General features: G+C 61.5%; 49 protein-coding genes and 2 tRNA genes (1 of these 51 cut by a window edge). 12 read left to right on the top strand and 39 right to left on the bottom strand.

Annotated elements, in window-relative coordinates:
* Nucleotides 1-139 precede the first annotated feature (139 nt).
* On the top strand, nucleotides 140-1261 hold the full coding sequence (locus LQ249_RS03690) for an AGE family epimerase/isomerase (protein WP_026140378.1): 1122 nt from the start codon (nucleotides 140-142) through the stop codon (nucleotides 1259-1261).
* A gap of 125 nt (nucleotides 1262-1386) precedes the next feature.
* Here the strand turns inward: LQ249_RS03690 and LQ249_RS03685 are convergent, their stop codons facing one another.
* The 8 genes from LQ249_RS03685 to amaB all read right to left on the bottom strand — a co-directional run bounded on the left by LQ249_RS03685 (nucleotide 1387) and on the right by amaB (nucleotide 11376).
* A complete protein-coding gene (locus LQ249_RS03685; protein ID WP_017849722.1) occupies nucleotides 1387-2151 on the bottom strand; it encodes an SDR family oxidoreductase in 765 nt (254 codons plus the stop codon).
* 774 nt (nucleotides 2152-2925) lie between these two features.
* Nucleotides 2926-3642 (bottom strand): ABC transporter ATP-binding protein, encoded by a 717-nt coding sequence (locus LQ249_RS03680; RefSeq protein WP_017849723.1) that lies wholly within the window; start codon nucleotides 3640-3642, stop codon nucleotides 2926-2928.
* Nucleotides 3639-4514 carry an ABC transporter ATP-binding protein gene (locus LQ249_RS03675; protein WP_057003687.1) on the bottom strand — a complete coding sequence of 292 codons (876 nt, stop codon included), beginning with the start codon at nucleotides 4512-4514 and terminating at the stop codon, nucleotides 3639-3641. Before LQ249_RS03675 ends, LQ249_RS03680 begins: the two co-directional genes overlap by 4 nt.
* Nucleotides 4511-5788 (bottom strand): high-affinity branched-chain amino acid ABC transporter permease LivM, encoded by a 1278-nt coding sequence (gene livM / locus LQ249_RS03670; protein WP_017849725.1) that lies wholly within the window; start codon nucleotides 5786-5788, stop codon nucleotides 4511-4513. The genes LQ249_RS03675 and livM overlap by 4 nt, the downstream gene beginning before the upstream one ends.
* Before the next feature lie 2 nt (nucleotides 5789-5790).
* Nucleotides 5791-6705 (bottom strand): ABC transporter permease subunit, encoded by a 915-nt coding sequence (locus tag LQ249_RS03665; RefSeq protein WP_003236186.1) that lies wholly within the window; start codon nucleotides 6703-6705, stop codon nucleotides 5791-5793.
* A gap of 201 nt (nucleotides 6706-6906) precedes the next feature.
* Nucleotides 6907-8043, bottom strand: coding sequence for a branched-chain amino acid ABC transporter substrate-binding protein (locus tag LQ249_RS03660; protein WP_046384885.1), 1137 nt, complete (start codon nucleotides 8041-8043; stop codon nucleotides 6907-6909).
* 386 nt (nucleotides 8044-8429) lie between these two features.
* On the bottom strand, nucleotides 8430-9713 hold the full coding sequence (gene amaA / locus LQ249_RS03655; protein ID WP_232566196.1) for an L-pipecolate oxidase: 1284 nt from the start codon (nucleotides 9711-9713) through the stop codon (nucleotides 8430-8432).
* A 172-nt stretch (nucleotides 9714-9885) separates the two neighbouring features.
* Nucleotides 9886-11376, bottom strand: coding sequence for an L-piperidine-6-carboxylate dehydrogenase (amaB, locus tag LQ249_RS03650; RefSeq protein ID WP_017849728.1), 1491 nt, complete (start codon nucleotides 11374-11376; stop codon nucleotides 9886-9888).
* A gap of 153 nt (nucleotides 11377-11529) precedes the next feature.
* Between amaB and LQ249_RS03645 the strand changes: the two genes are divergently transcribed.
* The 3 genes from LQ249_RS03645 (at nucleotide 11530) to nadE (ending at nucleotide 14673) form a co-directional block, all read left to right on the top strand.
* The gene (locus LQ249_RS03645; RefSeq protein ID WP_057003683.1) at nucleotides 11530-12420 is read left to right on the top strand and encodes a LysR family transcriptional regulator; all 891 of its coding nucleotides are present in this window, start codon (nucleotides 11530-11532) and stop codon (nucleotides 12418-12420) included.
* Between the two features lie 207 nt (nucleotides 12421-12627).
* Nucleotides 12628-13842 (top strand): nicotinate phosphoribosyltransferase, encoded by a 1215-nt coding sequence (gene pncB, locus LQ249_RS03640; RefSeq protein ID WP_017849730.1) that lies wholly within the window; start codon nucleotides 12628-12630, stop codon nucleotides 13840-13842.
* Nucleotides 13843-13845: 3 nt separating this feature from the next.
* Nucleotides 13846-14673 carry an ammonia-dependent NAD(+) synthetase gene (gene nadE, locus LQ249_RS03635; protein WP_057003682.1) on the top strand — a complete coding sequence of 276 codons (828 nt, stop codon included), beginning with the start codon at nucleotides 13846-13848 and terminating at the stop codon, nucleotides 14671-14673.
* A 136-nt stretch (nucleotides 14674-14809) separates the two neighbouring features.
* On the opposite strand, the gene azu is transcribed toward nadE, so the two are convergent.
* The gene (gene azu, locus LQ249_RS03630; protein ID WP_057003681.1) at nucleotides 14810-15256 is read right to left on the bottom strand and encodes an azurin; all 447 of its coding nucleotides are present in this window, start codon (nucleotides 15254-15256) and stop codon (nucleotides 14810-14812) included.
* 333 nt (nucleotides 15257-15589) lie between these two features.
* Between azu and LQ249_RS03625 the strand changes: the two genes are divergently transcribed.
* Nucleotides 15590-15772 (top strand): hypothetical protein, encoded by a 183-nt coding sequence (locus LQ249_RS03625; RefSeq protein ID WP_017849733.1) that lies wholly within the window; start codon nucleotides 15590-15592, stop codon nucleotides 15770-15772.
* Between the two features lie 102 nt (nucleotides 15773-15874).
* Here LQ249_RS03625 and LQ249_RS03620 read toward each other — a convergent pair whose 3' ends face one another.
* The 6 genes from LQ249_RS03620 to LQ249_RS03595 form a co-directional block, all read right to left on the bottom strand.
* Complete coding sequence (locus tag LQ249_RS03620; protein ID WP_126585384.1) at nucleotides 15875-16765, bottom strand: transglutaminase family protein; 891 nt, start codon at nucleotides 16763-16765, stop codon at nucleotides 15875-15877.
* On the bottom strand, nucleotides 16765-19251 hold the full coding sequence (locus LQ249_RS03615) for a circularly permuted type 2 ATP-grasp protein (RefSeq protein WP_046384889.1): 2487 nt from the start codon (nucleotides 19249-19251) through the stop codon (nucleotides 16765-16767). The genes LQ249_RS03620 and LQ249_RS03615 overlap by 1 nt, the downstream gene beginning before the upstream one ends.
* A gap of 161 nt (nucleotides 19252-19412) precedes the next feature.
* Nucleotides 19413-22703, bottom strand: a complete 3291-nt coding sequence (locus tag LQ249_RS03610; RefSeq protein ID WP_177029690.1) for a transglutaminase family protein — start codon at nucleotides 22701-22703, stop codon at nucleotides 19413-19415.
* Nucleotides 22704-22902: 199 nt separating this feature from the next.
* Nucleotides 22903-23397 carry a hypothetical protein gene (locus LQ249_RS03605; RefSeq protein WP_104904047.1) on the bottom strand — a complete coding sequence of 165 codons (495 nt, stop codon included), beginning with the start codon at nucleotides 23395-23397 and terminating at the stop codon, nucleotides 22903-22905.
* A 99-nt stretch (nucleotides 23398-23496) separates the two neighbouring features.
* Nucleotides 23497-23955, bottom strand: a complete 459-nt coding sequence (locus tag LQ249_RS03600) for a hypothetical protein (protein ID WP_232566195.1) — start codon at nucleotides 23953-23955, stop codon at nucleotides 23497-23499.
* Nucleotides 23952-24866 carry an NAD synthetase gene (locus tag LQ249_RS03595; RefSeq protein ID WP_232566194.1) on the bottom strand — a complete coding sequence of 305 codons (915 nt, stop codon included), beginning with the start codon at nucleotides 24864-24866 and terminating at the stop codon, nucleotides 23952-23954. Before LQ249_RS03595 ends, LQ249_RS03600 begins: the two co-directional genes overlap by 4 nt.
* Before the next feature lie 187 nt (nucleotides 24867-25053).
* On the opposite strand from LQ249_RS03595, the gene LQ249_RS03590 reads away from it, so the two are divergent.
* Nucleotides 25054-25542 (top strand): Hcp family type VI secretion system effector, encoded by a 489-nt coding sequence (locus LQ249_RS03590; RefSeq protein WP_046384893.1) that lies wholly within the window; start codon nucleotides 25054-25056, stop codon nucleotides 25540-25542.
* A gap of 15 nt (nucleotides 25543-25557) precedes the next feature.
* Here LQ249_RS03590 and LQ249_RS03585 read toward each other — a convergent pair whose 3' ends face one another.
* The 10 genes from LQ249_RS03585 to rnr all read right to left on the bottom strand — a co-directional run bounded on the left by LQ249_RS03585 (nucleotide 25558) and on the right by rnr (nucleotide 36833).
* Nucleotides 25558-25998, bottom strand: coding sequence for a hypothetical protein (locus tag LQ249_RS03585; protein ID WP_046384894.1), 441 nt, complete (start codon nucleotides 25996-25998; stop codon nucleotides 25558-25560).
* Entirely contained in the window at nucleotides 25998-26924 is a 927-nt protein-coding gene (locus LQ249_RS03580) for a hypothetical protein (protein ID WP_046384895.1), read from the bottom strand. Before LQ249_RS03580 ends, LQ249_RS03585 begins: the two co-directional genes overlap by 1 nt.
* Nucleotides 26925-27150: 226 nt before the next feature.
* Nucleotides 27151-29454 carry a YgiQ family radical SAM protein gene (locus LQ249_RS03575; RefSeq protein ID WP_026140380.1) on the bottom strand — a complete coding sequence of 768 codons (2304 nt, stop codon included), beginning with the start codon at nucleotides 29452-29454 and terminating at the stop codon, nucleotides 27151-27153.
* 96 nt (nucleotides 29455-29550) lie between these two features.
* A complete protein-coding gene (gene dnaB, locus LQ249_RS03570) occupies nucleotides 29551-30948 on the bottom strand; it encodes a replicative DNA helicase (RefSeq protein WP_017849744.1) in 1398 nt (465 codons plus the stop codon).
* A 110-nt stretch (nucleotides 30949-31058) separates the two neighbouring features.
* Nucleotides 31059-31505 (bottom strand): 50S ribosomal protein L9, encoded by a 447-nt coding sequence (gene rplI / locus LQ249_RS03565; protein ID WP_010563337.1) that lies wholly within the window; start codon nucleotides 31503-31505, stop codon nucleotides 31059-31061.
* Between the two features lie 18 nt (nucleotides 31506-31523).
* Nucleotides 31524-32417, bottom strand: coding sequence for a hypothetical protein (locus tag LQ249_RS03560; protein ID WP_026140381.1), 894 nt, complete (start codon nucleotides 32415-32417; stop codon nucleotides 31524-31526).
* 36 nt (nucleotides 32418-32453) lie between these two features.
* Nucleotides 32454-32684: a 30S ribosomal protein S18 gene (gene rpsR / locus LQ249_RS03555; RefSeq protein ID WP_002551829.1), complete on the bottom strand. Its 231-nt coding sequence runs from the start codon at nucleotides 32682-32684 to the stop codon at nucleotides 32454-32456.
* Nucleotides 32685-32712: 28 nt separating this feature from the next.
* Nucleotides 32713-33135, bottom strand: coding sequence for a 30S ribosomal protein S6 (rpsF, locus tag LQ249_RS03550; protein ID WP_003217491.1), 423 nt, complete (start codon nucleotides 33133-33135; stop codon nucleotides 32713-32715).
* A gap of 309 nt (nucleotides 33136-33444) precedes the next feature.
* Nucleotides 33445-34200, bottom strand: a complete 756-nt coding sequence (rlmB, locus tag LQ249_RS03545; protein ID WP_046384896.1) for a 23S rRNA (guanosine(2251)-2'-O)-methyltransferase RlmB — start codon at nucleotides 34198-34200, stop codon at nucleotides 33445-33447.
* The gene (gene rnr / locus LQ249_RS03540) at nucleotides 34197-36833 is read right to left on the bottom strand and encodes a ribonuclease R (RefSeq protein WP_232566193.1); all 2637 of its coding nucleotides are present in this window, start codon (nucleotides 36831-36833) and stop codon (nucleotides 34197-34199) included. The genes rlmB and rnr overlap by 4 nt, the downstream gene beginning before the upstream one ends.
* A gap of 224 nt (nucleotides 36834-37057) precedes the next feature.
* On the opposite strand from rnr, the gene LQ249_RS03535 reads away from it, so the two are divergent.
* The 4 genes from LQ249_RS03535 (at nucleotide 37058) to LQ249_RS03520 (ending at nucleotide 40142) form a co-directional block, all read left to right on the top strand.
* Nucleotides 37058-37144, top strand: a tRNA-Leu gene (locus LQ249_RS03535).
* Between the two features lie 176 nt (nucleotides 37145-37320).
* A tRNA-Leu gene (locus LQ249_RS03530) sits at nucleotides 37321-37407 on the top strand.
* A 144-nt stretch (nucleotides 37408-37551) separates the two neighbouring features.
* Nucleotides 37552-38577 carry an extracellular solute-binding protein gene (locus LQ249_RS03525; RefSeq protein ID WP_169881370.1) on the top strand — a complete coding sequence of 342 codons (1026 nt, stop codon included), beginning with the start codon at nucleotides 37552-37554 and terminating at the stop codon, nucleotides 38575-38577.
* Entirely contained in the window at nucleotides 38577-40142 is a 1566-nt protein-coding gene (locus LQ249_RS03520) for an ABC transporter permease (protein WP_126588422.1), read from the top strand. Before LQ249_RS03525 ends, LQ249_RS03520 begins: the two co-directional genes overlap by 1 nt.
* Nucleotides 40143-40250: 108 nt before the next feature.
* Here LQ249_RS03520 and LQ249_RS03515 read toward each other — a convergent pair whose 3' ends face one another.
* The 12 genes from LQ249_RS03515 to LQ249_RS03460 all read right to left on the bottom strand — a co-directional run bounded on the left by LQ249_RS03515 (nucleotide 40251) and on the right by LQ249_RS03460 (nucleotide 54583).
* Nucleotides 40251-42185, bottom strand: a complete 1935-nt coding sequence (locus tag LQ249_RS03515) for a methyl-accepting chemotaxis protein (RefSeq protein ID WP_057003675.1) — start codon at nucleotides 42183-42185, stop codon at nucleotides 40251-40253.
* Between the two features lie 139 nt (nucleotides 42186-42324).
* Entirely contained in the window at nucleotides 42325-43614 is a 1290-nt protein-coding gene (locus tag LQ249_RS03510; protein ID WP_017849751.1) for an adenylosuccinate synthase, read from the bottom strand.
* Nucleotides 43615-43668: 54 nt separating this feature from the next.
* Nucleotides 43669-44856 (bottom strand): ATP phosphoribosyltransferase regulatory subunit, encoded by a 1188-nt coding sequence (locus LQ249_RS03505; RefSeq protein WP_017849752.1) that lies wholly within the window; start codon nucleotides 44854-44856, stop codon nucleotides 43669-43671.
* Between the two features lie 280 nt (nucleotides 44857-45136).
* On the bottom strand, nucleotides 45137-46003 hold the full coding sequence (gene hflC, locus LQ249_RS03500) for a protease modulator HflC (protein WP_046384902.1): 867 nt from the start codon (nucleotides 46001-46003) through the stop codon (nucleotides 45137-45139).
* Nucleotides 46003-47178, bottom strand: coding sequence for an FtsH protease activity modulator HflK (hflK, locus tag LQ249_RS03495; protein WP_017849754.1), 1176 nt, complete (start codon nucleotides 47176-47178; stop codon nucleotides 46003-46005). The genes hflC and hflK overlap by 1 nt, the downstream gene beginning before the upstream one ends.
* A 96-nt stretch (nucleotides 47179-47274) precedes the next feature.
* Nucleotides 47275-48576 (bottom strand): ribosome rescue GTPase HflX, encoded by a 1302-nt coding sequence (gene hflX / locus LQ249_RS03490; protein WP_046384903.1) that lies wholly within the window; start codon nucleotides 48574-48576, stop codon nucleotides 47275-47277.
* Between the two features lie 12 nt (nucleotides 48577-48588).
* Nucleotides 48589-48849 (bottom strand): RNA chaperone Hfq, encoded by a 261-nt coding sequence (hfq, locus tag LQ249_RS03485; protein WP_017849756.1) that lies wholly within the window; start codon nucleotides 48847-48849, stop codon nucleotides 48589-48591.
* 94 nt (nucleotides 48850-48943) lie between these two features.
* Nucleotides 48944-49915 (bottom strand): tRNA (adenosine(37)-N6)-dimethylallyltransferase MiaA, encoded by a 972-nt coding sequence (gene miaA, locus LQ249_RS03480; RefSeq protein ID WP_017849757.1) that lies wholly within the window; start codon nucleotides 49913-49915, stop codon nucleotides 48944-48946.
* Complete coding sequence (gene mutL, locus LQ249_RS03475) at nucleotides 49915-51828, bottom strand: DNA mismatch repair endonuclease MutL (RefSeq protein ID WP_017849758.1); 1914 nt, start codon at nucleotides 51826-51828, stop codon at nucleotides 49915-49917. Before mutL ends, miaA begins: the two co-directional genes overlap by 1 nt.
* Nucleotides 51828-53249, bottom strand: a complete 1422-nt coding sequence (locus tag LQ249_RS03470; RefSeq protein WP_046384906.1) for an N-acetylmuramoyl-L-alanine amidase — start codon at nucleotides 53247-53249, stop codon at nucleotides 51828-51830. The genes mutL and LQ249_RS03470 overlap by 1 nt, the downstream gene beginning before the upstream one ends.
* A gap of 15 nt (nucleotides 53250-53264) precedes the next feature.
* Entirely contained in the window at nucleotides 53265-53735 is a 471-nt protein-coding gene (tsaE, locus tag LQ249_RS03465) for a tRNA (adenosine(37)-N6)-threonylcarbamoyltransferase complex ATPase subunit type 1 TsaE (protein WP_046384907.1), read from the bottom strand.
* Entirely contained in the window at nucleotides 53723-54583 is an 861-nt protein-coding gene (locus LQ249_RS03460) for an NAD(P)H-hydrate dehydratase (RefSeq protein WP_169864666.1), read from the bottom strand. Before LQ249_RS03460 ends, tsaE begins: the two co-directional genes overlap by 13 nt.
* 63 nt (nucleotides 54584-54646) lie before the next feature.
* Between LQ249_RS03460 and queG the strand changes: the two genes are divergently transcribed.
* Nucleotides 54647-55714, top strand: coding sequence for a tRNA epoxyqueuosine(34) reductase QueG (gene queG, locus LQ249_RS03455; RefSeq protein ID WP_046490718.1), 1068 nt, complete (start codon nucleotides 54647-54649; stop codon nucleotides 55712-55714).
* Here the strand turns inward: queG and LQ249_RS03450 are convergent.
* Both LQ249_RS03450 and orn read right to left on the bottom strand, forming a co-directional pair.
* Nucleotides 55708-56325 (bottom strand): trimeric intracellular cation channel family protein, encoded by a 618-nt coding sequence (locus LQ249_RS03450; RefSeq protein WP_169850564.1) that lies wholly within the window; start codon nucleotides 56323-56325, stop codon nucleotides 55708-55710. The genes queG and LQ249_RS03450 overlap by 7 nt on opposite strands.
* Nucleotides 56326-56414: 89 nt before the next feature.
* On the bottom strand, nucleotides 56415-56957 hold the full coding sequence (gene orn, locus LQ249_RS03445; RefSeq protein ID WP_017849764.1) for an oligoribonuclease: 543 nt from the start codon (nucleotides 56955-56957) through the stop codon (nucleotides 56415-56417).
* Nucleotides 56958-57065: 108 nt separating this feature from the next.
* Here orn and rsgA point away from each other — a divergent pair, with 108 nt between their 5' ends.
* A protein-coding gene (gene rsgA / locus LQ249_RS03440; RefSeq protein WP_017849765.1) for a small ribosomal subunit biogenesis GTPase RsgA crosses the window boundary here: on the top strand, nucleotides 57066-57671 show its 5' portion. Its footprint extends 426 nt past the window's final position; 606 of the gene's 1032 nt are visible here — the first part of the coding sequence; the start codon lies at nucleotides 57066-57068; the stop codon falls past the right edge of the window.

Genomic DNA, 57671 nt, shown 5'->3' with positions numbered 1-57671 from the left:
CCACATTCGCTTGCATTCCAAAGTTGGAACTCGGTCGAATGTGGGAGGGGGCTTGCCCCCGATAGCGGTGGCGCAGACACCACCGTTCCCAAGCCTGCTACCATGCGCGCCTACACCCCTGCCGTGACGACGCCAGCCGATGCCCATCGCTCCAAGCTCCGCCCTTCAGCCTTCCTTGAATGCCGTGCTCACGCACTTCCATGACCTGATCGTGCCGCTCTGGCAGGGCCCGGGCTGGAACGCCGAGCTGGCGCTGCCCTACGAGGCGCTGGACGCCGACCACCGGCCGCTGCCGCCGCAACGCTACCGCGCCATGGCCTGTGCCCGGCAGTTGTACCTGTTCGCCAGCCTGATCGGCGAACCCGGCGCAGCCTTTGCCGAAGAACGCGCCGCCGTGTTGTTCCGCTCGCTGCAACGGCATTTCCACGACGCCGAGCACGGCGGCTGGTTCTACAGCATCGACCCCGCCGGCCAGCCGCTGGACAAGCGCAAGGACCTCTACACCCACGCGTTCATCATCTTCGCCTGCGCCCATTACTGGGCCAAGGTACGCGAACCGCTGGTGGAGTCGGTGTTGAATGCGGCGCTGGAAGTGGTCGCCCAACGTTTCGCCAGCGGCGATGGCCTGTACGAGGCGGTGCTGGAGCGTAATTGGTCGTCCCTCAAGTCCGGCCCATTGCAAAACCCGCTGATGCACCTGGCGGAAGGCTTCCTCGCCACCCTGGCGGTGCGTGAAGACGCCGCGGTGCAAACCGCATTGCTGGCCTTGGCGACGGCCATGCAGCAGCGTTTCATCGAGCGCCAGCACGGCGTGATGATGGAAAAACCGCTGGGCGCTGTGGATAACTGGTTTGAGCCGGGGCACCAGTTCGAGTGGTTCTTCTTGCTTGAGTCTTCCGACGTGCTGCGCGGCACGCCGCTGCATGCTTCGCTGACGCGGGCCTTTGCCTATGCCGAGCAAACGGGTGTGGATAACCGGACCGGCGCGGTCAGCGGCATGCTTGCCCTGGACGGCAGCGTGCGCGACGGCACCCAACGCATCTGGGCCCAGGCGGAATACCTGCGCGCACTGACCTTGCGGCCGGGCAGCGAAGCCGTGCTGCAGCGCCAGTTGCTCGCGTTGCAGCAGCACTTCCTGCATGCCAAGGGCTGGAATGAATGCCTGGATGCCCAGGGCAGCGTGAGCCGACGGGATATGCCGTCGACCACGCCGTATCACCTGGCGACCTGTTATCAGGGGTTGGTCAAGGTTCTCGGCTGACCTTCAGGGACTCATCGGGGGCAAGCCCCCTCCCACATTTGAATGGGTTCACACATCAAAATCTGTGAACCCAATTCAGTGTGGGAGGGGGCTTGCCCCCGATGCAGGCGACTCGGTCTAACGCCTTACTTGGCCCCACGCTCAATCGCAAACCCGGCCCAGCTCTGGCTCACCGGCATCAGCTCAAGACGGTTGATGTTGACGTGCGCCGGGGTGTTCAGCACCCAGAAGATGGTGTCGGCGATGTCCTGCGGCTGGATCGGCTCGGCGCCGGCATAGGTGGCGTCGTAACGCGCCTGGTCGCCGCCGAAGCGCACCAGGGAGAACTCGCTTTCACACAGCCCTGGCTCGATGTTGGTCACACGCACGCCGGTGCCTTGCAGGTCGCAGCGCAGGTTCAGCGAGAATTGCTTCACGAACGCTTTGGAGCCGCCATACACGTGGCTGCCCGGGTACGGGTAGCTGCCGGCGATGGAGCCCAGGTTGATGATCCCGGCACCGCGGCCATAGGCGATCAGGCGCGGCAACAGCAGGTGGGTGGTGGTCAGCAGGCCCTTGATGTTGGTGTCGACCATGGTTTCCCAGTCGTCGAGGTTGCACTTGGGCGCGGGATCGGTGCCCACGGCCAGGCCGGCGTTGTTGATCAGCCCGCGCAGCTTGGCGAACGCGGGCGGCAGGCCGGCAATCGCCGCTTCCATGCCTTGGCGGTCACGCACGTCCACCACTAGGCCGTGTACTTCGGTCTGCTTGGAAAGCTCTTCGACCAGCGCGTTCAGACGCTCGGCACGACGACCGGTGAGCACCAGTTTCCAGCCAGCTTCGGCAAACCGACGGGCGCAGGCTTCGCCGAAACCTGAAGTTGCGCCAGTAATAAACAGCGTGTTGGACATGGTGTTCTCCTTGCGGGCATCGGAAAAAATAAGCCAGCAGAATGCCCTTACACCGTCGTCGCGGCAACCGCTATGCACATCACGCCATGCACGCCTGATCAGTTTTTAACCAAACCACGCAAAGCCTTACACACCGTGGCCTGCAGCCATATGCGCGCAGGTTATCCACAATTGCGCCCACAGTCTTTGGGGGCAAGTGCAAAAAGCCCAGAGCCGCTGTGTACAAGGCTTTCAGGCGGTTTTGCAAAGTTTTTTGCTTGACCTGGACGAGGCGGTATGTAGGCCCATGCACGAGAGGAAAAACCGAACGATGGCTCCAGGCCAGTCATTCCGGCCTCTGCGGGCGTCTTTCCAGAGTTTAACCACAGACTTATCCACAGGCTGGACAGACATAATCCGGTCATATACCTGTGTCTTTAAACAGGTTGACAAACCCCTCGGCAGGTCGCCAAAAAGCCACTGATCAAAAAACAACCATCACGCTGCAGGCCACGTAATCAAAGGCTTTCAGCCAGCTACTCCCACGTTACCCACAGCCGGTTCCACAGCGGATGGGGACAAGTCAAAACTGTGACAAAACAGCGATTTGCGGCGGCTATCTGTCGCGCTTTGGAAGGTGGCCGGATTTGTTTTCCACAATTTGGGATCGCACTTGTGAACACCACAAAAACAAATGTGGGAGGGGGCTTGCCCCCGATGGCGGTGGGTCAGTATCAGGTGTTCTGACTGATACACCGCCATCGGGGGCAAGCCCCCTCCCACAAGGTTTATGCGTCAGTGGCCACCGAGGTAGGCGTTGCGCACTTCCTCGTTCACCAGCAGCTCCTTGCCGGTGCCTGTCAGGCGAATCTCGCCGTTGACCATCACATACGCCCGGTCTGACAGACGCAGCGCATGGTTGGCGTTCTGCTCCACCAGGAAGATGGTCATCCCGGTGGCCGCCAGTTCGCGCAGGGTGGAAAAGATCTGCTTCACCACAATCGGCGCCAGGCCCAGGCTCGGTTCGTCGAGCAACAACAACTTGGGCCGGCTCATCAGTGCGCGGGCGATGGCGAGCATTTGCTGCTCGCCACCGGACATGGTCATCGCCCGTTGGTTACGCCGCTCTTTGAGCCGTGGGAACAGCTCGAACATGCGCTGCATATCTTCCTGGGCGAACTTGTCACCGATGGGGATGGTGCCCATCAGCAGGTTTTCCTCGACGGTCATGTCGGGGAACACCCGCCGCCCTTCCGGCGACTGCGCAATGCCGTTGGACGCGATGTAGTGGGACGACTTGTGGGTGATGTCGACGCCGTTGTAGAGGATCTGCCCCGACTCCGCCCGTGGCTGGCCGAAGATCGACATCAGCAGCGTGGATTTCCCCGCGCCGTTGGAGCCGATCAGGCTGACCGTTTCGCCTTCGTTGATGTGCAGCGAGACTTTCTTCAGCGCCTGGATCGGCCCGTAGAACACGTCCAGGTCCTTCATTTCGAGGATAGGCCCGTTCATACAAGCTCCTCTTCATCCGCGCCCAGGTAGGCCGCGATCACTTTCGGGTCGTTGCGGATCGCATCCGGCCCGCCCTCGGCAATCACGTTGCCGTGGTCGAGCACCACGATGTGGTCGGAAATACTCATCACCATGCCCATGTCGTGTTCGATCAGCACCACTGTGAGGTCGTGTTCGTCGCGCAGCAGGCGAATCATCGCGCTGAGGGCTTCGGTTTCCTGGGGGTTGAGGCCCGCAGCCGGTTCGTCGAGACAGATGATCTGCGGCCGGGTACACATGGCGCGGGCGATTTCCAGGCGGCGCTGCTGGCCGTAGGAAAGCTCACCGGCCAGGCGGTTGGCGCAGTCCACCAGGTCGACCACTTCCAGCCAGTAGAAGGCGTGGTCGAGGGCGTCGCTTTCAGCCTTGCGGTAGCCCTTGGTGTTGAGGATGCCCGCGAGCATGTTGCGGTTGACCCACATGTGCTGGGCGACCAGCAGGTTTTCCAGCACCGACATTTCCTTGAACAGGCGAATGTTCTGGAAGGTCCGCGCCAGGCCGGCGCGGTTCACCAGGTGGGTGCCGCCGAACATCTTGTAGTACACGCGGCTGAAGAAGCTTTTCGGCGACACGAAGTCGATGGCCTCGAAGCGCTCGCCGAGCAGTTGGATCACGTTGGTCTGCTTGCCGCGCACGTTGAGTTCGATCTTGCCGCCACTGGCTTTGTAGAAGCCGGTGAGGCAGTTGAACACCGTGGTCTTGCCGGCGCCGTTGGGGCCGATCAGGGCGAAGATCGAGTTGCGTTCGACCTTGAGGCTCACGTCGCTCAAGGCCTTGATGCCACCGAAGTGCATCATCAGATGTTCCACGGACAGGACGACTTCCTTGCTCATGGCGCCACTCCTTTACGTGGGGTCACACCGGTACGGCTGATCCGGATCAGGCCGCGTGGCCGCCAGATCATCATCACCACCATCAACACGCCAAACAGCAGCACGCGGTACTCAGAGAAGCTGCGCAGCAGTTCCGGCGCGACGGTCAACACGAACGCCGCGATCACCACGCCTACCGTCGAGCCCATGCCGCCCAACACCACGATGGCCAGGATCAGCGCCGATTCGAAGAAGGTGAACGACGACGGGTTGACGAAGCCTTGGTAACTGGCGAAGAACACCCCGGCCAAACCAGCTGTGGAGGCGCCGATGGTGAACGCCGAGAGCTTGACCAGCACGTGGTTCAGGCCCATGGAGCGACAGGCGATTTCATCTTCGCGCAAGGCTTCCCAGGCGCGGCCGACCGGCATGCGGGTCAGGCGATGCTTGATGTACAGCACGGCCAGCACCACCAGGAACAGCACGATGTAGATGAACATGAACTTGATGTTGGGGTTGTAATCGAGGCCGAAGAACTCATGGAACGGAATCCCGCCGTCCTTCGCTTTGCGCCCGAATTCCAGACCGAGGAAGGTCGGCGAAGGCACCGGCATGCCGTTTGGCCCGCCGGTGAACGACAGCCAGTTGTTCAGCACCAGGCGGATGATTTCACCAAACCCCAGGGTCACGATCGCCAGGTAGTCGCCGTGCATGCGCAGCACCGGGAAGCCGAGTATGCACCCCGCCAGTGCCGCCGCGATGGCCGCCAGCGGCAGCACCGTCCAGAAACCCAGGCCGAGGTATTGATACCCCAGCGCGAGGCCGTAGGCACCGATGGCGTAGAACGCCACGTAACCCAGGTCGAGCAAGCCGGCCAGGCCGACCACGATGTTCAGGCCCAGGCCGAGCAGTACGTAGATCAGCCCGAGGATCACCACGGTGAGCAGGTACTTGTTGGCGAAGATCGGGAACACGATGGCGATCACGATCAGCGCCGGGATGATCCAGCGCAGCCGCGACTTGTAGTCCGGCGCCAGCACATGGACGCCCGAACCGCTGCTCTCGAAGCCCTGCAGAATCTTCACGCCCTTGGGCGTTTGCAGGAACAGGCTGAGGGCAAAGCGGCCGGCCATCACGATGGCGACCAGGATCGCCACGCGCGCAGGTTGCAGGTTGAAGCTGTAGCCGTCGAGCACCACGCCGACGATCGGACCGAACACGATCAACGCAATCAGCCCGGCGAGGATCGTATCGACCACACTTTTTTTGATATCAATCGATTTGGCAGCAGACATGTTTATACCTTAGCCACGAGTGGGCGACCAAGCAGGCCCTGGGGACGGAAAATCAGAATCACCACCAACAGGGAGAAACTGAACACGTCTTTGTAGTCAGAGTTGATCAACCCCGAGAACAGCGACTCCGAAATACCGAGGATGATCCCGCCCAGCATCGCCCCAGGCAGGGAACCGATGCCGCCGAGTACCGCCGCGGTGAAGGCCTTGATGCCGATGATGAAGCCGGCGTAGAAGTCGAACGTGCCGTAGTTGAGGGTGATCAACACGCCGGCCAGGGCCGCCATGGCGGCACCGATGACAAACACGTAGGAAATCACGCGGTCGGTGTTGATGCCGAGGATCGAGGCCATCTTGCGGTCTTGCTGGGTAGCGCGGCACATGCGGCCGAGCTTGGTGTACTTGATGATGTAGGTCAGCAAGGCCATGCCGGCGAAGGCAGCGACCAGGATGAAGACCTTGGTGTACGTCAACTGGACGAAACCGCTGCCGATATCGACGCGCCAGGCGCCGGCCAGCAGGGTCGGAATGCCTTGTTGCTTGGCGCCCTGGGCGATCTGTGCGTAGTTCTGCAGGATCAGGGAGATACCGATGGCGCTGATCAGCGGTGCCAGTCGGGTGGAGTTGCGCAGCGGTTTGTAGGCGACCCGTTCGATGACCCAACCGTAAACGCCGGTGACGACCACGGTGAAGATCAGGGTGCCAAGAATGAGCAGCGGGAAGGATTCGATGCCGAAATAAGCCAGCAGTGCCAGACTGATCGCCGCGAGGTAAGCGGAAATCATATAAACCTCGCCATGGGCGAAGTTGATCATGCCAATGATGCCATAGACCATTGTGTAGCCGATGGCGATCAGGCCATAGACCGACCCGAGGGTCAGGCCGTTGACCAGTTGCTGCAGGAAAATACCATCCATAACGCAATCTCACGCGGTGAGCACCTGCACACCGGTAGGTGTGCGGCGCTTCTGGAGGAAAAGACAGATCTCAATCACAACCCAGTCCCCCTGTGGAAGGGGGCTTGGCCCCGATTGCGGAGGGTCAGCTATACATCGGGTGGCTGATACACCGTCATCGGGGGCAAGCCCCCTCCCACATTAGGTCTGTGGTACTCAGCCTTACTTCTGCTTTTCCAGCTGGTGGTATTTGCCGTCTTTGTCCCACTGGTAAACCACGTAGTCGGAGATTTTCAGGTCGCCCTTGGCATCCCAGGCTTTTTCACCCATCACGGTTTTTACCGGGTGAGCCTTGAGCCACTTGGCGGCGTCTTCACCCTTGTTGGACTTGGCACCGTTGAAGCCGGCAGCCAGGGCCTGGACCGACGCGTAGGCATACAGGGTGTAGCCTTCTGGCTCGGTGCCGTTTTTACGGAACTCTTCAACCACCGTCTTGCTGTCCGGCAGCAGACGCGGGTCGGCGCCGAAGGTCATGTACACGCCATCCACATATTGCTTGCCACCGGCGGTCGCCACCAGTTCGTCGGTCACGATGCCGTCGTCGGACATGAATTTCACGTCCTTGAGGCCTGCTTCACGAATCTGGCGAACCAGCGGACCGGCTTCCGGGTGCAGGCCGCCGAAGTACACGACGTCGGCGCCCAAGGAGCGGATTTTGGTGACCAGGGCACTGAAGTCTTTCTCGCCCCGGGTCAGGCCTTCTTCCAGCACCGGTTTCACGCCGCGCTTGGTCAACTGGGCAGCGGTGGCGTCGGCCAGGCCTTTGCCGTAGGTGTCCTTGTCGTTGATGACCGCGACTTTCTTGCCCTTGAGCACGTCGACGATGTAGTCGCCGGCCACGATGCCTTGCTGGTCGTCACGCCCGCACATACGGAACATGGCGCCCAGGCCGCGTTCGGTGACCTGCGGGTTGGTCGAGCCTGGGGTGATGGCGATGATGCCGGCTTCGTCGTAGACCTCGGACGCCGGGATGGTGTTGGACGAGCAGAAGTGCCCGACCACGCCGATCACTTTGTCCTGGTCGGCCAGGCGGTTGGCCACGGCCACGGCCTGCTTGGGTTCACAGGCATCGTCACCGGCGACCAGCTTGATCTGCTCACCGTTGATGCCGCCAGCCTTGTTGATGACATCGGCTGCCGCCTGGGCGCCCTTCATGTACTGCTCACCGAAAGCGGCGTTGGCGCCCGTCATCGGCCCCGCTACGCCAATCTTCACATCAGCTTGAACAAACGTAGAAACACCCAGCGCCGCTGCAACGGCGAGGGCCAGAAAACCTTTCTTGTAAAACGTCTGGGACATGAGTGGTGCTCCGAGGTTTTTGTTTATTGGCACTAAGTATTCACTGCAAACCTTCAACCAAAACTTTCACTGAAAGCCCAGAGCAAGCCGCGTGCCATTACGTTTTTATTCTTCAAAAAGACACGGTGTCATTGTTATTGCAGGTGTTTCGGCTCCGTTCGTCGGGACGTGCAACCCTCTAACTTCAATAGGTGCAACCCATGGATCAAAAAAGTACAACCTTCATGGGTCGCACCTGCAACCAGACCGCCAAACGACACTTCCTACAGCTGTAACAATGCACGTAACGGAACTGCACATTTACAGTGCGTGATTGCTACAACTTGCACCAATACAGATTAGTCGTCGGCGAAGAACGTGCCGGCTTCTGAAGGCTATTTCGCTGATCAGATCACGATCCGCAAGCATTGGCCGGCGTGATACAGCGAGAATCCGGCTTCATACAGGCAACTGCGCAGGCCCACCCCGGCCAGCGGTTGCATCGGCGCGAACGGAATCGGCAGAGCCTGGGGATTCTGGTGACACAAGTAGTCGGCAAAGGCCTTGCCGACCACGCTGCCGGTGGTCACGCCGCGGCCGTTGTAGCCGGTCACGGCCACCAGGCCGGGCGCGGGTTCGAACAAGCGCATCAAGTGGTCCGGGGTGAACGCGATGCAGCCGGTCCAGGTGCATTCCCACTGCACCGATTTGAGGTACGGGAAGTAGTGCTGCTGCACCCGATCGGCCCACGCCTTGAGAAACCACGTCGGTTTCTGGTTGCCGTTGCCCAGACTGCCGAGCAACAGGCGGCCATCGGCGTCGCGGCGGATGCTGCTGAGCACCTGGCGCGTGTCCCACGAACCCTGGCCACCGGGAAGGATTTGCCGGGCCGCGTCGTCGGTCAGCGGCGCGGAGGCGACCTGGTAGTAATAGCCTGGGAAGAAATTGCGCCGCAGTTCGGTCCATTCGCCTTCGGTGTAGGCATTCGAGGCGATCACCACTTGTGCAGCCTGCACCGCACCGTTCGCGGTCTGCACCGACCACTCCGCACCTTGGCGTTCCAGGCGCGCAACCGGGGAATGGTCGAAAAGCTGCCCGCCCAACCCCACGGCCGCATTGGCCAGGCCGCTGGTGTAGGCCATCGGGTTCAAGGTGCCGGCACGTCTATCCAGCAGTGCGGCGGCGATCTTTTGAGTGCCGGTGGCTTGCTCGCAGGCTGAACCGGTGAGCAGTTCGACCGGCGCGCCGCGGCGCTTCCATTGTTCTTCACGACTGCGCAAATCCGCCTCGCCCCGGGCGTTGTGCGCCATGTGCAAAGTGCCCTCGCGGCGCAATTGGCAATCGATGTTGTATTTGTCGACCAGGCTGAACACCAGCGACGGCGCCGCGCCCAGCATGCGGTTGAGCTGGCTGCCCACCGCCTCGCCGAAACCGGCTTCGATCTCGTCCGGCGGAATCCACAAGCCGGCGTTGACCAGCCCGACATTGCGCCCCGAGCCGCCATGGCCGGTGCGATGGGCTTCCAGCACGGCGACAGTCTTGCCTTGTTCCAGCAAGTGAATGGCCGCCGACAAACCGGTAATCCCGGCGCCGATCACGCACACATCCACCTTCACTTCGCCCTTGAGCGCAGCGCGATCCGGCCGGCCAGGGGTGAGTTGTTCCCACAAACATGTTTCGCGTAGTGCCATTGCCAGACTCCGATGAGACCTAACAAACATCTATTCCGAACTGCATATAGCTCAACTGTGGGAGGGGGCTTGCTCCCGATGGCAGTGGATCAGCTGGACATCTGTTGACTGACACACCGCCATCGGGGGCAAGCCCCCTCCCACATTTTGACCGCACTTCGACTTAAGGTAATCAGTCGAAGGTAATGCCCTGGGCCAGCGGCAGTTCCAGCGAGTAGTTCACGGTATTGGTCTGGCGACGCATGTACCCGCGCCACGCATCCGAGCCCGACTCACGCCCACCGCCCGTCTCTTTCTCACCGCCAAACGCGCCGCCGATTTCCGCGCCGCTCGGGCCGATGTTGACGTTGGCAATGCCGCAGTCGCTGCCCACCGCCGACATGAACTGCTCGGCCTCGCGCACATCGGTGGTGAAGATGCATGACGACAGGCCTTGCGGCACGGCGTTGTTCAGGCGCAGGGCTTCGGCGAAGTCGCTGTAGCCGACCACGTACAGGATCGGCGCGAAGGTCTCAGTGCAGACCACGTCGCTTTGCTCCGGCATTTCCACAATCGCCGGCGACACGTAGTAGGCATTCGGGAATTTGTCTTCCAGTTGGCGCTTGCCGCCGAACACCTTGCCGCCTTCGCTCAGGGCCTGCTCCAGCGCATCCTGCATCGCGTCGAAGCCGTGCTTGTCGATCAGCGGGCCGATCAGGTTGCCTTCCAGCGGGTGGCCGATGCGTACCTTGGAATAGGCGGCCTTGAGGCGCGTGACGATTTCTTCCTTGACCGACTCATGGGCGATCAGCCGGCGCAGCGTGGTGCAACGCTGCCCGGCGGTGCCGACGGCGCTGAACAGGATGGCGCGCACCGCCATGTCCAGGTCGGCGCTTGGGCCGAGGATCATCGCGTTGTTGCCGCCCAGCTCGAGGATGCTGCGGGCAAAGCGCGCGGCGACTTTCGGCGCCACTTCACGGCCCATGCGCGTACTGCCGGTGGCGCTGATCAGTGCGACACGCGGGTCATCCACCAACGCGGCACCGGCATCGCGGCCACCGATGATCACCTGGCTCAGGTATTGCGGCGCATCGTTGAATTTTTTCAGCACGCGCTCGAACAGCGCCTGGCAGGCCAGGGCGGTGAGCGGGGTCTTTTCCGACGGCTTCCAGATCACGGCGTTGCCGCACACCAGGGCCAGGGTGGTGTTCCACGCCCACACGGCCACCGGGAAGTTGAACGCGCTGATCACACCGACCACGCCCAGCGGGTGCCAGGTTTCACGCATGTGGTGGCCCGGGCGCTCGGAGGCGATGGTCAAGCCATACAACTGGCGCGACAGGCCGACGGCGAAGTCGCAGATGTCGATCATTTCCTGCACTTCACCCAGGCCTTCCTGAGTGATCTTGCCGGCTTCCCAGGAGACCAGCTCGCCCAGGTCGGCCTTGTATTCGCGCAACACGTCGCCGAACTGGCGCACCAACTCGCCGCGACGCGGTGCCGGCACCTTGCGCCAGGCCTCGAATGCATGCTCGGCGCGACTGACCTGTTGCTCCACCTCGGCGGCGCCTTCCCAGTTCACACTGCCGATACGGCTGCCATCGATCGGCGAATGCACGGGTTGTTTCCCCGCTTGGTACAGCGCCGGGTTTACCCCGAGACGATCAAGCAATGCGGCAACCATGGGTCACTCCTTCAATCTATACAGAAAAAATTGCGCCGCGGCCCGCACGGCGATCCAGGGCTTATTTGTAGCTGGCCCAAGACTTGCCAACAAACGACGATTAGGCGAGATATCATTCCGTTTATTCATGCAAAGCATAAAAAGAGGCATGCCGTGCTGAACAAAAGACATTTGCCCTCGATCACTGCCCTGCAGTGTTTCGAAGCCGCCACCCGCCACCTGAGCTTCACCCGCGCCGCCGAGGAGCTGAACCTCACGCAAAGCGCGGTGAGCAAACAGGTCGCGCAACTGGAAGAACTGCTGCAGCACCTGCTGTTTCGCCGGGTACGCCGACGCTTGCAGATGACCCCGGCGGGCGATTTGTATTTGGTGGAAGTGCGCAAAATCCTCACCCAGGTGGAGATGTCCACCCATTACCTGCGCTCCTACGGTGGCGAGACCGAAGTATTACGCGTGTCTACGCCCTACACCTTCGGCGCACGCTGGCTGGTGCCGCGCCTCAAGGGCTGGCGCTTGCGTCATCCGCAAATCCACCTGGACCTGTGCAACGAACAGGAACCGGACGAGCTGCTGCAAGGCAAGGCCGACATGGCGTTCTACTTCGGCCAAGGCTCACGCCCCGGCACCGAGAGCCTGAAACTGTTCAGTGAAGAACTGATCCCGGTGTGCGCCCCGGAAAGCCTGCCCGCGCAGCCGTTCACCGACCCCACGCAACTGAGCAACCTGGTCCTGCTGCAAAACGCCTCGCGCCCCCAGGGCTGGCATGACTGGTTCGCCGACCAGGGGTTTCACACCGAGCACAGCTATCACGGGCCGCGTTTCGACACGTTCTATATGTGCATTCGGGCGGCGCAGGTGGGCTGCGGCGTGGCGTTGCTACCGCGCTTTCTGGTGGAGGAGGAACTGGCCGACGGCAAGCTGGTGATCCCTTGGCAGCATGCAATGCCGAGCCAGGATGCGTATTACCTGGCGTACCCCGAGCATTCGGCGGAGGTGCCCAAGGTGCGGGAGTTTGTGAAGTGGATGATGGAGCAGGTTATTTAGTGCCTGGAATACCGCTATCGGGGGCAAGCCCCCTCCCACATTTGAAATGCATTCCAACCTGTGGGAGGGGGCTTGCCCCCGATAGGGCCAGTGGCCTCACTGAAAAAATCACTGGCAAAACCCCACAGGTCTATGCGCCACTAGCCCCCTTCCTTTCTTGTGCGTAAAGGCCGGCGCCCATCGCCGTCCTGTCTGGAGATTCCCGTTATGAGCGAGAGTGTGTTTGCCGATCGCATCGTGCAGAACCTGCTCGACACCGACTTCTACAAGCTGACCATGATGCAGGCGGTGCTGCACAACTACCCCAATGTGGAAGTTGAATGGGAGTTTCGTTGCCGCAACAGTGAAGACCTGCGCCCGTACCTGGCGGAGATCCGTTACCAGTTCGAGCGCCTCGCCGAGTTGAGCCTGAGCGCGGACCAACTGAGTTTCCTGGAGCGCATCAGCTTCATGAAGCCGGATTTTTTGCGCTTTCTCGGCTTGTTCCGCTTCAACCTGCGCTATGTCCACACCGGCATCGAAAACGGCGAGCTGTTTATCCGCCTGCGCGGGCCGTGGCTGCATGTGATCCTGTTTGAAGTGCCGATGCTCGCCATCATCAGCGAAGTGCGCAACCGCTACCGCTACCAGACCGTGGTCCTCGAACAGGCCCGCGAGCAGTTGTACCGCAAGTTCGACTGGCTGATCGCAAACGCCAGCAGCGACGAGCTCGCCGAGCTGCAGGTGGCGGACTTCGGCACTCGCCGACGCTTCTCCTACCGCGTGCAGGAAGAAGTGGTGAGCGTGCTCAAGCACGACTTCCCCGGCCGGTTTGTCGGCACCAGCAACGTCCACCTGGCTCGCGAGTTCGATATGAAACCGCTGGGCACCATGGCCCATGAATGGATCATGGCCCACCAGCAACTCGGCCCGCGCCTGATCGACAGCCAGATCGCCGCCCTCGACTGCTGGGTCCGCGAATACCGCGGCCTGCTGGGTATCGCCCTGACCGATTGCATCACCACCGACGCCTTCCTCAGCGACTTCGACTTGTACTTCGCCAAGCTGTTCGACGGCCTGCGCCACGATTCCGGTGACCCGGTGCTGTGGGCGGAAAAAGCCATCGCCCACTATCACAAGCTGGGCATCGAGCCGATGAGCAAGACCCTGGTGTTCTCCGACAGCCTGTCGCTGCCCAAGGCCCTGGAGATATTCCGGGCGCTGCGCGGTCGGATCAATGTGAGCTTTGGCATCGGCACCAACCTGACCTGCGATATTCCAGGTGTGGAACCGATGAGCATTGTGCTTAAAATGACGGCCTGCAATGGCCAGCCCGTCGCGAAGATCTCCGATGAAGCGGGCAAGACCCACTGCACGGACCCGAATTTCGTCGCCTATTTGCGACACGTTTTCAAAGTACCTGCCCTTTCCAGCAAGGAGTGAATCATGCAAGCCGTACAGCGTGAGATTGCGCAGCAGCTCAAGGTTCAAGCGCCGTTCAAAGACCAGGCCGCCCTTGAGGCCGAAATCGCCCGGCGCGTGACCTTTATCCAGGACTGCCTGCGCAATTCAGGGCTCAAGACATTGGTGTTGGGCATCAGCGGTGGCGTCGACTCCCTGACCGCAGGCCTGCTCGCCCAACGCGCCACGCAGGAGCTGCGCTCCAGCACCGGCGACGAGGCCTATCGTTTTATCGCGGTGCGCCTGCCCTACGAAACCCAGTTCGATGAAATCGACGCCCAGGCCGCGGTGGACTTTATCGAGCCGGATGAGCGCCACACCGTAAACATCGGCCCAGCGGTGAAATCCCTGGCCAATGAAGTGGCGGCATTTGAAGGCAAGGCGGCGGTGTCCCGCGATTTCGTGCTGGGCAACACCAAGGCGCGCATGCGGATGGTCGCGCAGTACACCATCGCCGGCGCGGCCAGCGGCCTGGTGATCGGCACCGACCATGCGGCGGAAGCGGTGATGGGCTTTTTCACCAAATTCGGTGATGGCGCCTGCGATCTGGCACCGTTGAGCGGGCTGGTGAAGAACCAGGTGCGATCGATTGCGCGGCACTTCGGTGCGCCGGAGTCGCTGGTGGAGAAAATCCCGACCGCCGACCTGGAAGACCTCTCGCCGGGTAAGCCGGACGAGGCGTCACATGGCGTGACCTATGCCGAGATCGATGCGTTCCTGCACGGCGAGCCGGTGCGGGAAGAAGCGTTCAGGATCATTTGCGAGACGTATCGCAAGACCGAGCACAAGCGGGTCATGCCGTTTGCGCCGTGAGGTGAACCAGATAGTGTTGTGTTGATTGTGAGGTAGCCATCGGGGGCAAGCCCCCTCCCACAGTTGACCGAGTTCCCATATGAGAATGCGGTCGAATGTGGGAGGGGGCTTGCCCCCGATGAACGATAATGCGGTCTTACTTGACGACCACAGTACCTTTCATCATCGAGATGTGGCCTGGGAACGAGCAGAAGAACGCATAGTCAGTGCCCGCTTTCAGCTTGGACACATCAAAGGTCACCGCGTCTTTCTCGCCAGCGCCAATGACTTTGGTGTGAGCGATGATGCGCTCGTCGCCGTCTTTCAGGTAGTTCTTGTCGAGGCCGGCAGCCATGCCATCGGTCGCGACCGCTTGCGTGTCGGCTGCGCTGGTCAGCACCCAGTTATGGCCCATGACGTTTTTCGGCAAGCTGCCGGAGTGAGTCAACTCGACGGTGAACGTCTTGCAGCTCTTGTCGATCACGATTTCCTTGGTGTTGTAGGACATCTGGTCGGTAGAGTCGACGGTGACCTTGCACTCTGCAGCAAGCAACTGGCCACTTGCCAGAGTCAGCAGGGAAACAGCAACGAGTTTGGCAAACATGTGATTCTCCAAGGCAGGGTTTAAACAACGCATAGTGCGACAAGGGTGCCCGAGGCAGGCAGAAAGTCTTATGACCTGAATCAACAAATTGTATACAACTTTAGGCTATCAGACTTATCGATACAATCAACCAGCCAAAGTGCCACGCCCCGCCTATGATCGGTCCATCACCCACTGGAGTCCGGACCATGCACCTCAATCATCTGTTCAGCGGTCTGTTGGCCGCATACGCCTGCGGTAAGTGAAGGCCAAGCGCGCCGCTAAGCTGCTACCATAGCGACCCAAGGCAGCTGCGCGCCGCCCACCCTCACCTTCGACCCTAGAGGATCGCCCATGGCCAAACCTAATTACTCCTTCGCCAAACGTCAAAGAGACTTGGCCAAGGAACAGAAGAAAGAGGAAAAGCTGCAACGCAAGAAAGCCGCTGCAGACGAAGAGACCGGCGCACTGAACCCGGATGCGGAAGGCGAAGTGGCAACCGACGACACCGAGACACCGAAAGACCCGGCCGAGTAAGCATCACTGTAGGAGCGAGCGTGCTCGCGAAGTGCGTTAACGATAACGCGGGGTGCCTGGTTCAACGCGGCGCCCTCGGTTTTTTCGCGAGCAAGCTCGCTCCTACAAGAGCGGCATCACCGTCACCCGCACTTCCGGGTCATGGCTGCCTCCCCCCAGAATCACCCCACGCAACGGCGAAACATCGGAGAAATCCCGGCCCCAGGCCAGGGTGATGTGTTCCAGTGCTGGCTGCACATTGTTGGTCGGATCAAAATCCACCCAGCCCGACATCGGGCAGTACACCGAAATCCACGCATGGGACGCATCGGCGCCGATCAGCCGTGGCTGGCCGGGCGGCGGCTGGGTCAGCAGGTAGCCGCTGATATAGCGCGCCGCCAGGCCCCGTGAGCGCAGGCAGGCGAGCATCAGGTGAGCGAAGTCCTGGCACACCCCGCGACGGCGCTCCAGCACCTCCACCAGCGGCGTGGCGACTTGGGTGGCTTCGGCATCGAAGGTGAATTCGCCGAAGATTTTTTCCATCAGGGCCTGAGCGCCCAGCAACAGCGGACGCCCGGGCGGGAAACAGCTTTCGGAGAACTCGACGAAGGTTTTCTTCAGATGCACGTAGGGCGATTCGAAGCGAAAGCGACAGGCTTCGATCAACGCCGGTGACAGCGGTTGGCTGCTGTAGGTCAGGCTGTCGCGAGTCTGGTCCCAGGCCGGCGACTGTTGGAAATCCAGCAGCGGCCGCGCCAGCACTTCCACGGTCAGCGCGGCATTCACCAACAACTCATCATGGGGCCGCTCGAACGCCAGGCGGGTGATCGGGTTGCCGAACACGTCCAGCTCATCGCGGCGCGAGGACGGCAACGGGCTGATATCCAGCTGCTGCGAGGTACAGCGCTGCCAGGCACATGGCCGTGGCCACAGATGCGCCAACTGCTGGGCCAGGGACACCGGGCTGTCGTAGTGGTAATGGGTATCGTGAAAAATCTGATAGCGCGCGCTCATCACACCGACACCGTTTGTTGGCTGACATCATCCACATGGGCAAAATGGCGCAAGGCCAGGCGATCCGACACTTGCCCACTCTCATCGGCGACCGCTTGCAGCAGGTCGGCCAGGCCGTCCAGCGCGGCACGCACGCTGGCCTCGCCAAACAGCGGGTTCTCCAGGCAACCCAGGTCGAACCGCGCGAGGCGCTCGACCAACGGCGCCAGGCCGGTTTCCCGGGGCACCGCGAAATCATCGTTGAGACGACGCAAGGTGCGGCTCACCAGCTTCAACTGGAACAACACGGCGTGGGGGTTCTGCTCATCCAGCAGCAACAGGTCGAGTACCGGAATCAGTTGCGGCACCGCCAGGTAGCGCGAGCGGTAGGTGATGCTGCTGTTGCCCAGTTCCAGCAACCATTCCAGCCCGGCCTGATCGAACACCGCCACGCCACGCAGGAACGCCGCAAGGCTGCTGCTGAGAAACTGCAGGCGCTCGATGCGCCGGCCCATCATCAGAAAGCGCCAGCCTTCGTCGCGGGTCATGTCGTCCAGGGCAAACCCGGACAGCGCGGCCAGGGACATCACCAGGCGGTTGAGGAAGTCCAGCAACTCGCCAAAGTCGGGGCTTTCGCTTTCCAGCTCAAGCGCTTCGCGTTGCAGCTCCACCAGGGCCTGCCAGTTCTCTCGGGACAACTTGCCGCGCACTTGGGACGCCGCCCACTGCAAGCGCTGCAGGTTGGCGCGCAGGCTCGACGGCCAGTCGTCGCCAAGCAAGGCCGCGAGCAGGCGTTCGGGCAACTCGCCCTCCTCCGGCAACAGGCGCAGGTTTTCGCCCAGTTCGACCGCCGCTTGCAACGCCAGCGGATCGTCGCCGTCGACATAGCGCGCCAACACGATGCGCAGCCAGCGCGCGCTGTTATCGCAGCGTTCACAATAACGGCCAAACCAAAACAGGTTTTCCACCACCCGCGACGGCAGATAAGGGTCGCGGCGCACCAGGTCATGGGCGCCGATCGGCCGCTGCGCGCGCCACTGCTCGCCGCCGGCGGCGCGTTCGCCGAGCACCCAGGTGTCCTTGCTTGCGCCGCCGCGTTGCATCGACACCACCTCGGCATCGGCCTCGGCAGCCACGCGGGTCAGGCCGCCGGGCAATACCCGATAACCGTCGGCGCTGGCCACGGCGTAGACGCGCATGCCGATGGCGCGGTGTTGCAGGTGGTCTTCGACGGTGTGCCACACCGGCGCCTGGGACAGCTGCGCCAGCTCCTGGGCGACATACGCGTAAGGCCGCGCGCGCATGCGCTCGGCCAGGGCCTCGCGTTGTGCGTCGTTCAAGTCACGGCCGAAGACCGGGTTGAAGCTCTGTGACGGAAATGCCGGTTTGATCAGCAGCTCGGGCAGTTTCTCCAGCGCTTCGGCAAGCACCGGCGCTTCGCCGCACCACCACGTCGCAATGGACGGCAGGAGCAGTTCTTCGCCAAACAAAAATTCGTTGATCTTCGGCAGAAAGCCCAGCAGGCCGGGGGATTCCAGTACACCGCTGCCCAGGGCATTGGCCACCAGCACGTTGCCTTGGCGCGCGGCGTCGAGCAGGCCGGGCACGCCGAGGGCCGAGTCGGTGCGCAGTTCGAGGGGGTCGCAGAAGTCGTCGTCAAGGCGGCGCATGATCGCGTGTACCCGACGCAGGCCACTGAGGGTTTTCAGGAACACCGTGCTGTCGCGCACCGTGAGGTCGCCGCCTTCCACCAGCGGGTAGCCGAGCTGACGGGCGAGGTACAGGTGTTCGAAATAGCTTTCGTTGAAACGCCCAGGCGTGAGCAGCACGATCAACGGCGGCTGACTATCGCTGGGCGCCTGGCGCGCCAGGGTTTCCTGCAGGGTGCGAAAGAAACCGGTGAGGTGCTGCACCTGCAGGTCGCGGTACAGATCCGGAAAGGCGCGGGACACGATGGTGCGGTTTTCCAGCGCATAACCGGCGCCCGAAGGGGCCTGGGTGCGGTCGGCAGTAACCCACCAGCGGCCATCCGGGGTGCGCGCCAGATCGACGGCGTACAGGTGCAGGAACGTACCGTCGGGCGGCTGGATGCCCTGGCACGGCCACAGAAAATTGTTATGCCCGAACACCAGTTCGGCCGGCAGCAGGCCTTCCTTGATCAAGCGTTGCGGGCCGTAGAGGTCCGCCAGTACCGCGTTGAGCAGCCGCGCACGCTGGGCGATGCCGGCCGACAGGTGCTGCCATTCATCGGCCGCCAGCACATGGGGCAGCAGGTCCAGTTCCCACGGGCGATCAGCGCCCTTGGGGTCGGCGTAGACGTTGTAGGTCACGCCGTTTTCCTGGATCTGCCGGGTCAGCAACGCCTGGCGCTGGGCCAGTTGCGCGGGGGTGCTGCGTTGCAGATGGTCGAGCAGGCGCCGCCAATGGGCACGCACCGCGCCACTGTCGTCCAGCAGTTCGTGATAAGTGCCCGCGGTCAGCGGGTAACGGTCGAGCAAGTCGGACATGGAACGCTCGGCAGGGGCAAGGGGGCTCAGATTAACCTAACAAACACTGCAAATCCTTTGTGGGAGGGGGCTTGCTCCCGATTGCGGTGGGTCAGTCAACTCATGTATCGGCTGATTTACCGCAATCGGGAGCAAGCTCCCTCCCACATTTTGGCTTGCATTCAGTCATTTTTATTGGGGAAACGTCGCAGATCCAGGGTCATCGGTAATTCATCGTTCACCACTACGGTCGGAACCGGCTGCTTGCCCGGGGTATGACCCAGGCGGAAGAACCGCGCCATGCGCCGGCTCTCGGCTTCATTGGCATTCACCGGCAGGCTGTCGTAGTTACGCCCGCCCGGATGCGCCACATGATACTGGCAACCGCCCAGGGAGCGCTGCATCCAGGTGTCCAGCAGGTCGAACACCAACGGCGCGTGGACCGCGATGGTCGGCTGCAGGCAGTTGGCCGGTTGCCAGGCGCGATACCGCACGCCGGCGACGAACTCGCCGATGCGCCCGGTCGCTTGCAGCGGCACCGGGATGCCATTGCAGGTGAGCAAATAGCGTTGCGGTGGCAGCCCGCTCAACTTCACCTGCAGGCGCTCCAGGGACGAATCCACATAACGCACCGTGCCGCCCACCGCGCCCTCCTCGCCCAGCACATGCCAGGGTTCCAGGGCCTGGCGCAGTTCGAGCTCGATACCGCTGACGGCGTAGTCGCCGACTTTGGGAAAGCGGAATTCCAGGTGCGCGGCAAACCATTCGGCGCGCAACGGGTAGCCGGCGGCGTTGAGTTCGACGATCACGTCGGCAAAATCCTGCTCGATGAAGTGCGGCAACAGGAAACGGTCATGCAGCTCAGTGCCCCAGCGCGCCAGTTTCGGGGGCGCATAGGGTTCGCGCCAGAAGCGCGCCACCAGCGCGCGCAGCAGCAGTTGCTGGGTCAGGCTCATGCGCGCATGGGGCGGCATTTCAAAGGCGCGCAACTCCAGCAGGCCCAGGCGCCCGGTGGCGCCATCGGGCGAGTAGAGCTTATCGATACAGAATTCGGCGCGGTGGGTGTTGCCCGTCACGTCAATCAGCAGATTGCGCAGCAGGCGGTCGACCAACCACGGCGGGCATTCTTCGCCTGGCGCGGGCATTTGCGCGAAGGCGATTTCCAGCTCATACAGCGCATCGTTACGCGCTTCATCGACCCGGGGCGCCTGGGACGTCGGGCCGATGAACAAGCCGGAAAACAGGTAGGACAACGACGGATGGTTGTGCCAGTAGCTGATCAAACTGCGCAGCAGATCGGGACGCCGCAGGAACGGTGAGTCCTTGGGTGTTGCGCCGCCCAGCACGAAGTGGTTACCACCGCCGGTACCGGTGTGGCGCCCGTCGATCATGAACTTTTCGGTGGTCAGGCGGGTTTGCCGCGCCTCTTCGTAGAGGAATTCGGTGCGTTCCACCAACTCGTCCCAGGTGGCGGACGGCTGCACGTTGACCTCGATCACACCCGGGTCGGGCGTGACCCGGAAGTTGCTCAGACGGTAATCCGCCGGCGGCTCGTAGCCCTCCAGCAGCACCGGGCAGTGCAGCTCTTCGGCGGTGGCTTCGATGGCGGCCACCAGCTCCAGGTAGTCCTCGACGCGCTCCAGCGGCGGCATGAACAGATACAGGCGGCCTTCGCGCGCTTCGGCGCACAGCGCGGTGCGGGTCAGCCAGTCGGCGGACTCGTCGATCTTCGGCAGGCGCTCGGCGCTCGGCGCCGCTTCGCCATGGCGTTGCAATTGCGCCGTGCTCGGCAGCTCGGGCAAGTCCTGGTTGGGGTCGGTCGGGTGGACAAACGGGTACTCTGCCGCCGTCACCCAGGGCTGCGAGGCCAGCGGCAGGCGATAACCCAGCGGCGAATCCCCCGGCACCAGTCGGCAGTGATTGTCGCGCAGGTACCAGCGCCCACTCTGCCAGCGGTCATTGGCAGCGGTGCGCGCCAGCGGCAGCACTTGGCCGATGACCTTGTCCAGGCCCTGGCTGAACACTTTGCGCAGACGCTCGCGCTCCAGCTCATCGCTCAGGCGCGGGTCGAGGGCGGTGACGTTTTGCGGCAGCGCGCCTTCGCGCCACAGGTAGTAGAAGTTGTCTTCAAAGGCCGGGAATACAAACCGCGCCGGCAACTTCAGGCGCTCGGCAACACTGCCCAGGAAACGCCCGGCCAGCACGCCGTCGGCGCCGTAGTCCTGTTGCTCATCGGCGATCAGCGCGCTGTTGTGCCAAATCGGCTCGCCATCGCGGCGCCAGTAACAGTTGAGCGACCAGCGCGGCAGTTGCTCGCCGGGGTACCACTTGCCCTGGCCGAAATGCACCAGGCCCTTGGGCGCGTAGTGCTTGCGCATGCGCTGGAACAGCTCGGCCGACAGGCGACGCTTGTCCGGCCCCAGGGCAGCGGTGTTCCACTCGGCGCCGTCGGGGTCGTCGATGGAGACGAAGGTCGGTTCGCCGCCCATGGTCAGGCGCACGTCGTCCGCCAGCAGGTCGCCATCGATCTGCCGCCCCAGGGCCTGGATCGCCAGCCACTGTTCTTCGGTGTAGGGCTTGGTTACCCGTGGCGCTTCCCAGATGCGCTCTACCGACATCTCGTGGGTGAATTCGCACTCGCACGGCTCCACCAGGCCACTGATCGGCGCGGCAGACGATGGATCGGGACTACAGGCCAACGGAATATGGCCTTCACCGGCGAATAACCCGGAGGTGGCATCCAGGCCGATCCAGCCGGCGCCGGGCAAATACACTTCGCACCAGGCGTGCAGGTCGGTGAAGTCCACCTCGGTGCCGGACGGGCCATCGAGGGCTTTGACGTCGGCGGTGAGCTGGATCAGATAGCCGGACACAAACCGCGCCGCCAGCCCCAGGTTGCGCAGCAATTGCACCAGCAGCCAAGCCGAATCGCGGCACGAGCCGGAGGCATTTTCCAGGGTGAATTCCGGGGTCTGCACGCCGGGTTCCATGCGGATCAGGTAACCGATATCGGCGGCCAGGCGTTGGTTGAGGCCCACCAGGAAATCCACGGCCGGCAGCGGCGTGCGGTCGATACCCGCCAGGTAAGCGGCGAACCTCGGCGTCAGCGGCAAGGTTTCCAGGTACGGCGCCAGCTCGCGCTGCTCGTCGGCGGCGTAGCGAAACGGGATTTTTTCCGCGTAGGGTTCAAGGAAAAAATCGAACGGGTTGAACACCGCCATCTCTGCGACCAAGTCGACTTCGATACGCAGTTCGTCAGTCTTTTCCGGGAACACCAGGCGCGCCAGGTAATTACCCTGAGGGTCCTGCTGCCAATTGATGAAGTGCTGCTCGGGCAGCACTTTCAGTGCGTAGGACAAAATCCGCGTGCGGCTATGGGCCGCCGGGCGCAAACGCACGATCTGTGGGCCGAGTTCGACAGCGCGGTCGTAGCGGTAATGCGTAACGTGGTGCAACGCGACATGAATCGACACGGCGGCCTCCTGCAAGCCAGGGCATGGACACAACGCGCGCAAGACTTATGCCAGAGCGGCAGTCATTGCGCTTTATCGTAAGACCCGGTGCAGTACAGCACCAAAACGGCGCCAACGTTGGTGCAATGGTGCAAGAGCTGCACATATATGTGGCGGGGAGTGGGTGGGGCGGTATCGGTTTTGGGGGCGGGGTGGGGAATTACCTCGATTTCTTTATTCTGATTATTGCGCGCTCGTGTTTACGCCGCTTTTCAATGGCCACCCTTACCTTCCCGCGCATATGGCGAAGTTCTACGCATTTGGCACGCAGTTCCCGGTGGCGTTTGCTGCGAAGCAGCAGCAGGCCGAGTACCGGCCAAAAGAAGCATTCCGCGTAAATGAATGGGTTCGGTGAAAAATGAAAACCTGGCACAGCGACCAACAGGCAGGCGATGAAAAGGCCATACATTCCCCAGACCCACTTCGGTCGCCCGTAGGCGATCATGAAATTGCAGTGGGTGATAAACCAGACCAAGAGCACGCCGGCACTTTTAGCTGCCGCGTTCGATAACGATGGAAAATAATAGTTTTCCACCAGCACAACAACAGAAGAACTGCCGAAGATGCCCGCTAAAATTACGCCGATAAACACGGGAAAGTAGCGCAAAAGAAAAGGGCGCACCGGTATGAGAGGTTTCCGTCCGAGAAGTCTCACTCTGATATATCCTCATACAGCCCAACCGCGACGATCCGGATGTTCCCGAACAGTAAGTTGTCGGGAATGAGGCAACGCTCCCAATTAATCAAAGCAAAATCACCTTTTTTGTAGCCTGTCAGCAATTTTCTGTATCCGTTTTCGCCTAAAACGAAGTTCAACAAGCTTCCCACGCATCTCACGATGACGCTTGCTGTTGAGAATCAGCAGACCAAGCAATGGCCAAAACAAACTTTCGGCATAGATGAACAGATGAGGGGAATAACGAATGGCCGGAAGAGCGGTAACCAGGCAGGTTCCAAAATAGACAACCATGACCCACACCCAGTCTCGTCGCCCACGGACAATCATAATGTTGCTAAGACTCAAGGCGCATGCCAGAACGACACATGCCCACCACGCTACTTGTGCCGAAATAGCTAAAGAAATGGCTTTGAGATAGTAATTTTGCACTACCACCACTACGGAAGATCCAGCAAAAATGCTTGAAAAAATCCCCCCGAGAAACACGGGTAAATAACGCTTGAGAAAAGGGCGAAGGGGCAGCAGCAATATCACTCGGTCATCTCCTCATAAATTCCGACCGCGACAGTGCGAATATTCCCAGACATCGAACTGCTAGCAACCCCTAAGGCAGCACCTAGAGCGTCTTGAATCTGCAAAACGGTGCCCTGTTTTACTTCTGCGGGCGTAAAACGCTTTGGCATTTTTCCAGCGAGTTGCTTCAACCTGATCATTTTCCGGGTCATTTCCGGGTGCCGAATACTCAACAACTCCTGGGTCAACTTTGCTCGCTCTTGACGACTCAGTCCTTTCAACACCTGCGGCAAAGTTTTTCCGGTAGATTTTCTTGTCGCATTAACCAGTCGTATAGTTGCCAGTGCCGAGACACTAGCGCCCAGTAGCGAAACAGCGTCCAAACCAATCGTCACAGCCTGATACCATGGCTCGCTATCCAGAGCATCGTTAAGAGCCGGGTCAATAATTTCGTTGCGAGTCCTCTGGCCGCCAACTAAGCACTGAATTGAACTGGCTGTTGCTGATGTAAAGCTTATCGCAGCTACCACCCCAGTAACCCCAAAGCTGAACGGACTGAGCGCCGATCCACTCAGTACCACGATCCAACTGATTACCGCAGAAGTACACGCCAAAGCTGTATTCACCGCCTCAAACGCCACCTGCGACTCTCGCGGCTCATTCGCCAGTTGCCGAGCGAACTCCACCCGCCCGACATAGCTGGGCGCCTCGCGCAAAATCACATTCTTCGGTGCGATACCGCAAATCGGCTGAAATTCACGCAGCACAACCATCCGTAGCTGCGCGTCGATGTACACCACGCCGGCACCGACGATGGCCGGATCAGCATCAATCGCCGCAAATAACTTGCGCAGATCAATACTGCTTTCCAGCCGCTGCCGCGTCATGTAATTGGGACTGAGGAAACTGTCTCTGAATACGCTGGAAGTCATCCCTATACTCCTGAGGTTCACAAGAGCGCAGAGGGTAAAGACTGCCTATCCCCGAAAAATGTCAGAAGCTTCGCTTTATCCGGACAGGCACTTCCTGATCGTGATGCCGCACCTTGTAAGCCATATCCCGAATAAGAAAAAGTACGCCCCGCGCCACTACCGGCGCACACCAAAACAGGGAGTGACAATGGCAACTGATATGTTTTTGAAGCTGGGGGACATCAAGGGCGAGTCCAAAGACCAGGCCCATCGCGACGAAATCGAGATCAGCCGATGGGGCTGGGGCATGTCCCAGACCGGTTCGATGCATACCGGCAGCGGCGGCGGTGCCGGCAAGGTCAATATTGAAAACCTGTCTGTCTCCAAGGTCATGGACAAGTCTTCACCCAACCTGATGATGGCCTGCTCCACCGGCAAGCATTACCCGGAGGCACGGTTGGTGGTGCGCAAGGCCGGTGGCAGCAATGCCGTGGAGTATCTGGTGATCACGCTGAAGGAAGTGATGGTCACGTCTTACCAAACCGACGCGGTGACCAGCAGCGATGTGCTGACTGAGGTGATAGCCCTGAACTTCGCCACGGTCGAAGTCAGCTACCAGCCGCAAAAATCCGACGGCGGCAAGGACGGCGGCGCCGTCAAATACGGCTGGAACATTCGCCAGAACGTCAAAATCTGAAACCACGTGCCGAGGCTACAGCCCCGCCTTGGCCGCCTCCCGCAACCGCCGCACTTCAACCAACTTCTTGACCATCGACCGATAGCCCTTGCTGTTGATCAGCAACAACCCCAGCAATGGCCAGAACAGGCTTTCACTGTAGATAAACCAGTGCGGCCGGTAGAGCAGTGTCGGCAGCACGACCAACAGGCACACCGCAAAAAACGCCACCATCGCCCACACGCCCCAGGCTCGGCCGCGCACCACCAGGAAGTTGCTGTTGGCCACGAACAGTGCGGCGGCTATCACCACGAACCAGGACACAGTGGCATTGGTTGCCATGGGCACGTCGGAAAAATAGGTGCTGGCCGCCAGGGAAATCGCCGCCGAACCGCCGAGGCAACCAGCGAGAATCACGCCGATGAATGCGGGAAAATGCTCCAGCAAAAACGGTTTAAGCGAAGGAACACCACCCATCACTCGGCCTCTTCGTACAAGCCAATCGCGAAGGTCTTGGCCTGTTTGTAGTTATCCGAACGCTTCAAGCCCCAGACGCTCAGCCCCGCACTGAAGGCATCGCCCAATTGGACATAGGTGGCGTGCTTGAGCTGGGTCGGCGTAAAGCGTTTGGGCAACTCGCCGCTCAGTTGCAGCAGCTTGCGCATCTTGTTCGACATTTGCGGGTCGGCCACTTTCAGCAGCTCTTTGGTGAGTTTCTCCCGCTCCTGCCCGTTCAGGCCTTTGAGCACCTGACGCAGGCTTTTACCCGTGGCCGCACGAGTGACGTTGACCAGCTTGACTGTCGTCAGCGCCGAGGCGCCCACGCCGACCAAGGCGGCACCGTCGAGGACTTTGGTCGCCGTCTGGTACCACTCTTCGTTATCCAGGTAATCATTCATCGACGGGTTGACGATTTCGTTGCGCGTGCGGAACCCACCGACCAGGCACGACACGGTGCTGGCCGAGGCGGCGGTATAGCCGATGGCCGTCACGACCGTGCTGGCGCCAGCGGTGAACGGGATAGCGATGGTGCCGCTCAACACCACCAGCCAGCCAATGACCGCGCCGCCGCAGGACAACGTGGTGTTGAAGGCTTCACTCACCAGTCGCGACTCGCGCGGGTTGTTCAGCACTTGGTCGGCGAACTGCGCCGGGGCGATGTATTTCTGCGCCTCGCGCACAATGATGCGTTTGGGTCGAATGCTGCAGATCGGCTTGAACTCGCGCAGGGTCACGACGTTGAAGTCGGCGTCGATATACACCACGCCCGCGCCGACGATGCCGGGGTCGGCGTCGATGATGGCAAACAGCCGAGGCAGGTCGACTTCACTCTCGATGCGCTGGCGCGCCATGAACTGCGAGCGGTTGGAGTCCATGCCGATGTTGAGCAGGGGGTTGCTCATGGGGGTGTTCTTCCTTGAAAAGTTGGGGACTGGACTGACGCCATCGGGGGCAAGCCCCCTCCCACATTTGAAGTGTGAATACATTCAAAATGTGGGAGGGCCGGTGCGACGATTCGGCTTGCTCCCGATAGCGATTTAATGGCCGCCACCTTAACAAACAGACTCCCCACCGGCTAGAAAGCAAAACGCCAGCACGAGGCTGGCGTTTGGCATATTCAGGCAACGATCAACGCGGTACCACCGGCTTGCGGGCTGGCTTGCCGCCCTTGCCCTTGGCCGCATCCGCGCGTTCCTTGGCGGCCTGCTTGTTGCGCGCCATGGCCGCGGCCTTGGCTTGCTCGCGCTTGTCCCACGGGTTGCTGCCGTCGCTGCCACGGGGCGGCAGGCCGGTGTGCTGGGTGAGGATCCTGGTGGTGGTTTCCTTGGCGACCTTGTGGCTGCCGGCCGGCGTCGAGTTCTTGCGACGCGCGCTCTGGTAGCTGTCGGTGGCCGGCTGGTGCAACGGGATCAGTTGATCCTTGCCCGGCCCGATCAGGTCGGCGCGGCCCATGCGGGTCAGTGCTTCGCGCAGCATCGGCCAGCCTTTCGGGTCGTGGTAGCGCAGGAACGCCTTGTGCAGACGGCGCTGTTCTTCGCTCTTGACGATGGTCACCGCGTCGCTCTTGTAGGTGACCTTGCGCAGCGGGTTCTTGCCCGAGTGGTACATCGCGGTGGCGGTGGCCATCGGCGACGGGTAGAACGCCTGCACCTGGTCGGCGCGGAAGCCGTTGCCCTTGAGCCACAGGGCCAGGTTCATCATGTCTTCATCGGTGGTGCCGGGGTGGGCGGCGATGAAGTACGGGATCAGGTACTGCTCCTTGCCCGCTTCCTTGGTGTACTTCTCGAACATGCGCTTGAACTTGTCATAGCTGCCGATGCCCGGTTTCATCATCTGGTTGAGCGGACCTTCCTCGGTGTGTTCCGGGGCGATCTTCAGGTAACCACCGACGTGGTGGGTGACCAGTTCCTTCACATACTCTGGCGACTCAACGGCCAGGTCGTAGCGCAGGCCGGAGGCGATCAGGATCTTCTTCACACCCGGCAACGCACGGGCGCTGCGATACAACTGGATCAGCGACGAGTGGTCGGTGTTCAGGTTCGGGCAGATGCCAGGGAACACGCACGACGGCTTACGGCACGCGGATTCGATTTCCGGGCTCTTGCAGGCGATGCGGTACATGTTCGCGGTCGGGCCGCCGAGGTCGGAAATCACGCCGGTGAAACCCGGAACCTTGTCGCGGATTTCTTCGATCTCGCGAATGATCGACTCTTCAGAACGGTTCTGGATGATCCGGCCTTCATGCTCGGTGATCGAGCAGAAGGTACAGCCGCCGAAGCAGCCGCGCATGATGTTCACCGAGAAACGGATCATGTCGTAGGCCGGGATTTTTTCCTTGCCATACGCCGGGTGCGGGACACGTGCGTAAGGCATGCCAAACACGTAGTCCATTTCTTCGGTGGTCATCGGAATGGGCGGCGGGTTGAACCACACGTCCACTTCGCCGTGTTTCTGCACCAGGGCCCGGGCGTTGCCTGGGTTGGTTTCCAGGTGCAACACGCGGTTGGCGTGGGCATAAAGCACCGCGTCACCACGGACTTTTTCCACCGATGGCAGGCGGATCACGGTCTTCTCACGGGTCATGCGCGGGCTGGCCAGGATCTGCACGACCTTGGCTTCCTGCGGATCTTCAACCGGCCCCTTTTCCTGCTCGATGGCGCAGGCCTGGGTGTCCTGGGTATTCACGTATGGGTTGATGATCTTGTCGACCTTGCCCGGACGGTCGATACGGGTGGAGTCCACCTCATACCAGCCTTCGGGCGTATCACGGCGAATGAACGCGGTGCCGCGCACATCGGTGATGTCTTCGATCTTGTGGCCCCACGACAGGCGCTGGGCCACTTCGACGATGGCCCGCTCGGCGTTGCCGTACAGCAGGATGTCGGCGGTGGCGTCGATCAGGATCGAATTGCGCACCCGGTCCTGCCAGTAGTCGTAGTGGGCGATGCGGCGCAGGGACGCTTCGATGCCACCGAGCACGATCGGCACGTTCTTGTAGGCTTCCTTGCACCGCTGGCTGTACACCAGGCTCGCGCGGTCCGGGCGTTTGCCGGCCATGCCGCCAGGGGTGTAAGCGTCGTCGGAGCGGATTTTCTTGTCAGCGGTGTAGCGGTTGATCATCGAGTCCATGTTGCCGGCCGCGACGCCGAAGAACAGGTTCGGCTCGCCGAGCTTCATGAAGTCGTCTTTGGACTGCCAGTTCGGCTGGGCAATGATCCCGACGCGGAAGCCCTGGGACTCCAGCAGCCGGCCGATGATCGCCATGCCGAACGACGGATGGTCAACGTAGGCATCACCGGTGACGATGATGATGTCGCAGGAATCCCAGCCAAGCTGATCCATCTCCTCCCTGCTCATCGGCAGGAATGGCGCAGGACCGAAACATTCGGCCCAGTACTTGGGATAGTCAAATAACGGCTTGGCTGTTTGCATGACGGTGACCGGTGTTGAGATGAAAAATCGCGGGCGCGGAATATAGCACAAATTTTGACCAATTCCGACGATAACAGTAGGAATTGAACAGAAGGATTATTCGTCGTCGTCGAAGTTGTAACTGCCCGGCGCAAGGTTCTCGAAACGCGTGTATTTGCCGATGAACGCCAGGCGGATAAAGCCGATCGGGCCGTTCCGCTGCTTGCCGATGATGATTTCGGCAATGCCTTTGTGCTCGGTCTCCGGGTGATACACCTCGTCGCGGTAGACGAACATGATCACGTCGGCATCCTGCTCGATCGCTCCGGATTCACGCAAGTCGGAGTTCACCGGGCGCTTGTTGGGGCGTTGTTCCAGGGAACGGTTGAGCTGCGACAGCGCCACCACCGGGCAGTTGAATTCCTTGGCCAGGGCTTTCAAGGACCGGGAGATCTCGGAAATCTCGTTGGTCCGGTTGTCGCCGCTGGAACCCGGGATCTGCATCAGTTGCAGGTAGTCGATCATGATCAGGGCGATATCGCCGTGTTCACGCACCAGGCGGCGGGTACGCGCGCGCATCTCCGACGGGCTGATGCCCGCGGTGTCATCGATGAACAGCTTGCGGTCGTTGAGCAGGTTGACCGCCGAGGTCAGGCGCGGCCAATCGTCGTCTTCCAGGCGACCGGCACGCACTTTGGTCTGGTCGATACGGCCCAGGGACGAGAGCATCCGCATGATCAGCGATTCGCCTGGCATCTCCAGGGAGTACACCAGCACGGTCTTGTCACTGCGCAACACGGCGTTTTCCACCAGGTTCATCGCAAAGGTGGTTTTACCCATGGATGGACGGCCGGCGACGATGATCAGGTCGGACGGCTGCAGGCCGCTGGTCTTCTCGTCGAGGTCGGTGTAGCCGGTGGAGATGCCGGTGATGGCATTGTCGGTGTTGAACAGCGTATCGATACGGTCGATGGCCTTGGTCAGCAGGTCGTTGACGCTGACCGGGCCGCCGGTTTTCGGCCGGGCTTCGGCGATCTGGAAGATCTGGCGCTCGGCCTCGTCAAGGATCTCGGCGGCGCTGCGACCTTCGGGGTTGAAGGCGCTGTCGGCGATTTCGGTGCTAATGCCGATCAACTGACGCAAGGTGGCGCGCTCGCGAACGATCTGGGCATACGCCTTGATGTTGGCGACGGACGGCGTGTTTTTGGCCAACTCACCGAGGTAGCCCAGGCCGCCGACCTGGGAGGTCTGGCCTTCCTTGTCCAGTTGCTCGGCCAGGGTCACCACGTCGATCGGTGAGTTCTGGTCGGCCAGCTTGGCGATGGCGCGGAAGATCAGGCGGTGGTCATGACGATAGAAATCACCGTCCGAGACTTGATCCAGCACGCGTTCCCAGGCGTTGTTGTCCAGCATCAAACCACCGAGCACGGCCTGTTCGGCCTCGATGGAATGCGGCGGCACCTTCAGGGCAGCGGTTTGCAGATCGTATTGCTCAGGAGCTGAAATATCGTTCATGGCCACTTGGAATTAGGGGGTGTGTAAAAAACAAAAGGCACGACCTGTAAACAGGATCGTGCCCGATGTTAACCGCCTGGCACGCGAGGTGCCAGTCAGTTAGGTGCGACTTAAGCTGCTACCACGACAACGCGTACAGTGGCTTCAACTTCAGCGTGCAGGTGCACGGCTACGTCGAATTCACCTACGTTGCGGATGGTGCCGTTCGGCAGACGAACTTCGCTTTTCGCAACTTCAACGCCAGAGGCGGTCAGTGCGTCAGCGATGTCGTGGGTGCCGATCGAACCGAACAGCTTGCCTTCGTCACCGGCGGTGGCAGTGATAGTCACTTCCAGCTCAGCCAGTTGGGCAGCGCGAGTTTCGGCCGAAGCTTTTTTGTCTGCTGCTGCTTTTTCCAGCTCAGCACGACGCTCTTCAAACGCAGCCAGGTTGGCAGCGGTTGCAGCGGTGGCTTTGCCGTATGGCAGCAGGTAGTTACGACCGTAGCCGGCCTTAACGTTCACTTTGTCGCCCAGGTTGCCCAGGTTGGCGACTTTTTCCAGAAGGATCAGTTGCATGTGAAAATCCTCTAACTTTTAACCTTCACCGTTCGCGTTATCGGCGTCTTTCGGCGCCAGACGACCGCGAAAATCAATCAGGCCGTCGACAATGGCCAAAACCACGAGTAACGGATAGATCAGCTGCATGAACAGCATCAGCGTGACGTACAACCCCACCAGCCAGAACCTGGCCAGGCGCTTCTGCGCCACCAGCCCGTGAATCAGGGCCAGCCCGGAGAACACCAGCGGTACGCTGCAAAACAGCAATAACAAGGCCGCCTCTGGACCGAAGTTCGGTCCGACCACCATGCATGCCAGCAGCAACATCGCCGGGCCTGCGGGGATTCTGATACGGCGAAACTCGCGACCAAAACCACCCGGGTTGTACAACAACGCCTGCCAGTAACGCCCAAGCATCAGGCTCAGCACACTGACAATCTGCAACACCACCGCCATCAGGCCGATCAGGGCCGGTGCTATCAGCGCCGCAAGGCGCGCTCGCTCGTCTACCGACAATTGCTGGTAGAGCTCCCCGAGAGCCAGCGGCAGGACCTTGACGATCTCTTGCGCCAGCGCCTCGATTTGCGGGTGGAAAGCCGCGCCGAGCAACACTGAAAACACCAACCCCAATGCCACGCTGACCAGCAGCGTGCGGACCCAGGACTCACTTGCGCGTAAAACCAACGCAAGGCTCGACGACCCCAGCAGCACCATAAGCACTTTGGGTTCGCCCAATTGCAGCCACCAGATCAAGGCGGCCAGCAACCCCAGGGCCAGGACGCCAACGGCATCCTGCAAACCGCGCCGCAGAAGCACAAGGCATCCCGCGGCAGCACCCAACCAATACAACAACGGCAATGCTGCACATCCAGCCACTACCAGAGTGGCCTGCACGCGACCGCGCATGATGAACTCAGCTAAGGCGCGCATGCATTCAATCCCTTACTACTTGTCGACTGCCCGGTCTCAGCGGCCGTGGCTGTCGGTGTAGGCCAGCAGGGCCAGGAAGCGGGCGCGCTTGATAGCGGTGGCCAGCTGACGCTGATAACGTGCTTTGGTACCGGTGATACGGCTTGGAACGATTTTGCCGGTCTCGGATACGTAGGCTTTCAGAGTGTTGAGATCTTTGTAATCGATCTCTTTCACGTCTTCAGCGGTGAAGCGGCAGAATTTACGACGACGGAAGAAACGTGCCATTTGATAGGCTCCTTAAAAGGTCCGTGGATTACTCGTCAGCGTTATCGCTGTTGTCGCTGTCATCACTATCAGCGCTTTCAGCGCCTTCGTGCTCAGGACGGTCGCGACGCTCACGGCGCTCACTGCGGTTTTCTTCAGCCTTGAGCATCTCGGATTGGCCGGTAACGGCTTCTTCGCGACGGATGACCAGGTTACGGATCACAGCATCGTTGTAGCGGAAGTTGTCTTCCAGCTCGGCCAGGGCCTTGCCAGTGCATTCAACGTTCAGCATCACGTAGTGAGCCTTGTGAACATTGTTGATTGCGTAGGCCAGTTGACGACGGCCCCAATCTTCCAGACGGTGGATTTTGCCGCCGTCTTCTTCGATCAGCTTGGTGTAACGCTCTACCATGCCGCCGACTTGCTCGCTTTGATCCGGGTGGACCAAAAAGATGATTTCGTAATGACGCATGAATGCTCCTTACGGGTTGTAGCCTGCCGCTCAAAAACGGTCAGACAAGGAGTGAATGACACTTATGGATCTTGCCGCAGGGAGGCACATCGGTGCCTGCCAGGAAGGCAAGGGGCGCAATTGTAGAGAAGGGGGAGGAAGGGCGCAAGGTGATTGGTGATTATTTGAACAATCTTCCAGGCACCACAAAACAAAAGTGGGAGAGGGCTTGCTCCCGATTGCGGTGAGGCAGTCACATGATAGGTAACTGATCTACCGCAATCGGGAGCAAGCCCCCTCCCACATTTTGCATCTATGCCAGGCCCGACATTACTTCTTGGTCTTGGCCTTCGCACCGCGCTGGCGCTGGGCTTCGAACAGGCACACGCCGGTAGCGACCGACACGTTGAGACTGCTGACGCTGCCAGCCATCGGCAGATGAACCAGATAATCGCAATGCTCGCGAGTCAGGCGACGCATGCCCTTGCCTTCGGCGCCCATGATCAGGATGGTCGGGCCGGTGAGATCCTGGTCATAAATGCTGACCTCGGCCTCCCCCGCCGTGCCCACGACCCACAGGCCGCGCTGCTGGAGTTTCTCCAGGGTGCGCGCGAGGTTGGTCACGGCCACCAACGGAATCACTTCCGCCGCGCCGCATGCGACTTTACGCACAACTGGCGTCAACGTGGCCGACTTGTCCTTGGGCACGATCACCGCCAGCGCACCGGCAGCATCCGCAGAACGCAGGCAGGCGCCGAGGTTGTGCGGGTCGGTCACGCCGTCCAGCACCAGCAACAGCGGTGCGCCTTCGGTGCGGTCGAGCAGCTCGTCGAGCATCGCCTCGCCCCATACCTGGCTCGGGCTGACATCCGCGACGACGCCTTGGTGGACGCCTTCAACCCACACGTCCATTTCGCGACGCTCGGCCTGGCCGATCGCCACGCGGTTTTCGTTGGCCAGCTCGACCAGCGCCTGCACGCGCGGCTCGCTGCGACCTTCCGCCAGCCAAACCTGTTTGACGCGTTTAGGGTGATGACGCAGCAGTGCTTCTACGGCGTGGACGCCGTAGATTTTTTCCAGACTCATGACTTGGCCTTAGGTTTACGCGACCCGCCGCTTTTCGCGGGGGCCGAACCCGCTTTTGGCGGGCCTTTACGGTGTTTACTGGGCTTGCTCGACGGCTTTTCCGCCGTGTGGGGCTTTCCCCCAGACGCCGCTTTACCACCGCTTTTGGCTTCGTTGAGCAACTGCTGCTTCAACTCACGGCTTCTGCGCAGTTCGGCGTTTTTCGCCGCTGCGTCGCTTGGGCGGTAGGCCTCGGGAACCTTGTCCTTGGCCGCCGGACGACGACTGGCCTTGGCCGGCGCAGGCTCGGCAACCGCGGCTTTCGCAGGAGCGCCCTTGCCTTGGGTGGCCGGCGCGGCGGTTTCGCTGCCACGTTTTTTACGGCCGATCGGCGCGGCGATGGTTTTTTCGGCCATCTCGAAGTCGATCTTGCGTTCGTCCAGGTCGACGCGCATGACGCGCACTTCGACCGTGTCGCCCAGGCGGAAACTGCGACCGGTACGCTCGCCCGCCAGGCGGTGATGCACAGGATCGAAGTGGTAGTAGTCACCCGGCAAGGCGGTGACATGCACCAGGCCCTCGACGTAGATATCGGTCAGTTCGACAAACAGGCCAAAGCCGGTCACGGCCGTGATCACGCCAGGGAACGACTCGCCCACGCGGTCCTTCATGAACTCGCACTTGAGCCAGTTCACGACGTCGCGGGTGGCTTCGTCGGCACGGCGCTCGCTCATGGAGCACTGCTCGCCGAGCTGTTCCAGGGCCGCTTCGTCGTAAGGATAGATCCGCGCCTTCGGAATGGTCATGGCACCGGCGCGCTTGACGTGCGGGGTGTCTTGCTTGGAGTGGATCACGCTGCGGATCGCGCGGTGCGTGAGCAAGTCCGGGTAACGACGGATCGGTGAGGTGAAGTGGGTGTACGCCTCGTAATTCAGGCCGAAGTGGCCCTGATTGTCGGCGCTGTACACCGCCTGGCTCAGCGAACGCAGCATCACGGTCTGGATCAGGTGGAAATCCGGACGGTCCTTGATGCTGGCCAGCAGTGCCTGGTAATCCTTCGGCGACGGGCCGTCCTTGCCTTTATGCAGGGACAGGCCGAGCTCGCCGAGGAAGGCGCGCAGTTTTTCCAGACGCTCCGGCGGCGGGCCGTCGTGTACCCGGTACAACGCAGGAATTTCGTGCTTCTTCAGGAATTCAGCGGTGGCCACGTTGGCCGCCAGCATGCATTCCTCGATCAGCTTGTGCGCGTCGTTGCGGGTGGTCGGGGTGATCTCGGCGATCTTGCGCTCGGAACCGAAGATGATCCGGGTTTCCTGGGTTTCAAAATCGATCGCGCCACGCACATGACGTGCGCCCAACAGTACCTTGTACAGCGCATACAGCTGCTTGAGATGCGGCACCACACCGGCGTACTCGGTACGCAGGGCCTTGGCTTCGCTGGTCTTCGGCGTTTCCAGGATGGTGCTGACCTTGTTGTAGGTCAGGCGCGCCTGAGAGTGGATCACCGCTTCGTAGAACTGGTAGTCGGTCATTTCGCCGGTTTTCGAGACGGTCATCTCGCACACCATGGCCAAACGGTCGACTTTCGGGTTCAGCGAGCACAGGCCGTTGGACAGCTGCTCAGGCAGCATCGGGATCACGCGCTCAGGGAAATACACGGAGTTGCCGCGCACCTGGGCTTCGTTATCCAGCGCCGAACCGATCTTCACGTAGCTGGAGACGTCGGCAATCGCCACGTACAACTTCCAGCCGCCGGAGAACAGGCGCAACTTGCCAGGCTTGGCTTCGCAATACACCGCATCGTCGAAGTCGCGGGCGTCTTCGCCGTCGATGGTGACGAACGGCAGATGGCGCAGGTCGATGCGCTTTTCCTTGTCCTTCTCTTCGACTTCCGGCTTGAGCTTGGCGGCTTCCTTGAGCACGGCTTCGGGCCAGACGTGAGGAATATCGTAGGTGCGCAGCGCGACGTCGATTTCCATGCCCGGCGCCATGTAGTTGCCGACCACTTCGATGATATCGCCCTGAGGCTGGAAGCGCGGGGTCGGCCAGTGGGTGATTTTCACCTCCACGAACTGACCGACCTTGGCCGCGCCATTGCGGCCCGGGGTCACCAGCACTTCCTGCTGGACCTTCGGGTTGTCCGGAATGACGAAGCCGATGCCGCCTTCTTCGAAGTAACGCCCGACGATGGACTCATGGGCACGGGACACCACTTCGACGATCACGCCTTCACGGCGGCCGCGACGGTCCAGGCCCGACACGCGCGCCAGCGCACGGTCGCCATCGAACACCAGGCGCATTTGCGCCGGGCTCATGAACAGGTCGTCGCTGCCGTCATCCGGGATCAGGAAGCCGAAGCCATCACGGTGGCCGGCAATGCGACCCAGGATCAGGTCGAGCTTGTCCACGGGCGCATAGGTGCCACGGCGGGTGTAGATCAACTGAGCATCGCGCTCCATGGCACGCAGACGGCGGCGCAGGGCTTCGAGCTGGTCTTCGGTGGTCAGACCGAATTCTTCAACCAGCTGCTCGCGGCTAGCAGGCGAACCACGATCGGCGAGATGCGCCAGGATCAGTTCGCGGCTAGGAATAGGGTTTTCATATTTTTCCGCTTCACGAGCGGCCTCGGGATCGAGGGACTGCCAATCGGCCATTAGAGAGTTTTCACCTTGTCTATATGCGGGTTAGTTTGGCATACGCGTATTGAAACGGGAAATTTCAGGCGTCAACAAGCGTTTTAAAGCACTTTGTGACCCCCAACACGCACCTTGTACGACCATTGGCGAAATTTTCCAGGCTTTTTTCATGGCAGGGGTTTACAGTTCAAAAGCCACTCCGTATAGTGCGCGCCATCGACGACGGCAACGTTGAAGATACTGCCCAGATGGTGAAATTGGTAGACACGCCAGCTTCAGGTGCTGGTGACCGCAAGGTCGTGGAAGTTCGAGTCTTCTTCTGGGCACCAATTCAAAACTCGAGGTCAGCCTTGAGTTATCCAGAAACCCGCGAAAGCGGGTTTTTGCGTTACAGTCCTTTGATTCTTAACGAAAAACTGATTTATATTTTCGAATCAGGGGTTTACAGATCAAAAAGCGCTCCGTATAGTTCGCTCCATCAACAGCGGCAACGTTGCTTGATAATGCCCAGGTGGTGAAATTGGTAGACACGCCAGCTTCAGGTGCTGGTGATCGCAAGGTCGTGGAAGTTCGAGTCTTCTCCTGGGCACCAAATTCAGATCAAACCCGCGAAAGCGGGTTTTTTCGTTTCTGGGGTGTGAAAACCACCCCATGGATTTCTCCTTCATCCGTACTTGAGAAGCTTTATCGTTTATCCTTGCAACGATTTGTTGCACTCAAGCGAGGAAACTTCCGGATGATGATCCGTGGCACCCATCTCAAGACATCCCTTCTGCGTGGCCTTAGCTTCACTCTGCTCGGCCTGACCCTGCTCTCGCCCACCGCCTATTGCGCCGACAAGGTTGCCCTGACCCTGTACAACGGCCAACACAAAGAAGTCGGCGATGAACTCGCCAAAGCCTTCGAAGCCAAGACCGGCATTCACGTCAACGTGCGCAAAGGCAGCAGCAACCAACTGGCCAGCCAGGTCGTCGAAGAAGGCGCGCGCTCCCCGGCCGATGTGATCTACACCGAAGAATCGCCGCCGTTGAACAAACTCGGCGAGCAAGGCCTGCTGGCGAAAATCGACGCCGGCACCCTTGAGGTATTGCCCAAGGATTACATCGGCAGCCAGGGCGACTGGATGGGCGTGACCGCACGCACCCGCGTCGTGGCCTTCAACCCGAAACTGATCGCCGAGAAAGACCTGCCCAAGTCGGTCCTGGATTTCGCCCGCCCCGAATGGCAAGGCAAGGTCGGCTTCGTGCCCACCAGCGGCGCGTTCCAGGAGCAAGCCGTGGCGATCATCAAGCTGCACGGTCGCGAAGCCGCCGAAGAATGGCTGACCGGCCTGCGCGCCTTCGGCAAGGTGTACAGCAACAATATGGTCGCCCTCAAAGCCGTGGAAAACGGCGAAATCGCCAGCGTGCTGGTGAACAACTACTACTGGTTTGCCCTGAAGAAGGAAAAAACCAACCTGGACTCGCAACTGCACTACTTCACCAACGGCGATGCCGGCGGCCTGATCACCGTGTCTTCCGCTGCCGCGCTGAAATCCAGCAAGCACCCGCAAGAAGCCCAGCAACTGCTGGCGTTCATGGTCAGCGAAGAAGGCCAGCGCGTGATCACCAACACCTCGGCCGAATACCCGCTGCGCAAGGGCATGGAGTCCAGTCGCGGCCTGAAGCCGTTCAGCGAGCTGCAACCGCCGAAAGTCACCCCCGCCGACCTGGGTAACGCGCAAGAAGCCCTGGACCTGGAACGTGACGTTGGCCTGAACTGATGAACCCATCGCTCCGCGCTCCCGCCCTGCGCGGGGGCTACAGCCCGCGACGCAAGCGCCCGTCGATCTGGCTGTTGCTGCCTGTGCTGCTCCTGGTGGGCTTGAGCCTGTTGCCGCTGGCGTATGTCGGGCTCAAGGCCTGGCAAGCGGGCTGGGCGGAGGCCGTGCATCTGCTGTGGCGCCCGTATGTGTTCGGGCTGCTGCGCAACACCCTGGCGCTGATGGTCGGGGTGACGCTGGCGTGCGGCGTGATCGGCCTATCCCTCGCCTGGCTGCTGGAGCGCAGCAACCTGCCGGGGCGCCGTCTCTGGGGCGTGATCCTGTGCCTGCCGTTTGCGGTGCCGGCGTTTGTCAGCAGCTTCACCTGGGTGTCGCTGAGCGCTAACTTCGAAGGGCTCGGCGGGGCGATCCTGGTGATGACCCTGTCGAAATACCCGCTGGTGTTTCTGCCGGTGGCGGCGACCCTGCGCAATCTCGACCCCTCCCTCGAAGAGTCCGCGCGCACCCTGGGGCTGAATCGCTGGGGCGTGTTCCGGCGCATCACCCTGCCCTTGCTGTGGCCGTCGCTGTTGGCCGGGGCATTGTTGATCGCGCTGCATATGCTGGTGGAATTCGGCGCGCTGTCGATCATCGGCCTGCAGACCTTTACTACGGCGATCTATCAGCAATTCGAACTGGAATTCAGCAACGCCAATGCAGCGATGCTGTCGGCGGTGTTGCTGGCAATGTGCCTGACACTGCTGTGGCTGGAACTGCGCGTGCGCGGCAAGGGCCGACATGTGCGGATCGGCCAGGGTGCGGCGCGGCATGCGGAACAGATCCGACTGGGCAAGTGGGCGCCATTGGGGCAGCTGTATTGCCTGGCGTTGGCGATCATCGGCAGCGGCATTCCGCTGGGGATGCTCGGCTATTGGCTGGCGGTGGGCTCGTCGGCCGCGTTCCCGGTGGCCGAGATTGGTGAGGCGCTGCTGTCCTCCCTGGCGCTGTCGCTGGGCGGTGCGGCACTGTGCCTTGCACTCGCGGTGCCGGTGGGGTTGCTGGTGGTGCGCTACAAAGGCCCGCTGGCGCTCTGGGCCGAGCGCCTGCCGTACTTGCTGCACGCCCTGCCCGGCCTGGTGATTGCGCTGACGCTGGTGTACTTCGCCTTGCACTACGTGCCGGCGCTGTACCAGACGTCGGCACTGCTGCTGATTGCCTATGCGCTGCTGTTTCTGCCGCTGGCCCAGGCGCCGATCCGGACGGCCTTGAACAAGGCGGCACCGCAGCTGGAAGAGGCTGCACGCACGCTGGGTGCGTCGTCGTTCAGTGCCTTTTGCCGAGTGACCCTGCCGATTATTTTCCCGGCTTTGGGGGCGGCATTCGCGCTGGTATTTCTCGATGCGATGAAGGAATTGACCGCCACATTACTGCTCAGCCCGACCGGGCTGAATACCCTGGCGACGGCGGTGTGGGCGCATACCTCGAATATCGAATTCGCGGCGGCGGCGCCGTATGCGGCGTTGTTGATTCTGGTGTCGGGGTTGCCGGTTTATTTGCTCACGACGCGGATGTATCTGAGTCGCTGAAACCGCTATCGGGGGCAAGCCCCCTCCCACAGTTGACTGGGCTCCAGCTTTGGAATGCAGTCGAATGTGGGAGGGAGCTTGCTCCCGATAGCGACGGCACAGACCACACTAAGCCCGGAACTGCCCCAGGCTCGCCTTCAACTGCGCCGCCAAGCCATCCAGCACCTTGCCGCTGGCCGTGGTTTCCACCACAGCCTGTGCGGCACGCTCGGCCTGGGCATGGATCACCTCGACCCGCCCACGCACCGCATGCGCGCCCTGGGCCTGATGCTCGGCCGCACGAGTGGCCAGGCCAATCGCCGCATGCACCTGCTCCACCGAGGCCTGCACCGTCTGCTGCAAGCGCACACTGTCGCGCAGCACCAGCAAGCCTTCGTTGGCCTGGCGCCCGGCCTTGCCAATGGTTTCGACCGCCTCGCGCGCGCCCTGCTGCAACGCCACGATATGTGCCTGGATATCGCCGGTGGAGCTTTGGGTTTTACTCGCCAGCGCACGCACCTCGTCCGCCACCACCGCAAAGCCACGCCCGGTCTCACCGGCACGCGCCGCTTCGATGGCCGCGTTGAGCGCCAGCAGGTTGGTCTGCTCGGCGATGCCATGGATCACCGTCAATACCACTTCGATCTGCTCGCTTTGCGCGGCGAGGCGCTCGATGACCTTGGAACCGGCCTGCACCTGGCCCGCCAGCGCTTCGATCAAGCTGCCGACTTCAGCCGAAGTGCGTGAGTTTTCATCCGTGGCCTGGCGTATATCCACCACCTGCTGCAGCGCGGCCTGCATCGCATGGCTTTCGGCCTGCGCCTCATCCGCCATCTGCGACAGCGCGCGCAGGCTCTCGGCCACTTCGTCGCGCTGCAAACCGGCAGCCGCATCGGCGCCGGCATTGCGCAAGGTCATCGCGCCGATTTCCACACCGGTACGCTGCGCCACATCGCCGGCCTCGCGCACGATGGGCTGCAACTTATCCACAAAGCGATTGACCGCCGACGCCATGTCGCCGATCTCATCTTTGCTGTTGATCTGCACACGCTTGGTCAGGTCGCCCTCGCCCGCCGCCAGATCATCCATGGCCGCGATCAACAGTTTCAGGCGATTGACCACCCGCCGCCCGAGCACCACCGCGATCAGCAGCAGCACACCGAAGCCGACCGCCGCGAGCCCCATGCCGATGCGCCAGCGCAAGGTGCCCGCCGCGTCCTGCACGGCATTGGTGGTGTTGGCGGTCATCTGGGTAGCGGTCGCCTGCGCCGACTGCAGCCTTGCGCCCATGGCGGCCGCGCTATCGGCCGCCGCCCCCTTGAGGCTATCGCCCACCAACTGATCGCCGCTGGCGATCAGTGTCGCAAAGCGCTTATCCAGCGCCTGCAGGTTGGCTTCCACCGACGCGGTCGAGACCCCCATGCGAACCTTGCCGATCTCGACGCCGTTGGGGCTGATGGACGCTTCGACGTAGTACACAGAAGGGTCCGCCTTGGCGGCGTCCAGCACTTTATCCAGGGCGCGGTCGCCCTTGCCCTTTTCCAGCAGCGCCTGGTTGATCGGGTTTTCCCGATTCAGATAGCGGGTCAGATGCTCACCGGCGGCGTCGTCGTAAACCACGAACAACACGTTGGGATTGCGCTGGGCCCGTCGGGCGAACTCCGACAGCGTCGGCACATCGTTGTCCCACATGGCGCGAGGCGCCACGGAGGCCAGCAGTTGCGCCATGTCGTTAGCGGAGTCTTGCAGGTCTTTTTCCAGGGTCGCACGCAGTTGCTTCTGCTCTTCCTGCAGGCGCGTGGAAAGCCCGACGGTCAGACGCTGACGGGTACTGCTGGACAAACTGTCCAGGCTGGATGTGACTTCCTTGCCGGCCTGGGCCAATTCGCCGGACAGTTTCTGACTGTCGACCCCGAGGCGATTGCCCAAATCAGCTTCCAGCGCCGTGACTGTGCTCCGAGTAAGAGCGACCGCCACCAGCACTTGCACCAAAAGAGCGATACCTAGGGTAACGAACACCGGCCGCAACAGACGACTTTGTAACAATGAGAGAACGGCAGACATCGGGAATCCCTCCACCACGGGTGCCATTAATTTGATAGCACCGCGAAAGAAGGAAACACAGCAAGGGTCGTGCCGCTTGGCGAACTTAAACGACAAAGGGCTCCCTGAGGAGCCCTTTGCGTTTTACATCAACAGCTTATTAAGCGAACGGGTGACGCAGAACGATGGTCTCGTTGCGGTCCGGGCCCGTCGAAATAATGTCGATCGGTGCGCCGATCAGCTCTTCAACGCGCTTGATGTACGCACGAGCGTTGGCGGGCAGCTCTTCCAGGGTCTTGGCACCCACGGTCGATTCGACCCAGCCCGGTACTTCTTCGTACACCGGCTGCAGACCCACGTAGCTGTCTGCGTCAGTCGGGGCAACGACCTTACCTTCTGCATCTTTGTAGCCGACACAGATGTTGATGGTTTCCAGACCGTCGAGCACGTCCAGCTTGGTCAGGCAGATACCCGAGATGCTGTTCACATCGATAGCGCGACGCAGGATAACGGCATCGAACCAGCCACAACGACGAGCACGGCCAGTAGTCGCGCCAAACTCGTGACCTTGTTTAGCCAGGTGCGCGCCCACTTCGTCGAACAGTTCAGTCGGGAATGGACCCGAACCGACCCGCGTGGTGTAAGCCTTGGTGATGCCCAGGATGTAGTCCAGGAACATCGGGCCAACACCCGAACCGGTAGCGACGCCGCCAGCGGTGGTGTTAGAGCTGGTCACGTAGGGGTAGGTACCGTGGTCGATGTCCAGCAACGAACCTTGGGCGCCCTCGAACATGATGTCTTTGCCAGCGCGACGCAGGTCGTGCAGCTCGGCCGTCACGTCCAGCATCAGCGGCTTGAGCAGCTCAGCGTATTCCTTGCATTCGGCCAGGGTCTTGTCGAATTCGATGGCTGGCTCTTTGTAGTAACCCACCAGCATGAAGTTGTGGTAATCCACCAGTTCACGCAGTTTGTCTTCAAAGCGCGGCATGTTGAGCAGGTCGCCAACACGCAGGCCACGACGCGCAACCTTGTCTTCGTAGGCTGGGCCGATACCGCGACCGGTAGTACCGATCTTCAGCTCGCCACGGGCCTTTTCACGGGCCTGGTCCAGCGCGACGTGGAAGGACAGGATCAGCGGGCAGGCCGGGCTGATACGCAGGCGCTCGCGCACCGGTACGCCTTTCTCTTCCAGCTTGGTGATTTCCCGCATCAGGGCGTCGGGTGCAACCACCACGCCGTTGCCGATCAGGCACTGCACGCCTTCGCGCAGGACGCCCGACGGGATCAGGTGCAAGACGGTTTTTTCGCCATCGATGACCAGGGTGTGGCCAGCGTTGTGGCCACCTTGGTAGCGCACTACGGCGGCAGCATGTTCGGTCAGCAGATCAACGATCTTGCCTTTGCCCTCATCACCCCATTGGGTGCCCAGGACTACGACATTCTTACCCATAACACTTGTCCTCATTCGCGCAAACTTGGTGCCGGCGATGGCCGGCAGGAAAACTCAAGAAGCCAGTGGCGATACTTGCCAAAGCCCGTTCTGCAGAATCAATTGCCGGTCGCAGTCCGCTTCACGGGCGGCGGCCAATGGCTGCCCAGGCAACGCCTGGACGACACGCTGACCCTCACCGCGCAACTGACAAACCTGCTGCCAGAGTGCTGCGTCCGTACTGTCGGGCATCCAGATGCCACCAGACGGCAGCTCGACCTCAGCACGCCCCAGGGTCACCAGGGTTTTCAAATCGGTGGAAAAGCCGGTGGCCGGACGCGCACGACCGAAGTCGGCGCCGATATCGTCATAACGACCGCCCTGGGCGATGGCCTGGCCAACACCCGGCACAAACACAGCGAACACCACACCGGTGTGGTAGTGGTAACCGCGCAACTCGCCCAGGTCGAAATACAGCGGCAGTTGCGGGAACCGCGCCGACAACTGCGCGGCAATCGCCAGCACGTCATCCAGTGCCGCCAATACCGGCGCCGGCGCATTGGCCAGGCGCTCACGGGCAGCGTCCAGGACTTCGCGGCCGCCGCACAGGTTCACCAGCGCACGCAGCATGTCAGCCAGTTCGGCCGGCACGCCTTCGGTCAGGGCGACGACTTCATCGATTGCCTTGCGCTGCAGGGCATCGAACAGCTGTTGTTCCACTTCACCGGACAAACCGGCCGCACGCGCCAGGCCACGGTAGATACCGACGTGGCCCAGATCCATGTGGACATCCGGCACGTCAGCCAGTTGCAGCATGGCCAGCATCAGGCTGATGACTTCCACGTCGCTGCTCGGGCTGGCATCGCCATACAACTCGGCGCCCAACTGGATCGGGCTGCGCGACGACGACAACGCCCGCGGCTTTGCATGCAGCACACTGCCGGCATAGCACAGGCGGCTCGGGCCTTCGCGACGCAGGGTGTGTGCATCAATGCGCGCCACTTGCGGCGTGATGTCGGCACGGAACCCCATTTGCCGGCCCGATTGCGGGTCAATGACCTTGAACGTGCGCAGATCGAGGTCCTGGCCCGCGCCGGTCAGCAGGGATTCCAGGTACTCGATATGCGGGGTCACGACAAACTCGTAACCCCAGCTCTGGAACAGATCCAACACCTGGCGACGCGCTACTTCAATGCGCGCAGCTTCTGGTGGCAGTACTTCTTCGATGCCATCTGGCAGCAGCCAGCGGTCTACCGTTGCCATTACGCCATTCCCCTATGATCCGGGCGGCCAGCCCTCGGCCGAGCCTTGAGTGAAGCAGAAAATGCCCGCCCCCGGCATAAACCACGCGCAAGAGCGACGTGACGAACGGCCTGCAAACGGCCTCGTCGGGCACTTTCCTCGAAAAACCTGTCGCGTCTGCCGAATCAAACATGCAGACGCAAAAAAGCCGGGAATTTCCCGGCTGCCGCATCATACACCCGTTTTCTCAAAGGATCACCCCGCCAGGCGTTTTAGCCGCCCGACGGGAGTGAACAATGAGTTACTTGGACTTTTCCAGGTAGCGGAAGAAGTCGCTGCTCGGGTCCAGCACCATGACGTCGGTTTTGTTCGCAAAGCTTTCACGGTAGGCACGCAGGCTACGGTAGAACGCGTAGAACTCCTGGTCCTGGCCGTAGGCTTTGGCGTAGATCGACGCGGCTTGCGCATCACCGTCACCACGCGCCTCTTCAGACTCGCGATAGGCCTCGGCCAGCAGTACGCGACGCTGACGGTCGGCATCCGCACGGATACCCTCGGCCAGTTCGTTACCTTTGGCGCGGTGCTCACGCGCTTCACGCTCACGCTCGGTACTCATGCGCTCGAACACGCTGCGGTTCACTTCCTTCGGCAGATCGATGGCCTTGACCCGGACATCGACAACTTCGATCCCCAGCTCTTTTTCCGCCATTGTATTCAGCGAACGGGTGATATCCGCCATCAGCGCATCACGCTCACCGGACACCACCTCGTGCAGGGTGCGTTTACCGAACTGGTCACGCAGGCCCGATTCCAGACGACGCGACAAACGCTCGTCGGCAATCTGCTTGAGACCGGAGGTCGCGGTGTAGAAGCGCTCGGCATCCTTGACGCGCCACTTGGCGTAGGCGTCAACCATCACGGCTTTCTTTTCCAGGGTCAGGAAACGCTGTGTCGGTGCATCCAGGGTCATCAGGCGCGCGTCGAACTTGCGCACCTGGTTGACGTAGGGGACTTTCACATGCAGGCCCGGCTGGACGTCTGCCTGGACCACGCGACCGAATTGCAGCAGCACCGCACGCTCGGTCTGAGCGACGATGTAGAAGCAGTTCCAGGCAGCGATGACCACGACGACGCCCACAATCAGGGCGGTCAGCGATTTATTGTTCATCAACGACTCTCCCTGGTACGTGTTTGCTGTTGCAGCAAGTCAGCAGCCGCACGGGCGCTCGCTTCGTTGGCAGCGGCATTCGAACCGGTGGCCGGTGCGCTGGCGCCACTACGTCCACCTTCGATCATCTTGTCCAACGGCAGGTACAGCAGGTTGTTCTGCCCACCCTTGCCGCCGGTCACGAGAACCTTGCTGGTGTTGCTGAAGACTTCCTGCATGGTGTCCAGGTACAGACGCTCACGCGTGACTTCCGGTGCCTTGCGGTACTCGGCGACCAGCTTGGTAAAGCGATCCGCCTCACCTTTGGCGCGGGAGACCACTTCATCGCGGTAACCGTTGGCATCTTCAAGGATGCGCTGGGCCTGACCACGGGCTTCCGGCACGACGCCGTTGGCGTAGGTTTCAGCCTGGTTGCGCGAACGCTGCTCGTCTTCACGGGCGCGGATCACGTCATCGAAGGCTTCCTGCACTTCACGCGGTGCCGCTGCGCTCTGTATGTTGACCTGGGTGACGGTGATACCGGTGCGATAGGTGTCGAGGAACCGTTGCAGGCGCTCCTTGATCTCGCTGGCCATCAATTCACGACCCTCGGTGAGCACCTGATCCATCGCGGTGGAACCCACCACGTGGCGCAGGGCGCTCTCAGTCGCCTGTTGCAGACTGATCTCAGGTTGATCGACGTTCAGCACGAAGTCCTGCAGGTTGCTGATCTTGTACTGCACGGTCAGCGGCACTTCGACGATGTTCTCGTCTTCGGTCAGCATCTGGCCCTGCTTGGTGTAGGCACGCTCACGCGTGACGTTCTCCATGTACTTCTTGTCGATCGGCGGGAAGTAGATGTTCAGGCCCGGGCCGACAGTCTCGTAGTATTTGCCGAAGCGCAGCACCACGGCTTGCTCCTGCTCGTCCACCACGTAGACCGCGCTGTACAGCCACACGGCCGCGAGCACGACAAGCCCAAGACCCAGCAGGCCATAGCCGCCGCCCTTGCTTGTGCGACCGCCATCGTCACCACCGCGTTTTTTTCCACCACCGAACAACCCATTCAGGCTTTCCTGCAGCTTTCGGAAGGCCTCGTCGAGATCCGGCGGCCCCTTGCGGTCGCCATTATTGCGGCGCTTACCACCCCAAGGATCCTGATTATTCGAGTTGCCACCCGGCTCATTCCAAGCCATAGCGCTCTCCATCTGATAAAGCAAAGACGCACCCACGGCGCGCCGACCAATGCTACAGAATGCCTGCTACTGCGGCACAACCGCTTTCTCAGGCTTTTATTGCAAAGTGTGTTGCTCGATGAACTCTGTCGGTACAACGCCTTCGCGACTGACCAGCCGATTCAGCTCCGAGCGCGGCAATCGAACGGCCAGCAAGCTGACGCCATCTTCATCGTGTTCTTCTTTCTGTACCGCGCCCAGCTCGAAAAACTGTGCACGCAGTCGAGCAAAACGCTGAGGCAAGCGCAAGGTGCCGACGAACAAATCGTTGCCGAGCAACTCGGCAATCGCTTGCTCGAGCAAGTCCAGGCCCCGGCCATCACGCGCCGACAGCCAGACCCGCTGGGGCTTGCCGTCCTCGTCGCGCTGAATTTGTGGCTCAACGCCTTCAAGCAAATCGAGTTTGTTATAGACCTCGAGGATGGGCAAGTCCTGGGCACCAATCTCGCCCAGCACCACCATCACCTGTTCAATCTGCAACATGCGATCCGGCTCGGCCGCATCGATCACGTGCAACAGCAGGTCGGAGTTGCTCGACTCTTCGAGCGTAGACCGAAACGCCTCGACCAGCTTGTGCGGCAAGTGCCGAATGAAGCCCACGGTGTCGGCCAGCACGATCGGCCCCAGGTCGGCCAGTTCCAGGCGACGCAGCGTCGGGTCGAGGGTCGCGAACAGTTGGTCGGCCGCGTACACGTCCGACTTGGTCAAGTTGTTGAACAGCGTGGACTTGCCGGCGTTGGTGTAACCCACCAGGGAAACGGTCGGGATATCCGCACGGCTGCGGCCACGTCGCGATTGTTCGCGCTGGCTGCGGACTTTTTCCAGCCGGCCCTTGATCTGACGCAGGCGAACCCGCAACAGTCGCCGGTCGGTTTCCAGCTGGGTCTCGCCCGGGCCACGCATGCCGATACCACCACCCTGACGCTCAAGGTGAGTCCAGCCGCGCACCAGCCGGGTGCTCATGTGGTCAAGCTGGGCCAGTTCAACCTGGAGCTTGCCCTCATGGGTACGCGCGCGTTGGGCGAAAATATCGAGAATCAGGCCGGTACGGTCGATCACGCGACACTCGAAAACACGTTCGAGGTTACGTTCCTGACTGGGCGTGAGGATGTGATTGAAGATCACCAGATCGGCCTGTTCGGCATGGACCAGGTCGCGCAGTTCCTCGACCTTGCCGCTGCCAATCAGGTATTTGGCGGTTGGCCGATGACGCGGCACGTTAAAAAACGCAACGGTCTCGGCGCCGGCCGAATTAGCCAACTCCTGAAACTCCTGCGGATCTTCGCGCGCCTCAGGGTCCTGTCCATCCAAGTGAACGAGGATCACTCGCTCACCACCACCGTGGCGCTCAAAGAACAAAGGAGACTCCTATCAGGCGTTACCTGGCTCAGCGTCACCCTGTTCGCCATCAGTCGCGCTAGGCAGACGGATTGGACGGACGGGAACGACTGTCGAGATAGCGTGCTTGTAAACCATTTGGCTGACGGTGTTTTTCAGCAGGATAACGAACTGGTCGAACGATTCGATCGTACCTTGCAGTTTGATACCGTTGACCAGGTAGATGGAAACCCCCACTTTCTCTTTACGTAAAGTATTCAAGTAAGGGTCTTGTAGCGAATGCCCTTTTGACATGTGCCGCACTCCTTTAAGGATCAATAATAAAAAATCGGAAAATAAATAGCTTATGGCCGTCACACCCCCAAGGATAGACGGCAATTGCAAGGACTCAGCTCAATATGGAGACCGTTCCCAAGTATTTCAAGGCGCGTGACAGATTGTCGCTGTCCAGGCTGTCCAGCCAGTGCAAATCGCTCCAGCTGCGCAGCCAGGTGAACTGGCGCTTCGCCAATTGGCGCGTGGCAATGATGCCGCGCTCCTGCATTTCGGCTGACGTCAGCTTGCCATCCAGATGATCCCAGACTTGGCGATAGCCTACAGCACGTATCGAAGGCAACCCCGGATGCAGGTCACCTCTTGAACGCAGTGCTACGACCTCCTCCACGAACCCCTGTTCCAACATAATTGTGAATCTTTGTGCAATTCGTTCATGCAGCACCTGGCGATTTGCCGGAGCAATCGCCAGATTCGCCACAGTATAGGGCAATTGTGACCGCCCCGATGCGCCTGCGTCAGCACTTTGCGCAGATTGTCGCTGCCGATGCTCGGTCATGGTCTGACCACTTACCCGCCAGACTTCCAGAGCTCGACTCAGGCGCTGCGGATCGTTGGGGTGGATGCGCGCAGCGGACACCGGATCGACCGCCGCCAGTTGCTCGTGCAGGGCTTGCCAGCCAAGGCGCGCCGCTTCTTCTTCGAGCTCGGCGCGCACCTGGGCGTCGGCCGGCGGCATATCCGCCAGGCCTTCCTGCAAAGCCTTGTAGTAGAGCATCGTGCCGCCCACCAGCAGCGGGATGTTGCCGCGCGCGGTGATATCGGCCATGGCCGCCAGGGCATCGCTGCGGAAATCCGCCGCCGAATAGCTCATCGCAGGGTCGATGATGTCGATCAAGCGGTGCGGATACTGCGCCAGCAACTCCTTCGAAGGCTTGGCCGTGCCGATGTCCATGCCGCGATAAACCAGGGCCGAGTCGACGCTGATCAGCTCGCAGGGCAGCACTTTGCTCAGCTCGATAGCCAGGTCGGTCTTGCCGGCGGCCGTGGGGCCCATCAGGAAGATCGCGGGGGGCAAGGCACTCATCAGCGGCCGCGCAAGAACAGTTTGTCCAGATCGTCCAGGCCCATTTGGGTCCAGGTCGGTCGGCCATGGTTGCATTGTCCGCTGCGCTCGGTGTTTTCCATGTCGCGCAGCAGGCCGTTCATTTCCGGCAAGGCCAGGCGGCGATTGGCGCGGATCGCGCCGTGGCAGGCCATGGTGCCGAGCAGCTCGTTGATGTGCGCCTGGATACGGTCACTGGTGCCGTATTCCATCAGGTCCGCCAAGACGTCGGCCACCAACCGGTTGGCCTCGGCTTGCTTGAGCAGCGCGGGAATCTGGCGGATCGCCAGCGTTTCCGGGCCCAGGCGTTGCAGTTCAAAACCGAGTTTCTGGAACACGCTGGCGTGCTCTTCGGCACAATCGGCTTCGCGCTGGCTGACCGCCAGGGATTCCGGCACCAACAGCGGCTGGCCGCTCAGGCCTTCGCTGGCCATGGCGATTTTCAGGCGCTCGTACATGATCCGTTCGTGGGCCGCGTGCATGTCCACCAGCACTAGGCCGTGGGCGTTTTCCGCGAGGATGTAGATACCCTTGAGCTGCGCCAATGCATAACCCAGCGGCGGAATATCCCCGCCACCTTCGGGCAACGCGACCGCGCTCGGCTCGGCGCCCGGCAGCGGCGCAAAGAATTCACGATAGGCCGCCTGGGCCTCGGCCGCCGGCACCGCCGATTGCGGGCGCGGGGTGTATTGATACTGATAGCCTGCCCCCGAACCCGAACCCGGCGCCGTGTAGCTCGGCTGGGGTTGCGGCGACTGCAGCAGGTTGCCCGCCAGGCTCATTTCGCCCTGCGGGCCGAACTCGCCGGCTTGCGGGCCGCTCGGACGAACCACCGCCGTCACGATCGGCGCGGACAGTTGGTCATCCGGGCGCACATCGCCCAGCGCGCGGTGCAAGGTGCCGTAGAGAAAGTCATGCACCATGCGCCCGTCACGGAAGCGCACTTCATGCTTGGTCGGGTGTACGTTGACGTCGACCACCGATGGGTCGACCTCGAAAAACAGCACAAACGTCGGGTGCCGCCCATTGAACAGCACGTCGCGATACGCCTGGCGCACCGCGTGGGCCACCAGCTTGTCGCGCACCGCCCGGCCGTTCACAAAGAAATACTGCAAGTCCGCCTGGCTGCGAGAGAACGTCGGCAGCCCCACCCAACCCCATAGGCGCAGGCCATTGCGTTCGATTTCAATCGGCAGCGCCTGCTCCAGGAACCCCGCGCCGCAGACCGCCGCCACCCGCCGAGCGCGCGCGGCGTCGTCGTTGGCTTCGTGCAGGCTGAGGATGGTCTTGCCGTTGTGGCGCAGGTGGAATGCCACGTCGAAGCGCGCCAGGGCCAGGCGCTTGATGACTTCCTGCAGGTGATCGAATTCGGTTTTCTCGGCCTTGAGGAATTTGCGCCGCGCCGGGGTGTTGAAGAACAGGTCGCGCACCTCCACCGAAGTGCCCACCGGATGCGCAGCCGGCTGGACCCGAGGCGCCATGTCGCGGCCTTCGGTTTCCACTTGCCAGGCCTGGTCGGCGCTGCGCGTGCGGGAGGTCAGCGTCAGGCGCGCCACGGAACTGATCGAGGCCAGGGCCTCACCGCGAAAGCCCAGGCTCATCACCCGTTCAAGGTCTTCCAGGTCGCGAATCTTGCTGGTGGCGTGCCGCGCCAGGGCCAGCGGCAGGTCATCGGAGGAGATGCCGCTGCCGTCGTCACGCACCCGCAGCAGCTTGACGCCACCTTGCTCCACGTCGACATCGATACGCTTGGCGCCGGAGTCGATGCTGTTTTCCAGCAACTCCTTGATCACCGACGCCGGCCGCTCGACCACCTCGCCCGCCGCAATCTGGTTGGCAAGGCGCGGGCTGAGCAGTTCGATGCGCGAGCCGCTGTTGAGGATCGATTCGCTCATTACTGTGCCGCCAATTCAGTGCCGGGGATGGTCAACACCTGGCCGACTTTCAGCTCATCGGTTTTCAGGTTGTTGGCGCTGCGCAACGTCGCAGGCGACACCTGGAAACGCACCGCCAGCATCGCCAGGGTGTCGCCCGGCTGGACGCGATGGTCACGCGGGCCCTGGGCAATTTTCCCGGAGTCGCGCAGCCAGGCGATATACGTGCCCGGCGGCGGGTTCTGCTGGAAGAACTGGCGCACGCCGGCGCTGATGGAACGCGCCAATGCCTGCTGGTGGCTGGCGCTGGCCAGTTTCGAGGCTTCGTTGGAGTTGGAGATAAACCCGGTTTCCACCAGGATCGACGGGATGTCCGGCGATTTCAACACCATGAACCCGGCCTGCTCCACGCGTTGTTTGTGCAGCGATGTCACACGGCCGATGTTGCTCAGGACTTTCTGCCCGACGTTCAAGCTGGAGGTCAGCGAGGCGGTCATCGACAAGTCGAGCAGTACACCGGCGAGCATCTTGTCTTTGTCGTCGAGGGACACGTTGCCGGCCCCGCCGATCAAGTCGGAACGGTTTTCACTGTCGGCCAGCCAGCGGGCCGTCTCGGACGTGGCGCCGCGATCCGACAGGGCAAACACCGAGGCGCCGAAGGCGGCGGCCGACGGCGCGGCGTCGGCGTGGATCGAGACGAACAAGTCGGCGCCCTTCTTGCGCGCGATTTCGGTGCGGCCACGCAACGGGATGAAGTAGTCGCCGGTACGGGTCAGCTCGGCGCGATAGCCTTTCATACCGCTGACCTGGCGCTGCAGTTCACGGGCGATGGCCAACACCACGTCTTTTTCATGCTGGCCACGCGAACCGGAAGCGCCCGGGTCTTCACCGCCGTGACCGGCGTCGATCACCACGATGATGTCGCGTTTACCCGCTGGCGCCGGCGGCGGCGGTGGCAACTTGACCTGCGGTTGCGACGGGTTGACCGGCACGGCCGGTACGGTCGCCACGCTCGGCGTCGGCGCGGGCGGCGGTGCGGCATCGGCGGCGTTGTCGAACAGGTCGACCACCAGGCGGTTGCCGTACTGGGCGTTGGGCGCCAGGGAGAAACTTTTCGGGGTCACGGCCTTTTTCAGGTCGATGACCACGCGCAGATCGCTCGGCGTGCGCTGGGCCGAACGCATGCTGGTAATCGGCGTGTTGGCAGTGGAGATTTTCAGCGGCGCGGCCAGGGTCGCACCGTTGATGTCGATCACCAGGCGATCAGGCGCCGTCAGGGTAAAGACGCTGTGCTGGACCGGGCCAGACAGGTCGAACACCAGTCGCGTGTTATCCGGCGCTCGCCACAGGCGAACACTCTTCACCTGTGAAGCAGCCAGAGCATTGACAGTCATTGCCGCAAGCAACACCCCTACGACAGCAACCAACGCGCGAAAGCGCATACCTAACCCCACCAATTATTTGAATTCCAATGCCAGAGCAACGCACCACGACTCACCGCGCGCACCCTGGGGCAACAACTTCAGCCGACGTCCGTGCTCATGCGGCGTAATGGTAATGGTCAGGTCCGGCTTTGGCAAAAAGCCTGTGCCTTTATCTGGCCACTCGATCAGGCACAGCGCGTCATCCTCGAAATAATCCCGAATCCCCATGTACTCCAGCTCTTCGGGGTCCACCAGACGATAGAGATCAAAGTGGAAGGCCCTTGTCGCCCCGATCTCATAAGGCTCGACCAGCGTAAAGGTCGGACTTTTCACCGCCCCAGCATGGCCCAACCCGCGAATGATGCCCCGCGACAGCGTGGTCTTGCCCGCCCCCAGGTCGCCCTCGAGAAAGATCAGCCCCGCGCCGCCTGTCACCTGGGCAATCCGATGACCGAAGGCGACCATTGCCGCTTCATCCGCCAGGAAAAGGTTTACTTCAGACACGGCGACTGTTCCTCGAGCAATTGACGGATGGCAGGTATCAGGTCACTGGCCGCCAGGCCGCGGCCAAAGGTGCCCTGCCGGGCTCCGGCCGTGGCGTGCAGCCACACGGCCAGGCAGCCGGCTTCATAAGCGGGCATGCCTTGTGCCAGTAACGCGCCCACCAGGCCGGCCAATACGTCGCCGAGCCCCGCGGTCGCCATGGCCGGATGGCCTTGGTCACATCGCGCGACGCGACCGTCCGGGCAGGCGATCAGACTGCCCGCCCCCTTGAGAATAGCCACTGCATTGAATTTCTGGCTCAACGCGCGCGCCACCTTAAGACGATCCGCCTGAACCTCAGCTGTCGAAATACCCATCAAGCGCGCCGCTTCGCCCGGATGCGGGGTGATCACGCAGTTGGCGGGAAGGCTGACGCTGCCGGTCGCCAGCTGGTTCAAGGCATCGGCGTCCCAGACTTGCGGCTGCTTGGCGTTGGCGGCGACGGACAGCAGGCTCTTGCCCCAGGCGGCATGGCCCAGGCCCGGGCCAATGACGATAACCGAGATCTTTTCGAGCAAACCCATCAATTGGTTGGCCGAACTCACGCCGACGCTCATGACTTCCGGCAGGCGCGCCAGCGCGGCGGGCACATGTTCAAGGCGAGTCGCCAGGGACACCATGCCCGCCCCGCTGCGCAGCGCACTTTCGGCACTGAGCAACGCAGCGCCGCCAAAGCCTCGGTCGCCGCCGATGACCAGCAGATGACCGAAACGGCCTTTATGGGCGTCCGGGGAACGCGCAGCCAGTTGCGGCAAATTGCCGGGCAACAGGGGCTGAACGTCGGTTATTGCGTGTTTTGTCTGCGGCATGCGTCTTCAAGCTCCGATGTCTGGCAGAATTATACTCATCTAACCTGTGGTTTCCCGTGTCTCATGCCTGCTATTACTTCCGATCTGCCCGCGCTCGCCCAATCGATCAAAGACTGGGGCCGCGAGCTGGGCTTCCAACAAGTCGGCATCAGCGGCCTGGACCTGGCCGAGCATGAACAGCACCTGCAACGCTGGCTCGACGCGGGCTACCACGGCGAGATGGAATACATGGGCGCCCACGGCAGCAAACGCTCGCACCCCGATGAATTGGTGCCGGGCACCTTGCGCGTGGTCTCACTGCGCATGGATTACCTGCCCGGCGACACGCACATGGCGCAACGGCTGGCCCAACCGGAAAAAGCCTACATCTCCCGTTACGCCCTGGGCCGCGACTACCACAAACTGATCCGCAAGCGCGTGCAGCAACTGGCCGAACGCATCCAGGCACAAATCGGCCCCTTCGGCTTTCGCGCCTTTGTCGACAGCGCGCCGGTGCTGGAGAAAGCCATCGCCGAGAAAGCCGGGCTGGGCTGGATCGGCAAAAACACCCTGGTCCTCAATCGCAAGGCCGGCAGCTACTTCTTCCTCAGCGAGTTGTTTGTCGACTTGCCGCTGCCGGTCGATCCGCCCCACGCCACCGAGCACTGCGGCCGCTGTACCGCCTGTCTGGATATCTGCCCGACCAACGCGTTCGTCGGGCCCTACGTGCTGGACGCGCGGCGCTGTATTTCCTATCTGACCATCGAACTCAAGAGCGCGATCCCCGAAGACTTGCGCCCGCTGATCGGCAACCGGGTTTTCGGTTGCGATGACTGTCAGATCGTTTGCCCATGGAATCGTTTCGCCCGCACCACCGCCGAAAGCGATTTCAAGCCACGACACAACCTGGATAACGCACAACTGGCCGAACTGTTCATGTGGGACGAGGAAAAATTCCTCAGCAGCACCGAAGGCTCGCCCCTACGCCGCGCAGGTTACGAGCGCTGGCTGCGCAACCTGGCGGTAGGCCTGGGCAATGCGCCATCGAGCATTCCGGTGCTGGAAGCCTTGAAGGCGCGCCGGGACTATCCGTCGGAGCTGGTGCGCGAACATGTGGAATGGGCGCTGAAGCAGCACGCCGAGCGTCAGTGAACGTCGTCGTTGTAGATGAACTTGGGCATTTCCCAGTGAAAACGGATCGCCAGCAGGCGCAGGAGAAAGCCGCTGAACAGGGTGAGCATAATCGCCTGCTCGCCCGGCAATTGCAGGTAAAGGCACAGCAAGTAGAACCAAGCGGCGAGGAATGACACGCTGGCGTACAGCTCACGGCGAAAGATCAGCGGGATGTCGTTGCAGAAAATATCCCGCAGGATCCCACCGAACACCCCGGTGATCACGCCACTGACCGACGCCACCAACATACCGTGGCCCATTTCCAGGGCGGTCATGCAGCCGATCAGGGTAAAGGCGACCAACCCCACGGCATCCAGCGCCAGAAACAGCGAGCGCAGGCGGCGCATCAGCGGCGCGATAAAGATCGTCACCAGCGCGGCGACGGAGGTCAGCACCAGGTATTCCGGGTGCTTGACCCAGGTCAGCGGGTAATGCCCGAGCAGCACATCGCGCACCGAACCGCCACCCAACGCCGTCACGCAGGCGATCAGCACCACGCCAAACCAATCCATGCCGCGCCGACCGGCAGACAAGGCGCCAGTCATAGCTTCGGCGGTGATGGCGACAAGGTAGAGCATCAGCAGCATGATGGCGATCCTTACAAAGAGGCGCGCAGTCTAATCATTTGCTGACGGCACCAAAAGAGGGCGCTTGGCGAAAGACCGAGGCGCCCCCAGCATCAAGCCTTGATGAAGTGCTTGCGGTAGTGCTGCAACTCGGCGATCGACTCACGAATGTCATCCAGCGCCAAATGAGTGCTGCCTTTATGGAAGCTGTCTTTGACTTCCGGCGCCCAGCGCGCGGCCAGTTCCTTGAGCGTGGACACATCCAGGTTGCGGTAGTGGAAGTAGCTTTCCAGCGCCTTCATGTGGTTATAAAGAAAGCGGCGGTCCTGGCAGATGCTGTTACCGCAGATCGGCGACTTGCCCTTGGGCACCCACTTTTCCAGGAAGGCGATGGTTTCGGCTTCGGCTTCGGCCATGCTGACACGGCTGTCGCGCACGCGCTGGGTCAGGCCGGAGTTGCCGTGGGTGCGGGTGTTCCACTCGTCCATGGTGGCGAGGACGGCGTCGCTGTGGTGGATGGCGATCACCGGACCTTCGGCCAAGGTGTTGAGGTTGCTGTCGGTGACAATGGTCGCCATCTCGATGATGACGTCGGTGTCGGGGTTCAGACCGGTCATTTCCAGATCGATCCAAATCAGATTCTGTGGGTTTTGCATGGCTTGATTCTCTTGGCACCTTGGCGTAGCTGCGCAGTTTAGCAGGCGGGGCCGTGCTAGACTCGCGACCGTTTCACCCAACCTTTGCATTATCGACACGGAACACCAATGGCCAAACGCCAGCTCAACCGTCGCCAAAACTGGCGCATCGAAAAGATTCAGGGCGAACGCGCCGCACGCGCCGCCAAACGTGAATCCTCCGCCGTGGAAGCGCTCGAGGGCGGCGACCTGGGCCCCGAACAAACGGGCCTGGTGATCGCGCACTTTGGTGTGCAGGTCGAGGTCGAGGCGCTCGAAGGCGAACTCGCCGGCCAGGTCTTCCGCTGCCACCTGCGTGCCAACCTGCCGGCGCTGGTGACCGGCGACCGAGTGGTGTGGCGTGCCGGCAACCAAGGCATCGGCGTGATCGTCGCGCAACTGCCCCGCACCACCGAACTGCGCCGTCCCGACAGCCGCGGCCAGTTGAAGCCGGTGGCGGCCAACGTCGACATGATCGTCATCGTCTTCGCACCGCTGCCCGAGCCTCATGCCAACCTGATCGACCGTTACCTGGTCGCCGCCGAGCATGCCGGCATTCGCCCGCTGTTGCTGCTGAACAAATTCGACCTGATCGACGAACAGAACGCCCCGGCGCTCAACGCGTTGCTGGCGGTCTACCGCACCCTGGGTTACCCGGTGCTGGAAGTGTCGGCTCATCACGGCAATGGCATGGAA

Origin of the sequence: Pseudomonas sp. 7-41, from assembly GCF_021233075.1 — a bacterium.
Taxonomy (GTDB): domain Bacteria; phylum Pseudomonadota; class Gammaproteobacteria; order Pseudomonadales; family Pseudomonadaceae; genus Aquipseudomonas; species Aquipseudomonas veronii.
The sequence above is the reverse complement of the archived record's forward strand: the minus strand, read 5'-3'. Positions and strand labels throughout refer to the sequence as shown.

What these genes read in the sequence shown, in the direction of transcription:
- LQ249_RS03690 (WP_026140378.1), top strand. Translation starts at nt 140, where the DNA reads ATGCCCATCGCTCCAAGCTCCGCCCTTCAGCCTTCCTTGAATGCCGTG.
- LQ249_RS03685 (WP_017849722.1), bottom strand. Translation starts at nt 2,151, where the DNA reads ATGTCCAACACGCTGTTTATTACTGGCGCAACTTCAGGTTTCGGCGAA.
- LQ249_RS03680 (WP_017849723.1), bottom strand. Translation starts at nt 3,642, where the DNA reads ATGAACGGGCCTATCCTCGAAATGAAGGACCTGGACGTGTTCTACGGG.
- LQ249_RS03675 (WP_057003687.1), bottom strand. Translation starts at nt 4,514, where the DNA reads ATGAGCAAGGAAGTCGTCCTGTCCGTGGAACATCTGATGATGCACTTC.
- livM (WP_017849725.1), bottom strand. Translation starts at nt 5,788, where the DNA reads ATGTCTGCTGCCAAATCGATTGATATCAAAAAAAGTGTGGTCGATACG.
- LQ249_RS03665 (WP_003236186.1), bottom strand. Translation starts at nt 6,705, where the DNA reads ATGGATGGTATTTTCCTGCAGCAACTGGTCAACGGCCTGACCCTCGGG.
- LQ249_RS03660 (WP_046384885.1), bottom strand. Translation starts at nt 8,043, where the DNA reads ATGTCCCAGACGTTTTACAAGAAAGGTTTTCTGGCCCTCGCCGTTGCA.
- amaA (WP_232566196.1), bottom strand. Translation starts at nt 9,713, where the DNA reads ATGGCACTACGCGAAACATGTTTGTGGGAACAACTCACCCCTGGCCGG.
- amaB (WP_017849728.1), bottom strand. Translation starts at nt 11,376, where the DNA reads ATGGTTGCCGCATTGCTTGATCGTCTCGGGGTAAACCCGGCGCTGTAC.
- pncB (WP_017849730.1), top strand. Translation starts at nt 12,628, where the DNA reads ATGAGCGAGAGTGTGTTTGCCGATCGCATCGTGCAGAACCTGCTCGAC.
- nadE (WP_057003682.1), top strand. Translation starts at nt 13,846, where the DNA reads ATGCAAGCCGTACAGCGTGAGATTGCGCAGCAGCTCAAGGTTCAAGCG.
- azu (WP_057003681.1), bottom strand. Translation starts at nt 15,256, where the DNA reads ATGTTTGCCAAACTCGTTGCTGTTTCCCTGCTGACTCTGGCAAGTGGC.
- LQ249_RS03625 (WP_017849733.1), top strand. Translation starts at nt 15,590, where the DNA reads ATGGCCAAACCTAATTACTCCTTCGCCAAACGTCAAAGAGACTTGGCC.
- LQ249_RS03620 (WP_126585384.1), bottom strand. Translation starts at nt 16,765, where the DNA reads ATGAGCGCGCGCTATCAGATTTTTCACGATACCCATTACCACTACGAC.
- LQ249_RS03615 (WP_046384889.1), bottom strand. Translation starts at nt 19,251, where the DNA reads ATGTCCGACTTGCTCGACCGTTACCCGCTGACCGCGGGCACTTATCAC.
- LQ249_RS03595 (WP_232566194.1), bottom strand. Translation starts at nt 24,866, where the DNA reads ATGACTTCCAGCGTATTCAGAGACAGTTTCCTCAGTCCCAATTACATG.
- LQ249_RS03590 (WP_046384893.1), top strand. Translation starts at nt 25,054, where the DNA reads ATGGCAACTGATATGTTTTTGAAGCTGGGGGACATCAAGGGCGAGTCC.
- LQ249_RS03585 (WP_046384894.1), bottom strand. Translation starts at nt 25,998, where the DNA reads ATGGGTGGTGTTCCTTCGCTTAAACCGTTTTTGCTGGAGCATTTTCCC.
- LQ249_RS03580 (WP_046384895.1), bottom strand. Translation starts at nt 26,924, where the DNA reads ATGAGCAACCCCCTGCTCAACATCGGCATGGACTCCAACCGCTCGCAG.
- LQ249_RS03575 (WP_026140380.1), bottom strand. Translation starts at nt 29,454, where the DNA reads ATGCAAACAGCCAAGCCGTTATTTGACTATCCCAAGTACTGGGCCGAA.
- dnaB (WP_017849744.1), bottom strand. Translation starts at nt 30,948, where the DNA reads ATGAACGATATTTCAGCTCCTGAGCAATACGATCTGCAAACCGCTGCC.
- rplI (WP_010563337.1), bottom strand. Translation starts at nt 31,505, where the DNA reads ATGCAACTGATCCTTCTGGAAAAAGTCGCCAACCTGGGCAACCTGGGC.
- LQ249_RS03560 (WP_026140381.1), bottom strand. Translation starts at nt 32,417, where the DNA reads ATGCGCGCCTTAGCTGAGTTCATCATGCGCGGTCGCGTGCAGGCCACT.
- rpsR (WP_002551829.1), bottom strand. Translation starts at nt 32,684, where the DNA reads ATGGCACGTTTCTTCCGTCGTCGTAAATTCTGCCGCTTCACCGCTGAA.
- rpsF (WP_003217491.1), bottom strand. Translation starts at nt 33,135, where the DNA reads ATGCGTCATTACGAAATCATCTTTTTGGTCCACCCGGATCAAAGCGAG.
- rlmB (WP_046384896.1), bottom strand. Translation starts at nt 34,200, where the DNA reads ATGAGTCTGGAAAAAATCTACGGCGTCCACGCCGTAGAAGCACTGCTG.
- rnr (WP_232566193.1), bottom strand. Translation starts at nt 36,833, where the DNA reads ATGGCCGATTGGCAGTCCCTCGATCCCGAGGCCGCTCGTGAAGCGGAA.
- LQ249_RS03525 (WP_169881370.1), top strand. Translation starts at nt 37,552, where the DNA reads ATGATGATCCGTGGCACCCATCTCAAGACATCCCTTCTGCGTGGCCTT.
- LQ249_RS03520 (WP_126588422.1), top strand. Translation starts at nt 38,577, where the DNA reads ATGAACCCATCGCTCCGCGCTCCCGCCCTGCGCGGGGGCTACAGCCCG.
- LQ249_RS03515 (WP_057003675.1), bottom strand. Translation starts at nt 42,185, where the DNA reads ATGTCTGCCGTTCTCTCATTGTTACAAAGTCGTCTGTTGCGGCCGGTG.
- LQ249_RS03510 (WP_017849751.1), bottom strand. Translation starts at nt 43,614, where the DNA reads ATGGGTAAGAATGTCGTAGTCCTGGGCACCCAATGGGGTGATGAGGGC.
- LQ249_RS03505 (WP_017849752.1), bottom strand. Translation starts at nt 44,856, where the DNA reads ATGGCAACGGTAGACCGCTGGCTGCTGCCAGATGGCATCGAAGAAGTA.
- hflC (WP_046384902.1), bottom strand. Translation starts at nt 46,003, where the DNA reads ATGAACAATAAATCGCTGACCGCCCTGATTGTGGGCGTCGTCGTGGTC.
- hflK (WP_017849754.1), bottom strand. Translation starts at nt 47,178, where the DNA reads ATGGCTTGGAATGAGCCGGGTGGCAACTCGAATAATCAGGATCCTTGG.
- hfq (WP_017849756.1), bottom strand. Translation starts at nt 48,849, where the DNA reads ATGTCAAAAGGGCATTCGCTACAAGACCCTTACTTGAATACTTTACGT.
- miaA (WP_017849757.1), bottom strand. Translation starts at nt 49,915, where the DNA reads ATGAGTGCCTTGCCCCCCGCGATCTTCCTGATGGGCCCCACGGCCGCC.
- mutL (WP_017849758.1), bottom strand. Translation starts at nt 51,828, where the DNA reads ATGAGCGAATCGATCCTCAACAGCGGCTCGCGCATCGAACTGCTCAGC.
- LQ249_RS03470 (WP_046384906.1), bottom strand. Translation starts at nt 53,249, where the DNA reads ATGCGCTTTCGCGCGTTGGTTGCTGTCGTAGGGGTGTTGCTTGCGGCA.
- LQ249_RS03460 (WP_169864666.1), bottom strand. Translation starts at nt 54,583, where the DNA reads ATGCCGCAGACAAAACACGCAATAACCGACGTTCAGCCCCTGTTGCCC.
- queG (WP_046490718.1), top strand. Translation starts at nt 54,647, where the DNA reads ATGCCTGCTATTACTTCCGATCTGCCCGCGCTCGCCCAATCGATCAAA.
- orn (WP_017849764.1), bottom strand. Translation starts at nt 56,957, where the DNA reads ATGCAAAACCCACAGAATCTGATTTGGATCGATCTGGAAATGACCGGT.